The 55,281-nt window shown below is 75.3% G+C and carries 51 protein-coding genes (1 of these 51 only partly in view); 25 read left to right on the forward strand and 26 right to left on the reverse strand.

Annotated features, from left to right (window positions below; translation table 11 throughout):
- The 3 genes from ABZ497_RS09705 to ABZ497_RS09715 all read right to left on the reverse strand — a co-directional run.
- Positions 1–165 (reverse strand): helix-turn-helix domain-containing protein (locus ABZ497_RS09705; protein ID WP_359804334.1); only part of this gene is annotated, 165 nt, incomplete at its 3' end.
- An 89-nt stretch (positions 166–254) separates the two neighbouring features.
- The gene (locus tag ABZ497_RS09710) at positions 255–1,301 is read right to left on the reverse strand and encodes a transglycosylase SLT domain-containing protein (RefSeq protein ID WP_359804185.1); all 1,047 of its coding nucleotides are present in this window, start codon (positions 1,299–1,301) and stop codon (positions 255–257) included.
- A gap of 161 nt (positions 1,302–1,462) precedes the next feature.
- Positions 1,463–2,248 carry a helical backbone metal receptor gene (locus ABZ497_RS09715; protein ID WP_359804335.1) on the reverse strand — a complete coding sequence of 262 codons (786 nt, stop codon included), beginning with the start codon at positions 2,246–2,248 and terminating at the stop codon, positions 1,463–1,465.
- Between the two features lie 272 nt (positions 2,249–2,520).
- On the opposite strand from ABZ497_RS09715, the gene ABZ497_RS09720 reads away from it, so the two are divergent.
- The 3 genes from ABZ497_RS09720 to ABZ497_RS09730 are packed head-to-tail and all read left to right on the forward strand — an operon-like array spanning position 2,521 to position 5,502.
- Positions 2,521–3,612, forward strand: a complete 1,092-nt coding sequence (locus ABZ497_RS09720; protein ID WP_359804186.1) for an ABC transporter substrate-binding protein — start codon at positions 2,521–2,523, stop codon at positions 3,610–3,612.
- Between the two features lie 4 nt (positions 3,613–3,616).
- On the forward strand, positions 3,617–4,696 hold the full coding sequence (locus ABZ497_RS09725; protein ID WP_359804187.1) for an iron ABC transporter permease: 1,080 nt from the start codon (positions 3,617–3,619) through the stop codon (positions 4,694–4,696).
- Positions 4,693–5,502, forward strand: coding sequence for an ABC transporter ATP-binding protein (locus tag ABZ497_RS09730; protein ID WP_359804188.1), 810 nt, complete (start codon positions 4,693–4,695; stop codon positions 5,500–5,502). The genes ABZ497_RS09725 and ABZ497_RS09730 overlap by 4 nt, the downstream gene beginning before the upstream one ends.
- On the opposite strand, the gene ABZ497_RS09735 is transcribed toward ABZ497_RS09730, so the two are convergent.
- From ABZ497_RS09735 to ABZ497_RS09745, 3 genes are all read right to left on the reverse strand, one after another.
- Positions 5,487–6,575: an isocyanide synthase family protein gene (locus ABZ497_RS09735; RefSeq protein ID WP_359804189.1), complete on the reverse strand. Its 1,089-nt coding sequence runs from the start codon at positions 6,573–6,575 to the stop codon at positions 5,487–5,489. The genes ABZ497_RS09730 and ABZ497_RS09735 overlap by 16 nt on opposite strands.
- A gap of 107 nt (positions 6,576–6,682) precedes the next feature.
- Positions 6,683–8,017 (reverse strand): cytochrome P450, encoded by a 1,335-nt coding sequence (locus tag ABZ497_RS09740; RefSeq protein WP_359804190.1) that lies wholly within the window; start codon positions 8,015–8,017, stop codon positions 6,683–6,685.
- Positions 8,018–8,063: 46 nt separating this feature from the next.
- Positions 8,064–9,518 (reverse strand): MFS transporter, encoded by a 1,455-nt coding sequence (locus tag ABZ497_RS09745; protein WP_359804191.1) that lies wholly within the window; start codon positions 9,516–9,518, stop codon positions 8,064–8,066.
- A 376-nt stretch (positions 9,519–9,894) separates the two neighbouring features.
- On the opposite strand from ABZ497_RS09745, the gene ABZ497_RS09750 reads away from it, so the two are divergent.
- Positions 9,895–10,560, forward strand: a complete 666-nt coding sequence (locus ABZ497_RS09750; protein WP_359804192.1) for an NAD(P)-binding domain-containing protein — start codon at positions 9,895–9,897, stop codon at positions 10,558–10,560.
- 126 nt (positions 10,561–10,686) lie between these two features.
- On the opposite strand, the gene ABZ497_RS09755 is transcribed toward ABZ497_RS09750, so the two are convergent.
- The gene (locus ABZ497_RS09755) at positions 10,687–11,277 is read right to left on the reverse strand and encodes a sigma-70 family RNA polymerase sigma factor (RefSeq protein ID WP_329490429.1); all 591 of its coding nucleotides are present in this window, start codon (positions 11,275–11,277) and stop codon (positions 10,687–10,689) included.
- Between the two features lie 55 nt (positions 11,278–11,332).
- Here ABZ497_RS09755 and ABZ497_RS09760 point away from each other — a divergent pair, with 55 nt between their 5' ends.
- Positions 11,333–11,626 (forward strand): zf-HC2 domain-containing protein, encoded by a 294-nt coding sequence (locus tag ABZ497_RS09760; RefSeq protein ID WP_329490430.1) that lies wholly within the window; start codon positions 11,333–11,335, stop codon positions 11,624–11,626.
- Between the two features lie 251 nt (positions 11,627–11,877).
- Here the strand turns inward: ABZ497_RS09760 and ABZ497_RS09765 are convergent, their stop codons facing one another.
- On the reverse strand, positions 11,878–12,765 hold the full coding sequence (locus ABZ497_RS09765) for a hypothetical protein (protein ID WP_359804193.1): 888 nt from the start codon (positions 12,763–12,765) through the stop codon (positions 11,878–11,880).
- A gap of 394 nt (positions 12,766–13,159) precedes the next feature.
- Here ABZ497_RS09765 and ABZ497_RS09770 point away from each other — a divergent pair, with 394 nt between their 5' ends.
- Together ABZ497_RS09770 and ABZ497_RS09775 are read left to right on the forward strand one after the other, a co-directional pair.
- Positions 13,160–14,494, forward strand: a complete 1,335-nt coding sequence (locus tag ABZ497_RS09770; RefSeq protein ID WP_359804194.1) for a bifunctional GNAT family N-acetyltransferase/ATP-binding protein — start codon at positions 13,160–13,162, stop codon at positions 14,492–14,494.
- An 89-nt stretch (positions 14,495–14,583) separates the two neighbouring features.
- Positions 14,584–15,894 carry a cytochrome P450 gene (locus ABZ497_RS09775; RefSeq protein WP_359804195.1) on the forward strand — a complete coding sequence of 437 codons (1,311 nt, stop codon included), beginning with the start codon at positions 14,584–14,586 and terminating at the stop codon, positions 15,892–15,894.
- A gap of 24 nt (positions 15,895–15,918) precedes the next feature.
- Here ABZ497_RS09775 and ABZ497_RS09780 read toward each other — a convergent pair whose 3' ends face one another.
- Entirely contained in the window at positions 15,919–16,377 is a 459-nt protein-coding gene (locus ABZ497_RS09780) for an Lrp/AsnC family transcriptional regulator (protein ID WP_329490434.1), read from the reverse strand.
- 117 nt (positions 16,378–16,494) lie between these two features.
- Here ABZ497_RS09780 and ABZ497_RS09785 point away from each other — a divergent pair, with 117 nt between their 5' ends.
- From ABZ497_RS09785 to ABZ497_RS09795, 3 genes are read left to right on the forward strand one after another with little or no spacing between them, the layout of a single operon-like run.
- Entirely contained in the window at positions 16,495–17,121 is a 627-nt protein-coding gene (locus ABZ497_RS09785) for a LysE family translocator (protein WP_359804196.1), read from the forward strand.
- 21 nt (positions 17,122–17,142) lie between these two features.
- A complete protein-coding gene (locus tag ABZ497_RS09790) occupies positions 17,143–18,531 on the forward strand; it encodes a CoA transferase (RefSeq protein WP_359804197.1) in 1,389 nt (462 codons plus the stop codon).
- A gap of 50 nt (positions 18,532–18,581) precedes the next feature.
- Positions 18,582–19,241: a DUF6461 domain-containing protein gene (locus ABZ497_RS09795; protein WP_359804198.1), complete on the forward strand. Its 660-nt coding sequence runs from the start codon at positions 18,582–18,584 to the stop codon at positions 19,239–19,241.
- 42 nt (positions 19,242–19,283) lie between these two features.
- Here the strand turns inward: ABZ497_RS09795 and ABZ497_RS09800 are convergent, their stop codons facing one another.
- The 8 genes from ABZ497_RS09800 to ABZ497_RS09835 all read right to left on the reverse strand — a co-directional run bounded on the left by ABZ497_RS09800 (position 19,284) and on the right by ABZ497_RS09835 (position 28,588).
- Positions 19,284–19,883, reverse strand: coding sequence for an HdeD family acid-resistance protein (locus ABZ497_RS09800; protein WP_329490438.1), 600 nt, complete (start codon positions 19,881–19,883; stop codon positions 19,284–19,286).
- 333 nt (positions 19,884–20,216) lie between these two features.
- On the reverse strand, positions 20,217–20,996 hold the full coding sequence (locus tag ABZ497_RS09805; protein ID WP_329490440.1) for an enoyl-CoA hydratase: 780 nt from the start codon (positions 20,994–20,996) through the stop codon (positions 20,217–20,219).
- A gap of 182 nt (positions 20,997–21,178) precedes the next feature.
- Positions 21,179–22,231, reverse strand: a complete 1,053-nt coding sequence (locus ABZ497_RS09810) for an enoyl-CoA hydratase/isomerase family protein (protein WP_359804199.1) — start codon at positions 22,229–22,231, stop codon at positions 21,179–21,181.
- Positions 22,232–22,408: 177 nt separating this feature from the next.
- Positions 22,409–23,629, reverse strand: coding sequence for a fumarylacetoacetase (fahA, locus tag ABZ497_RS09815; protein WP_359804200.1), 1,221 nt, complete (start codon positions 23,627–23,629; stop codon positions 22,409–22,411).
- Positions 23,626–24,477, reverse strand: coding sequence for a hypothetical protein (locus ABZ497_RS09820; RefSeq protein WP_359804201.1), 852 nt, complete (start codon positions 24,475–24,477; stop codon positions 23,626–23,628). The genes fahA and ABZ497_RS09820 overlap by 4 nt, the downstream gene beginning before the upstream one ends.
- A complete protein-coding gene (locus tag ABZ497_RS09825; protein WP_359804202.1) occupies positions 24,474–25,673 on the reverse strand; it encodes a cupin domain-containing protein in 1,200 nt (399 codons plus the stop codon). The genes ABZ497_RS09820 and ABZ497_RS09825 overlap by 4 nt, the downstream gene beginning before the upstream one ends.
- Before the next feature lie 69 nt (positions 25,674–25,742).
- Positions 25,743–26,957 (reverse strand): 4-hydroxyphenylpyruvate dioxygenase, encoded by a 1,215-nt coding sequence (hppD, locus tag ABZ497_RS09830; RefSeq protein ID WP_329490446.1) that lies wholly within the window; start codon positions 26,955–26,957, stop codon positions 25,743–25,745.
- A gap of 284 nt (positions 26,958–27,241) precedes the next feature.
- The gene (locus ABZ497_RS09835) at positions 27,242–28,588 is read right to left on the reverse strand and encodes a phosphoribosyltransferase family protein (protein ID WP_359804203.1); all 1,347 of its coding nucleotides are present in this window, start codon (positions 28,586–28,588) and stop codon (positions 27,242–27,244) included.
- A 480-nt stretch (positions 28,589–29,068) separates the two neighbouring features.
- On the opposite strand from ABZ497_RS09835, the gene ABZ497_RS09840 reads away from it, so the two are divergent.
- From ABZ497_RS09840 to ABZ497_RS09850, 3 genes are all read left to right on the forward strand, one after another.
- The gene (locus ABZ497_RS09840) at positions 29,069–30,154 is read left to right on the forward strand and encodes a hypothetical protein (protein WP_359804204.1); all 1,086 of its coding nucleotides are present in this window, start codon (positions 29,069–29,071) and stop codon (positions 30,152–30,154) included.
- Between the two features lie 163 nt (positions 30,155–30,317).
- A complete protein-coding gene (locus tag ABZ497_RS09845) occupies positions 30,318–30,899 on the forward strand; it encodes a hypothetical protein (RefSeq protein WP_359804205.1) in 582 nt (193 codons plus the stop codon).
- The gene (locus ABZ497_RS09850) at positions 30,896–31,303 is read left to right on the forward strand and encodes a hypothetical protein (RefSeq protein ID WP_359804206.1); all 408 of its coding nucleotides are present in this window, start codon (positions 30,896–30,898) and stop codon (positions 31,301–31,303) included. Before ABZ497_RS09845 ends, ABZ497_RS09850 begins: the two co-directional genes overlap by 4 nt.
- 588 nt (positions 31,304–31,891) lie before the next feature.
- Here ABZ497_RS09850 and ABZ497_RS09855 read toward each other — a convergent pair.
- Complete coding sequence (locus tag ABZ497_RS09855) at positions 31,892–34,111, reverse strand: ATP-binding protein (RefSeq protein WP_359804207.1); 2,220 nt, start codon at positions 34,109–34,111, stop codon at positions 31,892–31,894.
- 374 nt (positions 34,112–34,485) lie between these two features.
- Here ABZ497_RS09855 and ABZ497_RS09860 point away from each other — a divergent pair, with 374 nt between their 5' ends.
- The 3 genes from ABZ497_RS09860 (at position 34,486) to ABZ497_RS09870 (ending at position 39,010) form a co-directional block, all read left to right on the forward strand.
- Complete coding sequence (locus ABZ497_RS09860; RefSeq protein WP_329492323.1) at positions 34,486–35,118, forward strand: response regulator transcription factor; 633 nt, start codon at positions 34,486–34,488, stop codon at positions 35,116–35,118.
- Between the two features lie 109 nt (positions 35,119–35,227).
- Entirely contained in the window at positions 35,228–37,459 is a 2,232-nt protein-coding gene (locus ABZ497_RS09865; protein WP_359804208.1) for a histidine kinase, read from the forward strand.
- A 279-nt stretch (positions 37,460–37,738) separates the two neighbouring features.
- Positions 37,739–39,010 carry a M28 family metallopeptidase gene (locus tag ABZ497_RS09870; RefSeq protein WP_329492324.1) on the forward strand — a complete coding sequence of 424 codons (1,272 nt, stop codon included), beginning with the start codon at positions 37,739–37,741 and terminating at the stop codon, positions 39,008–39,010.
- 87 nt (positions 39,011–39,097) lie between these two features.
- Here the strand turns inward: ABZ497_RS09870 and ABZ497_RS09875 are convergent, their stop codons facing one another.
- Both ABZ497_RS09875 and ABZ497_RS09880 read right to left on the reverse strand, forming a co-directional pair.
- The gene (locus ABZ497_RS09875) at positions 39,098–40,798 is read right to left on the reverse strand and encodes an acyl-CoA dehydrogenase family protein (RefSeq protein ID WP_359804209.1); all 1,701 of its coding nucleotides are present in this window, start codon (positions 40,796–40,798) and stop codon (positions 39,098–39,100) included.
- Positions 40,799–40,872: 74 nt separating this feature from the next.
- Complete coding sequence (locus tag ABZ497_RS09880; RefSeq protein ID WP_359804210.1) at positions 40,873–41,430, reverse strand: PadR family transcriptional regulator; 558 nt, start codon at positions 41,428–41,430, stop codon at positions 40,873–40,875.
- Positions 41,431–41,623: 193 nt separating this feature from the next.
- Between ABZ497_RS09880 and ABZ497_RS09885 the strand changes: the two genes are divergently transcribed.
- A complete protein-coding gene (locus ABZ497_RS09885) occupies positions 41,624–42,094 on the forward strand; it encodes an SPW repeat protein (protein WP_329490455.1) in 471 nt (156 codons plus the stop codon).
- 119 nt (positions 42,095–42,213) lie between these two features.
- Here the strand turns inward: ABZ497_RS09885 and ABZ497_RS09890 are convergent, their stop codons facing one another.
- Positions 42,214–43,608 carry a class II fumarate hydratase gene (locus tag ABZ497_RS09890; protein WP_359804211.1) on the reverse strand — a complete coding sequence of 465 codons (1,395 nt, stop codon included), beginning with the start codon at positions 43,606–43,608 and terminating at the stop codon, positions 42,214–42,216.
- Positions 43,609–43,862: 254 nt separating this feature from the next.
- On the opposite strand from ABZ497_RS09890, the gene ABZ497_RS09895 reads away from it, so the two are divergent.
- Positions 43,863–45,695: a cholesterol oxidase substrate-binding domain-containing protein gene (locus ABZ497_RS09895; RefSeq protein ID WP_359804212.1), complete on the forward strand. Its 1,833-nt coding sequence runs from the start codon at positions 43,863–43,865 to the stop codon at positions 45,693–45,695.
- Positions 45,696–45,727: 32 nt separating this feature from the next.
- On the opposite strand, the gene ABZ497_RS09900 is transcribed toward ABZ497_RS09895, so the two are convergent.
- Positions 45,728–46,336 carry an XRE family transcriptional regulator gene (locus ABZ497_RS09900; RefSeq protein ID WP_359804213.1) on the reverse strand — a complete coding sequence of 203 codons (609 nt, stop codon included), beginning with the start codon at positions 46,334–46,336 and terminating at the stop codon, positions 45,728–45,730.
- Positions 46,337–46,405: 69 nt separating this feature from the next.
- On the opposite strand from ABZ497_RS09900, the gene ABZ497_RS09905 reads away from it, so the two are divergent.
- Both ABZ497_RS09905 and ABZ497_RS09910 read left to right on the forward strand, forming a co-directional pair.
- Positions 46,406–47,152 (forward strand): AzlC family ABC transporter permease, encoded by a 747-nt coding sequence (locus ABZ497_RS09905; RefSeq protein ID WP_359804214.1) that lies wholly within the window; start codon positions 46,406–46,408, stop codon positions 47,150–47,152.
- Positions 47,152–47,460 carry an AzlD domain-containing protein gene (locus ABZ497_RS09910; RefSeq protein WP_329490460.1) on the forward strand — a complete coding sequence of 103 codons (309 nt, stop codon included), beginning with the start codon at positions 47,152–47,154 and terminating at the stop codon, positions 47,458–47,460. The genes ABZ497_RS09905 and ABZ497_RS09910 overlap by 1 nt, the downstream gene beginning before the upstream one ends.
- Before the next feature lie 23 nt (positions 47,461–47,483).
- On the opposite strand, the gene ABZ497_RS09915 is transcribed toward ABZ497_RS09910, so the two are convergent.
- A complete protein-coding gene (locus ABZ497_RS09915) occupies positions 47,484–47,804 on the reverse strand; it encodes a hypothetical protein (RefSeq protein WP_359804215.1) in 321 nt (106 codons plus the stop codon).
- 94 nt (positions 47,805–47,898) lie between these two features.
- Complete coding sequence (locus ABZ497_RS09920) at positions 47,899–48,435, reverse strand: GNAT family N-acetyltransferase (protein ID WP_359804216.1); 537 nt, start codon at positions 48,433–48,435, stop codon at positions 47,899–47,901.
- Positions 48,436–48,555: 120 nt separating this feature from the next.
- Between ABZ497_RS09920 and ABZ497_RS09925 the strand changes: the two genes are divergently transcribed.
- The 5 genes from ABZ497_RS09925 (at position 48,556) to ABZ497_RS09945 (ending at position 53,314) form a co-directional block, all read left to right on the forward strand.
- Entirely contained in the window at positions 48,556–49,734 is a 1,179-nt protein-coding gene (locus ABZ497_RS09925; protein ID WP_352287304.1) for an acyl-CoA dehydrogenase family protein, read from the forward strand.
- 83 nt (positions 49,735–49,817) lie between these two features.
- Positions 49,818–50,189: an ADP-ribosylation/crystallin J1 gene (locus ABZ497_RS09930; protein ID WP_329490464.1), complete on the forward strand. Its 372-nt coding sequence runs from the start codon at positions 49,818–49,820 to the stop codon at positions 50,187–50,189.
- Entirely contained in the window at positions 50,186–50,992 is an 807-nt protein-coding gene (locus ABZ497_RS09935; RefSeq protein WP_359804217.1) for an ATP-grasp domain-containing protein, read from the forward strand. Before ABZ497_RS09930 ends, ABZ497_RS09935 begins: the two co-directional genes overlap by 4 nt.
- A gap of 418 nt (positions 50,993–51,410) precedes the next feature.
- The gene (locus tag ABZ497_RS09940) at positions 51,411–51,893 is read left to right on the forward strand and encodes a hypothetical protein (protein WP_359804218.1); all 483 of its coding nucleotides are present in this window, start codon (positions 51,411–51,413) and stop codon (positions 51,891–51,893) included.
- Positions 51,894–52,024: 131 nt separating this feature from the next.
- Positions 52,025–53,314, forward strand: a complete 1,290-nt coding sequence (locus ABZ497_RS09945) for a multidrug effflux MFS transporter (RefSeq protein ID WP_359804219.1) — start codon at positions 52,025–52,027, stop codon at positions 53,312–53,314.
- A gap of 44 nt (positions 53,315–53,358) precedes the next feature.
- On the opposite strand, the gene ABZ497_RS09950 is transcribed toward ABZ497_RS09945, so the two are convergent.
- Both ABZ497_RS09950 and ABZ497_RS09955 read right to left on the reverse strand, forming a co-directional pair.
- Positions 53,359–54,543: a hypothetical protein gene (locus tag ABZ497_RS09950; protein WP_359804220.1), complete on the reverse strand. Its 1,185-nt coding sequence runs from the start codon at positions 54,541–54,543 to the stop codon at positions 53,359–53,361.
- A gap of 145 nt (positions 54,544–54,688) precedes the next feature.
- Positions 54,689–55,281, reverse strand: partial view of a glycosyl hydrolase family 18 protein gene (locus ABZ497_RS09955; protein WP_359804221.1) — the end only. 1,462 nt of this gene lie beyond the right edge of the window; the window shows 593 of its 2,055 coding nt (coding positions 1,463–2,055); its start codon lies off the right edge, out of view; its stop codon occupies positions 54,689–54,691.

Consider the following 55,281-nt stretch of genomic DNA (forward strand, 5'->3'; position numbering starts at 1 on the left):
GCGGCCGTGACGCCACTTCTGGCCGGTCCGGCGGGCGATGCCGACGATCCGGCACGCCTCGGTGTTGGTGTAGCCCTGCTGCATGAGCCGGGAGTATGCCTCCCGCTCCCGGCTCAGCTTCACAGGCCCCTGGGCCGTCCGGTCCTTGCGGATCTCGAAGTCCATCGCACCCCTTGAGCTGGGGTGTTGCAACGACTCCTAGAACCCAAGAGACGCCTCCCGCACCGGGCCCTTCGCCGTGGTCAGCTCCGTGATCAGCCGGCCTTGTTCCAGGGGGCGCCGGCCATCAGCGCCTTGACGTTGGCGACGTAGCCCGGGTTCGGGATGGCCACGCTCCCGCCGGTCGCGCCCGTGACGGGGTCGGTGACGGTGTTGTAGTGCACGTTGCCCGCGCCCGCGTTGTAGGCGGCGATCACCAGGTCGAGCAGCGGTGTCCGGCCGGTGGCCGGGTCGGGGGAGAGGTCGTACTTCCCGCCGAAGGAGGAGTCGCCGTAGTAGGCGACCAGCCAGTCGAGCAGCTGGGTGCCGAGCTGGACGTTGCCGGCCAGCGTTTTCGGGTCGGAGGTGGTGCCGAACTTGCTGTTCATCCAGCTGACGGTGGCGGGCATGATCTGCATGGTGCCGATGCCGCCGTCGCAGGCGAGGATGCCGGACTGCCAGCCGCTCTCCTGCCAGGCGATCGCCTTGACCAGGTTGACCGGCAGCGCCGGGAGCCGGTCCGTGCCGCCGTTGCTGAGGAACAGCGTCCGGGACTGCCCGGCGGCCGAGCCGAGCGCCGCCGCGACGGCCTCCTTCGGCTCGTCGGGCTGGGGCTTGGTCGGGGTGCAGCCGCTCTGCAGCGGCGGGACGTGCGGGGTGGCGGGCGCGGGCGGCGGCGGGGGTGCGACCGGGCCGGGCTTCGCGGTCGGTGCGGGCGCCGCGGCGACGGCGGCCGGGGCCGGGGCCGCCTGGGCCGCCGGGGGCGCGCTGGTGGCCTTGGCGGCCGGGTCCGCGGGCTTGGTGGTGCCGGGCCTGGCCGTGCTCGCCGACGCGGTCGGGCTCGGCTTGGCCGACTTGCCCGCCGTCGCACTCGGCGAGGCGCTGGGGCCGGGCGAGGTGCTCGTGCCGGGCGAAGGGCTCGCCGTCGCCGGGACGTCGGCCGTCGGGGTCCCGGAGGGCGAGACCCCGGCGGTGGCGGCCACCGCCGGGCCCGCCGCGGCGTCGGTGCTGCCGTCCGCCTTCTTGCTGCCGCAGCCCGTCAGCAGCGCCGTCGACACGGCCGCCGCCGACACGAGAACCAGCGCCTGCCGTGAAGCACGCACCTTCATGGATTTCCGCCCCCCGTTTTCGCCGGCCGTCCCGGCGAGAGGCGGTCATCCTACGACGGTGTGATCGTCCTACCGACGCGGGCCCCGGAGCGACGTTCGGTACGCGGCTACGGCATCCCGGCGGCCGCGTGGCGGTCCGGCTCGGGGTGGCCCGGTCAGTCCGGCGCCGCTCCCGGCCGGGCGCGGGCCAGCTGCGCGCCGAGTACCCGGGGCGCCTGCGCCAACGACGGTCCGTACCAGGTCAGATGGCGTCCGCTGAGCAGGGCCGCCGGGATGCCGGGGAACGCCTCGGGGCCGTCCTCGGCGGTGAAGCGGTACGGCTCGTCGGGGAGGACGACCACCTCGGGCCCGCTCGCGAGGAGTTCGGGCAGGGGGACGGCGGGGTAGCGGTCCGGGTGGCCGGCGTGCAGCGTCACCTGGACGCCGAGGCGCCGGAGCAGGTCGCCGGCGAAGGTGTCGCGGCCGAGCACCATCCAGGGGCGACGCCAGACCGGGACGACGGCCCGCCGGAGCACCGGTCCGGGCGGGGTGGACGCCGCCCAGGCGGCCTCGGCGGCGTCCAGCCAGGCGGGGCGGGGGAGTCCGCAGCCGAGGGTGAGCAGGCGGTGGAGGGAGTCGAAGGCCTGCTCCAGGGTGCGGATGTCGGTGACCCAGACGGCCAGGCCGGCGGCGCGCAGCGCGTCGAGGTCGGGGCGGCGGTTCTCCTCGTCGTTGGCGAGGACGAGGTCCGGCGCGAGGGCCGCGATCCGGCGGACGTCGGGGTTCTTGGTGCCGCCGATCCTGGCCACGGCGAGGTCGGCGGGGTGGCTGCACCAGTCGGTGGCGCCGACCAGCAGGCCGGGAGCGGTGGCGGCGACGGCCTCGGTCAGCGAGGGGACCAGCGACACGATCCGCCGGACCGGGCCGGGCCCGGACGGCACCCGCAGCCCGAGGTCGTCCACCCGGATCGGCGGCCCGCCGACGGTCACCCCGCCGGGCCCGCCCGGCCGGGACCCCGCTCGCGGACCGGACCCTGACGACGGGTCGGACGGCGGCCCGGGAAACTCGGGCGGCCCGGGCGGCTGGGCGAGGTGGGAGGCCATGCGGCAAACCCTAGGCCGAACGGGCCCGTCCGGCGGGGGAAAGTCGTGGGAACCGGGCGGGTGCGGCGGCCGACTACCTGGTCCGGGCTCCCAGGAAGGGCCCGAGCACGATCATTGACCAGGAGAGTTCCATGCGCCCTCGCGTGTTCTGCGGCATCGCGGCCGCCATCGCCCTGTTCGCCACGGCCTGCGGGAGCGGCGGTGGGGGGAGCAGCGCCGGCGGTGACGGGACCGGTGGGGCGGGCCAGTCCGCCGCTTCCGGGTTCCCGGTGAGGGTGGCGGACTGCCAGGGCAAGGAGACCATCGTCCAGCAGGCCCCGAAGCGGATCGTCACCAGCAATGCCGCCGCCCTGGAGATGCTGCTCCAACTCGGCGCGGGCGACCGGGTCGTCGGCACCGGGTTCCCGCCGGGCAAGGGCAGTCTGCCGGCGGCGCTGGCCGAGCAGGGCGCGAGGGTGCCCGTCCTGGGCGCCAAGGTGATCGCCAAGGAGAAGCTGCTCGGCTCGGGCGCCGACCTCTACGTGGACACCTTCGGCTCGATGCCGATGATGGGCGGGGCGGGCGCGGTGCCGAGCGAGCAGGAGTTCGCGGCCGCGGGGATCCAGCACGTCATGCTGCTCTCCACCGCCTGCGCCGGTACGCCGAAGGCCGCCCCCGCGCCGCGCACCGACCTCTCCCAGGTGGAGGAGGACATCCGCCGGCTCGGCGCGGTGACCGGTACGGCGGCCAGGGCCGAGGAACTGGTCACCGGGATGGAGCGGCAGATCGCCGAGGTCCGCACCGCGACCGCCGCGGTGCCCGCCGACCAGCGGCCGAGCTACTTCCTGTTCGACTTCGACGCCGGGACCAAGCAGCCGATATCGGTCTGCGGCCGGCAGGTCGCCAACGCGGTCATCACCCTGGCGGGCGCCCGCAACGTGTTCGCCGACTGCGACGCCGACTTCAAGCCGGCGTCCTGGGAGGACGTGGTCGCCAAGAACCCGGACTGGATCCAGCTCGCCGTGCGCAACCGGGGCACCGAGGAGGAGAACCGCAAGGCGTTCGAGGACGCCGAGGCCTTCCTGCGCGGCTTCCCCGCGACCCAGGGCCTGAAGGCCGTCCAGGAGGGCCACTTCCTGCGGATCGGCTCCGAGGTCACCACCATCGCTGGGGTGCGCAACGCCGACACGGTGCGGCAGATCGCCGCCACCGTGTACCCGGCGCTCGTCGAGAAGGGCCGGTAGGCCGGTGGCATCGGCCGCCGTCACCGCCAGGCGGAGCCGGACGGGGACGCTGCGCGCCGGGCCGCTGGCCGTCGTGCTCGCCCTCGCCCTGGTCGCCGCGCTGACCGCCGCCGTCTCGCTCGGCTCGGTGGACATCGCCCCGGGCGAGGTCTGGTCGGTGGTCGCCCACCGGCTCACCGGCCGCGCTCCCGAGCCCGGCACCCGGGACCTCATCGTCTGGCAACTGCGTGTCCCGCGCGCCCTGCTGGCGGCGATGGTCGGGGCCGGGCTCGGCCTGGTCGGCACCGCCGTCCAGGCACTGGTCCGCAACCCGCTCGCCGACCCCTACCTGCTCGGGATCTCCTCCGGAGCCTCGCTCGGCGCGGTCGCGGTGATCGTCCTCGGCGGCGGCCTCGGCCTGGAGCTGGCCTTCGGCAGCGCGGTCGGACTGACCATCTCGCTGGCCGCCTTCCTCGGCGCGCTGGCGGCGTTCTCCCTGGTCTGGCTGCTGGCCCGGCGCGGCGGCGGGTTCTCGCCGCTGCGGCTCGTGCTGGCCGGCATCGGCATCGGCCAGTTCCTCGCCGGCTTCACCAGCTACCTCGTCCTGCAGACCAGCGACGAACAGCAGACCAGGGGCGTGCTGTTCTGGCTGATGGGCAGCCTCAGCGGCGCGGTCTGGGGTCAACTGGCCGTCCCCGCCGTCGCCGTGGCCCTCGGGCTGGCGCTGCTCCAGGCCCGCGCGCGGAGCCTGAACGCGCTGCTGATGGGCGACGAGACGGCGGCCGGGCTCGGGGTGGACGTCACCCGGCTGCGCCGCGAGATCTTCGTCGTCACCAGCGTCCTGACCGGGGTGCTGGTCGCCGTCTCGGGCGCGATCGGCTTCGTCGGGCTGATGGTGCCGCACGTCTGCCGGCTGCTGGTCGGCGGCGACCACCGCCGGCTGCTGCCGCTGTCCGCGCTCACCGGGGCGGTGCTGCTGGTGGTGGTCGACACCCTCGCCCGGACCGCCCTGGACACCCAGGAGCTGCCCATCGGGGTGGTCACCGCGCTGCTCGGCGCGCCCACCCTGCTCTTCCTGCTGGACCGACGACTGGAGCGGAATTGAGGATCGCGGTCGAGGATCTGAGTGTCACCCTGTCCGGGCGGACGGTGGTGGCCGGCGTCCACCTGGTCGCCGAGGAGGGGGAGATCGCCGGGCTGGTCGGCCCGAACGGCAGCGGCAAGTCCAGCCTGCTGCGCACCGTCTACCGGCATCTGCGGCCGAGTGCCGGGCGGGTTCTGCTGGCCGGCCGGGAGCTGGCCGGGCTGACCGCGGCGCAGTCCGCGCGGCACATCGCCGCGCTGCCCCAGGAGCGCGGCGGGGAATTCGAGTTGACCGTCCGCGAGGTGGTGGCGATGGGCCGCACCCCGTACAAGCGGGCCTTCGCGGCGGACGACGCGGAGGACCACCGGCTGGTCGCGGACGCCCTGGAGCGGGTCGAGATGGCCGGCGCGGCGGACCGCCGGTTCGCCCAGCTGTCCGGCGGTGAACGCCAGCGCGTGCTGCTGGCCAGGGCGCTGGCCCAGCAGCCGGACGTCCTGGTGCTGGACGAGCCGACCAACCACCTGGACGTCCGGCACCAGGTCGAGCTGCTCGGGCTGCTGCGCGAACAGCGCCGCACCACGCTGATCGCGCTGCACGACCTCAACGCGGCGGCCTCGGTCTGCGACCGCCTGCACGTTCTGCACGAGGGCGCCCTGGTGGCGTCCGGGCCGCCGCGCGAGGTGCTGACCGCCGAGCTGTTGGCCAAGGTTTTCGGGGTGCGGGCGGCGGTGGTCGAACACCCGCTCACGGGTGATCCGTTGATCGCGTTCGACCACCGCACGCCCGCCTCGATGGCGGGATCGCCGAAGCGTCAGGAGGTCTCGTAGTGGCTCGGGCGGCCGTCGCGCTCCACCAGCCGGCCGATCCGCCCGGCCTCCTCGCTGCGTAGCAACTCCCAGCGCCCGTCCGGGCGGTGGAGCACGGCGGAGTGCCACGGCGTCATCCAGACGTCGGCGGCCTCCAGCAGCCGGATGCCGAACTTCGCCACGCCGACCCGCTGGGGGTGGATGGAGAGCCGGAAGGACCGGGGGTGCTGCTCGGCGATCAGGTCGCCCCAGGCGCGGCTGCGCTGGATGACGCCGTACGCGCGCTGCCGGCAGTCGCGCTGCAGGGCGGACCTGGTGCCGGTGAAGCCGGCGGTGTCCTCGGTGAGGAACCGGGTGATGCCGCGGTAGAGGCGCAGGGTCTCCTCGTCGGTGAGCACCTGCTCGCGCAACTCCTCCTTGCTGGGCGCGTACTGGGCGTGCACCCGGGCCCGCTTCTCGTCGAACGGCAGGTCGCCGAGGACGGCCCGCAGGTCGAAGGTGGCGAGGTGGCTCAGGCCCTCCCGCGCGATCATCGCGGAGAGCGCATCGGAGTACTCGTCGATGTGGTCGTCGGGGACGTGGATGAGGTCGCCGAAGATGTGGCCGTCGGAGCAGATGAGGATCTGTGCGCCGGGCTCGTAGAGCGTGCCGATCTCCTCGCAGAGCCGGTCGAGGAAGGTGAGCGAGAGGCGTTCGCCCTCGTCGGGCAGGTGGCCGAGGACCTTGGCGGAGTTGGGCGACTTGCAGGGGAAGCCGGGCAGGGTGAACACGATCGGGTCACCGGCGGCGACGAAGTCGGCCAACTGCTCCAGCTGGAGCGGGAAGTCGGCGGTCGTGGCGTCGACCTCGGGGTCGGAGGCCCGGCGGTGCGGGAGCAGCAGCTCCAGGATCGCGGCGCAGATCCGCGGCACGGACTCCGGCGCCGGGGCGCCGGGGCGGCGGGCGGCGCCGGGCGGGGCGGCGCCCGGCCGGGGCTCGGCGGTTCGGTGGTCGGTGGGCCCGTGTTCGGCGGGTCGGGCGGTGGTACCGGCCGCGGTGGTGGCCGGGGAACGGGTGTCGGTCGGGGAGTCGGTCGCGACGCCGGTAGGTGGCATGGTGGTCCTCCACGGGACGAACGGTGTGCGGGCTTCGGGGCAGGCGGGAGCCACGCCCGGCGGTGGCCGCCGGGACGACGGGAGGGAGTGCGGGGGCTTCGGGGCGGTCAGACCCGCCGGTCGTAGGCGACCGGGAGGCGGTTCACGCCCCGGGCGAGCACGGCGGGCACCCAGGTGAGCGCGTCGATTCCCGCGCCGTCCTCGGTGGACGGCCGCAGTCCGGGCAGCCGGGTGAGCAGGGTGGCGAGGGCGATCTGGAGTTCGAGCCGGGCCAGGGCCGCGCCGGGGCAGTAGTGGATGCCGTGGCCGAAGGCCAGGTGGGCGTTGGGGGTGCGGTCGAAGTCGAGGACGTCGGCCTCGGGGAACTGCTCGTCGTCGCGGTTGGCGGCGCAGAGCGAGACGATCACGGAGTCGCCGGCGGGGACGGTCGTGCCGTACAGGTCGCTGTCCTCGGCGAAGAAGCGCCAGGTGGTGAGCTCGAACGCGGCGTCGTGGCGCAGCAGTTCCTCCACCGCGCGGGTGAGCAGGCCCGGGTCGGCGGCGATACCTTCGCGCAGCCGGGCGAGCTGCTCGGGGTGGCGCAGCAGGGTGATCAGCATGGTGGTGATCTGGTTGGTGACGGGCTCCTGGCCGGCCACCAGCAGCTGGAACACGATCGAGTCGCGCTCCTCGGGGGTCAACTCGCCCGCGTCGCAGGCGGCGACGAGCCGGCCGAGCAGGTCCGTGTCGGGCCCGGCGGGGTCGTGGTGGGCGCGCTTGTGGGCCACCACGTCGGCGATGTACCCCTGGAGGCCGCGCAGCCGGCCCTCGTAGGCCGGCCGGCCCGGGTCCTGCGGGCCGACCGGCTGGACGACCTTGCCCCAGTCCCGGTCGAAGCGGGCGGCCAACTCCGGCGGGAGTCCGATGACTTCGGCGAGCACCCGGAAGGGGTAGTGGGCCGCGAAGCCGGCCACCAGGTCGGCGCCGCCGGTCCCGGGCAGCTCGTCGACCAGGGCGTCGGCGAGCTCCTGGACGCGCGGCCGCAGGGACTCCACCCGGCGCGGCGCGAAGGCGTCCAGGACGAGCCGGCGCATCTGCGTGTGCTTCGGCGGGTCCTGGTGCAGCAGGTGGACCTGGAGCTGGGAGTGCTGCGGCTCGGGCATGATCGAGGCGAGCCGGCGCCAGCCCTCGTTGCCCAGGGCGTGGTTCTTGCCGAGCCGCGGGTCGTTGAGGGTCTCGTGGGCGGCCCGGTAGCCGGTCACCAGCCAGGCGGCGATCCCGCTGGGGAACCGGACCCGGTGGACCGGCCCGGCCTCCCGCATCCGCCGGTAGAGCGGATAGGGGTCGCTCTTGTACGCGGGCCCGTACAGCGGTACCGGGTCCGGGAGTTCGTCGTAACCGAACGGGCAGCGCGGGGTGTCCGCCGGGCCGGCGGCGGTCGGGTCGTGGACGGTGTCGGTCATGCGGGGTCCTCCGGTCGGGATCGGTGGTGCGCGCGAGGGCGCTTCGTCAGGCTCTGGAGCGCGTCGTGCTGTCGGCGCCGCTCGCCCCGTCGGTGCTCCCGGCCTGCTCGGGGAGCGGGGGGAGCGCGGCGCGGGCGGCGCGGTGGTGCAGGGCGAGGAGGGCCACGGCCGTGGTGGCGGCCAGCGTGGCGAGGACGAGTCCGGCGCGGCCGGCCGTGGGGCCGCTGCCGCCGACCAGGGCGGCGGAGGTGCCGAGGGCCGGGCCGAGGGCGAACCCGAGGCTGCGGGAGAGCTGGACGACGGAGCCGGCGGTGGCCAGTTGCCCGGTGCGGGCGGCGCTCATCACCAGGGCCTGCACCGGGCCGCCGTTGAGGCCCATGCCGGCCCCGGCGAGCGCGAGCCGCCAGGAGATGTCGGCCGGCGTCCAGCCGGAGTCCAGCGGGACGAGCAGCAGCAGACCGGTGGCGGTGACGACGGCGCCGGTCAGCGCGGTGGGCCGGGCGCCCCAGCGGTCGGCCAGCCGCCCGCCGAAGCGGCCGGCCAGGACCATGCCCAGCGGGAACGCCAGCATGGTCAGGGCGGTGGTGGTGGCGCTGATCCCGTCGTCCCGGCGCAGGTGCTGGGCGAGCAGGTAGTGGGTGGCGGCGAAGCCGGCGGCCAGGGCCAGCACCGAGCCGTTCACGCCGGCGGTGCCGGAGGCGCGCAGCACGGCGGTGACCGGCCGCCCCCCGGGCCGGCGCAGCCAGAGCGCCACCAGCGGGGCGGCGGGCAGGGCGAGCAGCAGCAGGCCGGGCCGGTCGGGGGCGAGGGTGAGCCCGAGCATGACGGCGGCCACGGCCGAGCCGATCAGCGCGGCGTCGCCGAGGGAGCCCCGGTCGGGCAGGCGCAGCCGGCCGCCCCGCGGGGCGTGCCGGTAGGCGATCGCCAGGGCGACCAGACAGACCGGCAGCTTGACCAGGAAGATGGCCCGCCAGCCGACGTGGTCGAGCAGCAGGCCGCCGAGCACCGGCCCGGTGACGGCGCCGAGCGGGCCGAGGGTGGCGGGGACGCTCATCGCCCGGCCGCGCAGCTGGGGCCGGACGGCGGTGGCGGCCAGCACCGGCATCAGCACGAACAGCACCGCGCCGAAGGCGCCCTGGGCGAGCCGCGCCGCGATCAGCCAGCCCGCCCACGGGGCGACGGCGGCGAGCACGCTGCAGAGCGCGAAGCAGCTGACGGCCAGCAGCAGGGCGGACCGGGCGCCGACCTGGCCGAGCCAGCGCCCGGCCGGCAGCAGCAGCGCCACCAGCGGGAGCTGGTAGCCGAGGACGGCCCACTGGGCGGTGGTCGACGAGACGTGCAGTCCGGCGGCTATGTCGGTGAGCGCCAGGTTGACGACGTTCATGTCGAGCATCGCCACGAACGAGAGCAGCCCGGCCGCCACGACCAGGATCCACCGGTCCGGCGGCTCTGCCGGACCGTCACCCGGTCCGCCGGTGGCCGGCGCCTGTCGCGCTGCCATGGGTCCTCCTCCGCTTGCCGTGCCGTGCGACACCGCCTCGTCGGCGGCGTCCGGTACAGCAGTCGGGGGCGGGGGAGCTCCGGTTCCGAACACCTGAGGGAATTTCCCGGTTGGCCGGAATGTGGCGACCGGATGGCTGGTCTAGACCATTAGTGATCTAGGAAGCCCCTGGTTCAGCGCCTGTCCAGCCCTGGTTGGGCCCCGGTTCTCCCGGCACGATCGACCCCGTCGGCCCGTTGCCGGTCCGGCAGGGACGCGAGTCGGTCGGACGGCGGCACGGGGGTCGCTCCGATGGCGGCACGGGGAAATAGCCCGGTCCGTTCCGGGGTTGCAGCCAGGCACGACGCATGATCGCGGCAGCACCGGAAGGATCATCATGAAGATCGGCATCATCGGCGCGGGCAACATCGGCGGCAACCTCACCCGTCGGCTCACCGCCCTCGGGCACGAGGTGTCCGTGGCCAACTCGCGCGGCCCGCAGACCCTGGCCGCGCTGGCGGAGGAGACCGGCGCCACGCCGGTCGCCGCGACGGAGGCGGCGCGCGGCGCCGAGATCGTGGTGGTGACGGTGCCGCTGAAGAACGTGCCGGACCTGCCGTCCGGCCTGTTCGACGGCGCGGCCGAGGGCTTCGTCGTGATCGACACCGGCAACTACTACCCGCAGCAGCGGGACGGCCGGATCGCGGCCATCGAGGAGGGGCAGACCGAGAGCCGGTGGACGGAGGGCCACCTCGGGCACCCGGTGGTGAAGGCCTTCAACGGCACCTACGCCGAGGACCTGCTGGAGCGGCCGCGCCCGCAGGGCGACCCGGACCGGCTGGCGCTCCCGGTGGCCGGTGACGACGAGGCCGCCAAGCGCGTCGTCCGGGCCCTGATCGACGAGCTGGGCTTCGACAGCGTGGACGCGGGCGGTCTGGACGACTCCTGGCGCCAGCAGCCCGACACCCCCGTCTACGGTCTGCGGGCCGGCGTGGACGCGGTCGTCAAGGCGCTGGCCGAGGCCTCGCCCGAGCGCCCCGCCGCCTTCCGCGCCCAGGCCTGACGCGCCAGGCCCGACGCTCCAGCCCCGACGCTCCGGCCCCGGGCCCGGTCGGCGCGCCCGCCCGGTCCTTTCCCCGATGAGGGAGGAACCGGGCCCGGACGCGCCGACCGGGCCGGTGGCGCGGCGTCAGCAGGCGGCGGCCAGCGGGGTGGCCGGCCCCGGAGACGCCGGGTCGCCGGCCTCGGCCGCCCGCAGGCGGGCGATCAGTTCCTCGCGGGCCCGGGCGACCCGGGAGCGGACGGTGCCGACCGGGCAGCCGGCCACCGCGGCGGCCTCGGCGTAGCTGAGGCCGACCACCTGGGTGAGCACGAAGGCCTCCCGGCGCTGCGCGGGCACCCGGTCGAGCAGGTCGCCGAGCGCGACGCCGTCCTCGAACCCGGCGGCGGGCGGGGCGCTCTGCCGTTCGGCGGCCTCCTCCCAGTCCGGCAGGGCGGCGCAGCGCGGGCGGGCGGCGGCGGTGCGGTAGCGGTCGATGACGGTCCGCCGGGCGATCGACAGCAGCCAGGTGCGGGCGGAGGAGCGGCCGGCGAAACCGGGCAGGCTCCGCAGCGCGCGCAGGAAGGTCTCCTGGGCGAGGTCGTCGGCGGACTGCACGTCGGTCAGATGGGCGACGAACCGCCACACGTCCCGCTGGGTGGCCATGACGAAGGCCTCGACGTCGGCCGGCCGGCCCGCGCGGGCGGCGAGGGCCAGCGCGGTCAGCTGCTCGTCATCCATGCCGGACCCCCACCCGGTCGGTCCGGCCCGGGGCCCGGTGCGGGACGATGGTCACATGAGATGCGCCCAGTTCCGTACTGCTCTGTCCGCCCGTCTCGACGGTGAGCCGACCGGTCTGCCGGACCGGCGGCTGGACAAGCACCTCGCGCGCTGCGAGGCCTGCCGCGGCTGGCAGGAGCAGGCGGAACGGCTGCGCGGTCGCACGACGGGGATCGACCCGGACGGCCCCTCGGCGGCATGGTCGGCGAACCTGCTCGCGAGCCTGGGCGGGCGCGGGTCGGGTGCGGGCGGTCCCGGCGTGACGGGCGGTCCCGGGCAGGGGGACGACGGGTCGGGGCCGGAGCGGTAGGACGGTGGCGCCGGGCGAGGCCGGTGCGCCGTCGTAGTCAGGCATGAAGAGGTCCTGAGGAGAGTGCTCGGGAGCGGTGGCCGCTGCGGGCGGCGCGCTCGGCGTCGGTGGACGCGCACGGATCGCCGTGTCCCGGCAGGGGGCGGCGGGGCGTGCGGGCCCGGGCCCCGGCGGCGCGGCCTACGGCGACGGCGCGGGGCGACCTGCCCACCGCGGCGCGGACACCGGAACGGCGTCGGGCGGCGGGCGCGTCAGCAGGCGGCAGCGAAGGACGGCGGCCCGCGCCGGACGAGGGCGTGCGAGAGCAGGACCGGTCGGGGCGGGCGGGCCCGACGGGCGGCAGGCCGGGGCGGGACCGGCGGCTCGAAGCCGCGCGGTCGGGTGAGCAGGGCGAGCACCGGGAGCAGCAGGACCCCGGCCAGCACGGTGCCGAGTGCTCCGAGCAGTTCGAACAGCCGGGTCAGCGCCGTCTCGCCGCGCCGGAGCAGCAGCGCGCAGGCGAGTGCGGCGAGCAGGTGGGCGGTGAGCATCCCGGCCGACATGGAGTGAGCCGCCATGTCGTGGCCGGACATCCCCGGCATCCTCGGCATCCCCGATGCTCCGGACAGCCCGGCCGCGTCGCCGGACAGGCCGGACCCGCCGGTCAGGCCCGCCAGCCCGTGGTCCGCGGCGGCCGTGGCCGGAGGCGGGCCCACCGCGGCCGCGGTGCCGTGGTGGTGCGTCCCGGTCAGGACGCGGACGCCCGTGGCGGGCGGCACGTCGGGGTCGATCCCGGCCATCCGGGCCAGGTCGGCGGGGGAGAGCCCGGTGGGCGTCTGGTCCGGATTGCAGAGCAGCAGGCCGGCCCAGTCCGTCGTGGCGATGCGGCCGAACCCGCCGCGGTCGGCGGCCAGGGCCCCGGCCTGTTCGAACATCAGGTGCAGCGCGCTCTGCGCGGCGACCATCCAGACACTGATCGGACCGAGCCCCCGCCGCTTGCCGGCCAGCAGCCAGCCGAAGCCGAGGGTGAGACCGAAGGCGCCCGCCAGGACCGGCGGGGAGACGCCGGCGCCGGCCATGGTGACGTGCGCCGCGGCGGCCAGCGCCACGCAGAGCGCGGCGAAGACCACGGCGCGCAGTGCGCGGATTCGGTCGGTCATCACGATGACACTCATCGTCGCATTCGCCCCGGCGGGCCAGGACCGCGCCCTCGGGTATTGGCCGGTTCGGCCCCGTGAGAGCATGCCCGGCCGCCCGGTCCCGGCTGCCCGGACGGGCAATCGGCCAAGCGATCGGACGGGCGATCGGAGGGGCAGTCGACCGGGGCAGTCGACCGGGGTCGGCCGGACCGCCGCCGCCCGGCCGGTGCACGGCCGTCGCCGGCCCCCGAGGGCGGCGCGCCAGAGGCGGTTCGTACGGTCGCCCGGCCCCGGCTTGTCCGTTCCGGCACGGGACCGCCGCCCGCGCCCGCCCGTACCGTCTGGGCACCGCGCGGCGCCGCGCCGCCGGTCGACGACGGCACGGGCCGGTGAGCACGGAGAGGCGGGCGGGCCGATGTACTGGCTGGTTCACGACTATCGCGAGGACGACCTCGCGGCGGTGGTCCACTTGATCGACACCACGGCGGAGCTCGGCCAGGAGTCGGTGTTCTCCCTGGCGGAGTGCATCAGCGCGCTGACCTCGCGCCAGCCGGCCGTGGTCGCCGTGCACCAGGGGGCGCCGATCGGTGCCGCGCTCGCCTGCGTGGCGGGCGAGCGCGCCTGGGTGATGCGGATCGCGATCGCGCCGGCCTGGCGCGGCCGGGGCCTGGCGAGTTCGCTGCTGCGCGAGCTGGAGCGCCGGCTGGTGGCCTGCCGGGTGCGCCGCATCGCCTATGTGCTGCCCGAGGAGGAACTGCTCGGCGAGGGCCTGCACAACGCCGGCTACACCCGCCGCCCCGCGGCCGCCTACTTCGAGAAGGACGAGCCGCAGGCGGGCGCGGCGAGCGGACTCCTGGAGGAACTCGGCGGCCGGCTGCTGCCGGGCGACCTCTGGGCCAAGGTGGCCGGGATGGAGACCGAGAAGAACCTGATCGAGCGCCGGGTGGTGGCGCCGCTCGCCGAGCCCGAGCGGGCCGCCCGGCACGGTGTGCGCCCGCCGCGCGCGATCGCCCTGTTCGGACCGCCCGGTACCGGCAAGACGACCTTCGCCCGGGCGATCGCCTCCCGGCTCGGCTGGCCGTTCGTCGAACTGCTGCCGTCCCGGCTGGCCGACGAGGGCAACCTGGCGGCCGCGCTGCGCGACGCCTTCGCCCGGATCGGCCGGCTGGAGCGCGCGCTGGTCTTCATCGACGAGGTGGAGGAGATCGCGCCGTTGCGCACCGAGGGCGTCCAGGGCGGCATGCACGGCGTCACCAACGAGCTGCTCAAGCTCATCCCGGGGTTCCGGGAGGGCGAGGAACGGCTGCTGGTCTGCGCGACCAACTCGATCCGCTCGCTGGACCCGGCGTTCCTGCGCCCGGGCCGCTTCGACTACCTGATCCCGATCGGCACTCCGGACCCGGCCGCGCGCTCCGCCATCTGGTCCCGGTACGCGGCCGGCCGGGCGGACGTGGACCTCGACGCGCTGGTGGGGGCGAGCGAGCTGTTCACCCCGGCGGACATCGAGCACGCCGCCCGGGTCGCCGCCCAGGCGGCCTTCGAACGGGACCTCGCCGGAGCGGACCCGGCCGGAGCGGACCCGGCCGGAGCCGCCGTGACAGGGCCGGACCCCGCCGCGACGGGGCCGGACGCCGCCGACGGGGCGAGCACCGAGGACTACCTGGCGGCCATCGCCCGGGCCCGGCCGACCGTCACCCCGGCGATGATCGAGGAGTTCGGCGCGGACATCACCTCGCATGCGCGCGTCTGAATATCGTTTCATCGCATGGTAGTTGCGGTTTGACACCCTGCCGGTCGGTGCTGACTAAATGTGGGCACCGACAGGACAGGAGGCCCGGCATGGGCACAGTGGCCGCGACGGACACCCCCGCCGTCGACCTCGCCGACCCCGGGTTCTGGCAGCTGCCCGCGCCGGCCCGGGCCGCCGCCTTCGCCGAGCTGCGCCGACTCCCCGGCCCGGTCTTCGTCGGCGAACGGGCCGGGGAGCGGGCCGGCGGCGCCAAGGGCGCCAGGAGCGGCAGGAGTGCCAAGGGCGCCAAGGGCGCCAAGGGCTACCACGCCCTGGTCCGGCACGCCGACGTGGTCGAGGCCAGCCGCACCCCCGCGGTGTTCCTCAGCGGTCCCGGGGTCACCACCCCCGAACCCGCCCGCTGGGTCCGGGCGCTGTTCGGCGACTCGATGGTCAACCTGGACGACCCCCGCCACGCCCAGCTGCGCCGGATCGTCTCCCGGGCGTTCACGCCGCGCCTGATCGCCCGGGTCGAGGACGACATCCGCCTGGTCGCCGCCCGCCTGATCGACCGGGTGGCACGGGACCGGCCCGAGGACTTCGTCACCTCGGTCGCCGCCGAGCTCCCCTTCCAGGTCATCTGCAACATGATGGGCATCCCGGAGGAGCCCCGCCGCGCGATCCTCGACCAGGTCAACCACGCCTCCGAGAACACCGGGGTGGCCCGGCCGCTGCGCAGCCGGATCCGGGTGCCCGGGCGGGGCCTGCGGGCGCTCGCCCGGATGCAGGGCATGGTCGCCGAACTCGGCCGGGAGCGGCGCCGCCGGCCCACCGACGACCTCATCTCCGCCCTGGTCACCGCCGACGTCGACGGCCGCCGGCTGACCGGCCGGGAGCTCGGCGCGTTCTTCTCCCTGCTGCTGGTCGCCGGTGTCGAGACCACCCGCAACGCACTGGCCCACGGCCTGCACCTGCTCACCGTCCACCCCGAGCAGCGGGCCCTGCTGCTCGGCGACCCGGACCGCCACCTCGGCGGCGCGGTGGACGAGATCGTCCGCCACGCGACGCCGATCATCCAGTTCCGCCGCACCCTGGCCGTCGACCACCGGCTGGGCGGCCCCGAGGGCCCCCTGCTGCGGGCGGGGGAGAAGGCGGTGCTCTTCTTCGGCTCCGCCAACCGCGACGAGAGCGTCTTCACCGACCCGGACGCCTTCGACATCACCCGCACCCCCAACCCCCACCTCGGCTTCGGCGGTGGCGGGCCGCACTACTGCCTGGGCGCGCACCTCGCCCGGCAGGAGATGAAGGTGCTCTACCGGGAGCTCTTCACCCGCCTGCCGCAGGCCCGCTCGGTGGGCGAGCCGGAGCTGGTCCCGTCCAACTTCGACCACCGGGTGCGGGCGCTGCGCTTCACGTTCTGACGCGGCCCCGCCCCCCGTGGTCGGCTACCCACCGGTCGGGATGCCGCGGTCGGCCTTCACCTGCTTCATGGTCAGGTGCGAGTTCACCTGGGCGATCCCGGGCAGCCCGGAGAGCACGTCGGTGATGAACCGCTCGTAGGCCGCGATGTCCGCCACCGCGATCCGCAGCAGGTAGTCCGGTTCGCCGAAGAGCCGGTGCGCCTCCACCACCTCGGGCAGCTCCGCCACCCGGTGTTCGAACTCGGCCACCGTCGCCCGGTCCTCGTGCCGCATGGTGATCGTCACGAAGGGCTGGAAGCCGCGGCCCACCGCCGCGCCGTCCAGCAGCGCCCGGTAGCCGCGGATCACGCCGTCCTGCTCCAGCTGCCGGACCCGGCGCAGGCACGGCGAGGGGGTGAGGTCCACCCGGGCGGCCAGTTCGGCGTTGGTGAGGCGGCCCTCCTGCTGGAGCTCGCGGAGGATTCTGCGGTCGATACGGTCCATAGCGCAATATTCTGCCAAATCGCGGACCGAACGGGCAGGAAGTGGCCATCGTGTGCCGAGCCGTTCCGGCTACCTTCAGTGACCGTAGCGCCGGAACCAACACGACAGGTCACGACCATGGACACGCACGCCCTCCTCCTCTTCCTGGGGGTCGACCTGCTCCTGGTCTGCACCCCGGGCCCCGACTGGCTCTACATCGCCGCCCGCGGCCTCGGCCAGGGCCGCCGCGCCGCACTGGTCGCCGTCGCCGGCGTCTGCGCCGGATACGCCGTGCACACCCTGCTCTCCAGCGCCGGCCTCGCCGCCGCGCTGCGGGCGGTGCCCGCCGCCCTGCCCGTGCTCCGGCTGGTCGGCGCCGGGTACCTGCTGGTGCTGGCGGCCGGCATGCTCCTCGCGCTGCGCCGGGGCCGGGCCACCGCCTTCGCGCAGGCACCGCCGCAACCCACCGCCACCGTGCTGCGCCAGAGCATGCTCACCGCCCTGCTCAACCCCAAGGGCCTGCTGCTCTACCTCTCCCTGGTGCCGCAGTTCGTCGACCCGGCCGCCGCGCTGCCGGTCGGCGGCCAGGTGCTCGCGCTCGGCTCGCTCAACGTGCTGGCCTGCGCGGTCGTCTACGCCCTGGTCGCGCACGCCAGTGGCCGGCTGGGCGGCCGGTTCGGCGCCACCCCGCAGGCCGCCCGGCGGATGACGATGGTCTCCGCGGTGCTGCTGATGCTGGTGGCGGGCGTCACGGCGAGCGCCTGAGAACCGGAGCAGAATGCGGGCATGACAGAGCGTCCGCTACCCGCCACCCCGCCCGCCGCCGCCCCCGACGGCCCCACCGCGCACGCCTGGGCCGCCCTGGGCGGGCCCGCCGACCTGCTGGAGCGGGTCTCCTTCCACGGGCCCGAGGGCGTGCTGCCCGCCCGGCTGCCGGTCCGGCAGCTCGCCCGGGCCACCGTCGCCGCCTGCTCGCTGGCCGCCGGGGAGCTGTCCGCGCTGCGGTCGGGCGGCCCGGTGCCGGCGGTCCGGATCGACCAGGGCGCGGTGGCCACCGCCTTCGTCAGCGAACGCCACCTGCGGATCGACGGTCGCGCCCCCGTCAGCTTCGCCCCGCTCTCCGGCTTCTGGCAGACCGCCGACGGCTGGGTCCGCACCCACGCCAACTACCCGCACCACCGGGCCCGGCTGCTCACCGCGCTCGGACTGCCCGCCGACACCGGCCCCGAACCGCTGGCCGCGACGCTGCGCGAGCACCCGGCCGAGTGGATCCAGGAGCGCGCCTACCGGGCGGGAGCGCTCGCGGTGGCCGTCGCGCCGGCCGGCGGCCCCGCGGTCCCGCTGGTCGAGACCCGGGTGACGGACGGGGCCGCCGCCCGCCCGCTCGGCCCCGCCGGTCTGCCCGCCGAGGGCGTCCGCGTGCTCGACCTCACCCGGGTGATCGCCGGCCCCGTCGCCACCCGCACGCTCGCCCTGCTGGGCGCCGACGTCCTGCGGGTCGACTCGCCCCGGCTGCCCGAGGCCGAGGACGCCCACGCCGACACCGGCTCCGGCAAGCGCTCCACCCGGCTGGACCTCGCCGCCCCCGGCGACCGCGCGGTCTTCGAGGAGCTGCTGGCCACCGCCGACGTCGTCGTCACCGGCTACCGCCCCGGCGCCCTGGACGCCTTCGGCCTGGCGCCCGACGCCCTGCTCGAACGGCGCCCCGGCCTGGTCGTCGCCCAGCTCCACGCGTGGGGCCGGACCGGCCCCTGGGCCGGGCGCCGCGGCTTCGACAGCCTGGTCCAGGCCGGTGTCGGCATCGCCGTCACGGAGGCCGGCGCCGACGGCCGCCCCGGCGCGCTGCCCGCCCAGGCGCTCGACCACGGGACGGGCTACCTGATCGCCGCCGGCGTCCTGCGCGCCCTCACCGAGCAGCGCACCGGCCGCCCCGGCGGCCGCCACCTGCGCTTCTCGCTGGCCGGTACCGCCTCCTGGCTGCAGCACGGCATCGGGCCCGCCGCCCCCGGCCCGGCGGCCGCGGAGCCCTACGACCCGCAGCGGTGGCTGACCGAGGCGGACTCCCCGTACGGGCGGCTGCGGTACGCGCTCCCGCCGATCGCCTACCAGGGCGGCCCCGCCGACTGGTCCCGCCCGCCGGGCCGCTGGGGCACGGACGCGCCGGCCTGGAGCTGACGGGCGGCCGCCGCCGGGGAGCTGTCGGCGGCGGGTGGCAGGATCCCGGTATGACCGCGCACGCGAGCGACTACGCCTGGCTCGACTCCGGGGACTTCGCCACCCTCACGGAGGCGTACTGCCTGACCATGGTCGAGGGGGTGTCCGCCGGCGAGCTGCTCCGCCGTTTCGGCGCCGCCCCCGGCCGGCGGGTCACCGGTACCCCGGAGGTCCTGGCGGCCTGGGACCGGTACGAGGACGGCGGCGACACCGGCGAGGACGGCGACGGCCACGGCGACGAGGCGCTCGACGGCGACGAGGAGCTGCTGCTCGTCGCCGTCGCCGAACTCGACGGCTGGGCGGTGGCCCTGGAGGTCAACGGCTACCTCGGGACCAGCTGGGGCCTGCTGCCCCGCCTCGCCGAGGGCTCCAGGCTGGTCTCGCACTTCCGGAACGTCAACGCGGTGGACCACTTCCACTGGCGGGAGGGCGAGCGGCACCGGCTGCACTTCGAGCCGCTCTTCCCGGCGGACCGCGACGGCGCCGACGCGGACGCGGTGGCGGAGCTGCTGACGGCGGTCGGCTTCGACCTCAGCACGGCCGAGGGGCGCGGCATCGACCGGACCACGCCCGCGGCCTTCGCCCTCGGCGAGGAGCTCACCGGGCTGCGGCTGACCCCGGAGCGGCTGCGGGCGGCGGAGTTCGTGATCGGCTACGCCCCCGTGCCGTAGCACCCGCTGCCGGGCGCCCACCGGGGCGCGTGGCCGCGGCCGTCAGACGCCGGACGGGATCTCCTTGGCCCGGCTGCGGACCTGGAAGGCGGTGATGATCTCGATCAGGCCGAGGAACAGCAGCCAGCACCCGGCGAGCACGGTCAGGGCGGTGATCGAGCCGACCGGCCAGACCATCAGCAGCACGCCGGCCACGGTGTTGGCCGCCCCGGCGAAGGCCTGCCAGCCGCGCGCCGGCATGTCGGCGTCCGAGATCGCGGCGACGAGCTGGGTGATGCCCCGGAACAGCCAGCCGATGCCGATCCACAGCGCCAGCAGCAGGAGCGACTGCACCGCGCTGCGGAAGCACAGCAGGCCGAGCAGGACGCAGAGCGCGCCGCTGATGAAGGCCAGCACCCGCATCGCGGTGGTGACATGGGTGCCGAAGGCGGCGACCAGCTGCACGATGCCGATGACCAGCAGGTAGAGGCCGAACAGCACGCCCACGACCATCAGCGTCTGCTTCGGCCAGGCGAAGACGATGATCCCGAGGGCGAGCGAGACGAGCCCGGCGAGCAGCAGCACCTGCCAGGCGGCCTTGGCGAGCATTCCGAGCGGGCCCCGGACCGGCGAACCGTCGGGGGTGATGATCGGGGAGACCACGGTGGTGTACTCCTGGCGGCTTGGGAGGGGCGGAGGACACTCCTGACGATCGTCGCGGGGGCCGCGCACCGCCCGTCGGGTTCGCCCGTCCGGGGGACGGAACTGATGTCCCCCGGACACCGGAAGGACATCTCCCGTCCGGCTCGCCGCCAGGCCGCACCTCTGCACCCGGAACCACGCCGACCGCACCTGCCGCCTCGAAGCGGGTGACCGGATCGTGGTCGCCGCCGGCCGCAGCGGGCCCGCCCGGCGCAACACCCGTGTGGTGGCCGAGAACTGACGGACGGGCGGGAGCGGCGGGCGCCGAGCGGCCGCCGCCCCGACCGTGCCGGATCAGCGGTGGGTGAACTCCGGCGGGCGCTTCTCGGCGAAGGCCGCCATGCCCTCCTTCTGGTCCGCGGTGGCGAAGGTCGCGTGAAACAGCCGGCGCTCGAAGCGAACGCCCTCGGCCAGGGTGGTCTCGAACGCCCGGTTGACGCTCTCCTTCATCATGATCGCGGCGGGGGTGGACATCTGCGCGACCGTCTCCGCGGTGGCCAGCGCCTCGGCGAGCAGCTCGCCGGCCGGGACGATCCGGGAGACCAGGCCGGCCCGCTCGGCCTCCTCGGCACCCATCATCCGGCCGGTCAGGCAGAGTTCCATCGCCTTGGCCTTGCCGACCGCGCGGGTCAGCCGCTGCGAGCCGCCGATCCCCGGGATGACCCCGAGCTTGATCTCCGGCTGGCCGAACTTCGCGGTGTCGGCGGCCAGCAGGATGTCACAGAGCATCGCCAGCTCGCAGCCGCCGCCGAGGGCGAAGCCGGCCACCGCCGCGACGACCGGCTTGCGCAGCTCGCCGAGCCGGTCCCACGGGCCCAGCCAGTCGTCCAGGTAGACGTCGGGGAACGCGTTGCCCTGCATCTCCTTGATGTCGGCGCCGGCCGCGAAGGCCTTCTCCGAGCCGGTGATCACCATGGCGCCGATCTCCGGGTCCCGGTCGAACGCGGTGGCGGCCGCGACCACCTCGTTCATCAGCTGGGTGTTGAGCGCGTTCAGCGCCTTCGGCCGGTTGAGCGTGATCAGCCCGACCCGCCCCTTGCGCTCGACCAGGATCGTCTCGTAGGTCTCGGTCATCGCCGTTGACTCCCATTCCGCTGCTCGGCACCACACCGGGTGCGTCCTGACCACCCAACGATCTACGACGGGCCCCGCCTCGCGCCAGTCTTGCCATGCGAGACGGTGGTCACGGGCTCCGGCGTCCGGCGGGTCGGCTCCGGCCGGGGCCGGTCCGCCGCCCCGGCCGGAGCCGACGGCGGTCAGGCCAGGCCGAGTTCGTCGCCCTCGCGCGGGGCGAAGAAGCGGTCGACCTCGGCCGCGGTGACGCCGGCCGGCTCGGCCGGGGACCAGCGCGGGGCACGGTCCTTGTCGACCACCTGGGCGCGGATCCCCTCGACGAGGTCCGGCGTGGTCAGCGCGTGGCAGGAGATCCGGTACTCCTGGTCGAGCACCGCCTCCAGGGAGGGCAGCGTGCGGGCCCGGCGCAGCGCGGCCAGGGTGACCTTGACGGCGGTGGGGGCGTTGCCGAGCAGCTGTTCGGCGGCCTCCTTGGCCTCCGGGACGCCGCAGCCGAGCAGCCGCTCGACGATCTCCTCGACGGTGTCGGCCGCGTAGCAGGCGTCGATCCACTGCCGCCGGTCGGCCAGGGCGGCGGGCGGTGCCGGGGCGGCGTGGGCGGCCACGGCGGCGGTGAGGCCGGCGCCGGTCAGCCCGGCGGTGCCCGCCAGGGCGGCGAGCAGCGCGGGGATCCGCGCGGTGGGCACGAAGTGGTCGGCGAAGCCGCAGTACAGGGCGTCGCCGGGGCCCATCGAGCCCGAGGTGAGCCCGAGGTGGAGGCCCGACTCGCCCGGGGCGCGGGCCAGCAGCAGGCTGCCGCCGACGTCCGGGACGAGGCCGATCCTGGTCTCCGGCATCGCCACGACGGACCGCTCGGTGACGATCCGCACGGCGCCGTGGGCGGAGAGGCCGACCCCGCCGCCCATGGTGATGCCGTCCATCACCGCCAGGTAGGGCTTCGGGTAGCGGGCGATCAGCGCGTTCAGCCGGTACTCGTCGCGGAAGAACGCCCGGGCGCCGGCGCCGCCCGCCTTGGCGTCGTCGTGCAGGGCCCGGATGTCCGCGCCCGCGCAGAGGCCGCGCTCACCGGCGCCGGTCAGCACCACGGCGCGCACCGCGTCGTCCGCCGCCCAGCCGTCCAGGGCGGCCCGGACGGCCCGGATCATGTCGTGGGTCAGGGAGTTGATCGCCCTCGGCCGGTCGAGCATGATCCGCCCGACGCCGCCGTCCCGGTAGGCCTGTACCTCTGCGCTCATCGGGCCCGCTCCCGTTCGTCGTCGCTGTCCGTCGTGGAGAACTCCGCCGTCACCGTACCCCCGGCGGGTGGCCGCCCCGGCGGCCGGGGACGCGCCGCTACGCGCCGGAGGCGGCGCCGGGTGTCCGGCGCCGCCTCCTGGGCGCTCCCGTCGGCCGTGGTGCCGGCCGTGGTGGGGCTACGGCACGACCCGCCCGGTCACCTCGCCGAAGCCGACCACGGCGCCGTCGCGGCCCGGGGCGGTGGCGGTGATGACGACCTCGTCGCCGTCCTCCAGGAACGTCCGGACGGTGCCGTCCGGGAGCTTCAGCGGCTCCTCGCCGTTCCAGGTCAGCTCGATCAGGGCGCCCCGGGTCCGCGGCTCGGGGCCGCTGACGGTGCCCGAGGCGAAGAAGTCCCCGGTGCGCAGCGAGGCGCCGTTGGCCGTCAGATGGGCGAGCTGCTGCGCGGCGGTCCAGTACATCGAGGCGAACGGCGGGTGGGAGACCGGGTGCCCGTTCAGCCGGACCTCCATCGCGAGGTCCAGGCCCCACGGCTCGCCGCCGCGGTCGTCCAGGTAGGGCAGCGGCTCGACGTCCCGGGCGGGCGGGGCGACCCGGGCGTGCTCCAGGGCGTCCAGCGGCACGATCCACGGCGAGACCGAGGTGCCGAAGGACTTGCCGAGGAACGGGCCGAGCGGCACGTACTCCCAGGCCTGGATGTCGCGCGCGGACCAGTCGTTGACCAGGCAGACGCCGAACACGTGCTCGCGGAAGGCGTCCAGCGGGACGGGCGTGCCGAGCGCGGACGGCGTGCCGACCACGAAGCCGACCTCCGCCTCGATGTCCAGCCGGCGGGTCGGTCCGAAGGACGGCGCCGGGTCGGCCGGAGCCTTGCGCTGTCCGTGCGGGCGGACCACCTCCGTCCCCGAGACCACCACCGTGCCGGCCCGGCCGTGGTAACCGATCGGCAAGTGCTTCCAGTTGGGGGTGAGCGGCTCCGAGCCGGGGCGGAAGATCCGGCCCAGATTGGTGGCGTGGTGCTCGGAGGCGTAGAAGTCGACGTAGTCGGCGACCTCGAACGGCAGGTGCAGCTCCACCTCGGCCAGGGGCAGCAGCAGCGGCGAGAGCGCCGCCCGGTGGGACTCGTCGGTGAGCCAGCGGGTCAGCGCCGCGCGCACCTCGGTCCAAACCGGACGCCCCGCGCCCAGCAGCGGATTGAGGCTCTCGGCGTCCAGCAGGACGGACGGCTCCCCGGCCGCGCGGGCGGCGGCCCCGGCGTCGAGGACGAACTCCCCGACGCGTACGCCGATCCGCCGCCGGCCCGGCCGGTCGGCGGCGGTGAAGACGCCGTACGGCAGGTTGTGCACGCCGAACGGCGAGTCCTGGGCGCTGGCGAGCCAGCTGCGGGGGGTGCTCAACGGTCCTCCTGGGGCATGGGACTGGGCGACAGCAGGCCGAGCCCGGCCAGGTCGTCCAGGGGTTCGGCGACACTACAGGTGCCGAACGCGGTGAACGAGTTCCTGATCACCGTAACCTGACGGTCGGTCAGTTCGCCGATCGCCTTGGCCAGCACGGCGCCGGAGCGCTCGGCCAGCACCTCGGCGGCGGCCGACCGGTCGGTCTCCTGTGCGGCCAGCAGGACGTTCAGGAAGCCGTGGTGCTCGAAGCCGGTGACCGGATCGGTGTGCCGGACGGCGTGGTGCAGCCCGGCGGTGCACTTGTACGGCAGGCCGCGCTCCGCGCAGCCGGTGAGGAAGCGGGCCAGCTCCTCCTCGTCGGGGAAGGCGCCGGCCACCACTCCGCCGGTGCGGAACTTCGCCCGGTACGGGCTGTCGACCAGGACGTCCAGGGCGTCGCCCAGCGCGTCGCCGCGCAGCAGTTCGCGCGGCAGCTCCACGGCGGCCGGGACGTCCGGCGGCAGCAGCAGGTCCAGCGCGGCGACCGCCTCGCCGGCGTCCCGGGTGGCCAGCTCGACGCCGGCCACCTCGAACGGCGCGGCGGCCTCCAGGGCCGGGCCGAGCTCCGTACTGCCCCCCGGCAGTACGAGCCCGACCCGCAGCGGCCCGGTGTGCCGGGCCGGGTCCGCGGCGGCCGCCAGCTCGCCGAGCCGGCCCGCCCCGCAGAGCAGCGGGCCGACCGCGGCGGCGTACCAGGCGCTCCGGTGCGCCCGGTGGGCCGGCACCGCGTCGGCGAGCGGCAGGTTCCCGGGCGGGAACACGGCCGCGTCGTCGAAGAGGTCCCGGAACAGCTCGGGGATCGCGCTCATCGCGCGGGCCCCCGACCGGCCCAGGTCCACGCGTAGTTGCCGTCCTCGGAGGCCCGGCCGCCCTCGCCCAGCTCCAGTGGCCGGAAGGTGTCCACCATCACCGCGAGCTCGTCGAAGAACTCCGCGCCGATGCTGCGCTCGTACGCCCCCGGCTGCGGGCCGTGGGTGTGGCCGCCGGGGTGCAGCGAGATCGAGCCCTGGGCGATGCCCGAGCCCTTGCGGGCCGCGTAGTCGCCGCCGCAGTAGAACATCACCTCGTCGCTGTCCACGTTGGAGTGGTAGTAGGGGACGGGGATCGCGAGCGGGTGGTAGTCCACCTTGCGGGGCACGAAGTTGCAGATCACGAAGCCGTTGCCCTCGAACACCTGGTGAGCGGGCGGCGGCTGGTGGATCCGGCCGGTGATCGGCTCGTAGTCCCGCACGTTGAGGACGTACGGGTACAGGCAGCCGTCCCAGCCGACCACGTCGAACGGGTGGTGCGGCACGGTGTACCGGGTGCCCGCGACGCCGTTCGGGCCGCGGTGCTTGACCAGCACGTCGACGTCCGTGCCCTCGACGAGCAGCGGGCCGGCCGGACCGCGCAGGTCCCGCTCGCAGTACGGCGCGTGCTCCAGCAGCTGGCCGTACTTCGAGAGGTAGCGCTTCACCGGGGAGATGTGGCTGTTCGCCTCGATGCAGTAGGCGCGCAGCGGCTCGTCGCCGGCCGGCACCCAGCGGTGCGTGGTCGCTCGGGGGATGACCACGTAGTCGCCCTGGCCGACCGCCAGCGTGCCGAAGACCGTCTCGACCGTGCCGCTGCCGGACTCCACGTACACGCACTCGTCGCCGAGCGCGTTGCGGTACAGCTCGCTCGGGGCCCCGGCGGCGACGTACGAGATCCGCACGTCGCCGTTGCCGAGGACGAGCCGGCGGCCGCCCACCACGTCGGCGGACTTCCACTCCTGGCCCGCGAACAGCTCGTGCAGCTTGAGGTGCCGGGGGAGCAGGGGGTGGTTGGGCACCGTCGACTGGTCCGGCAGCTCCCACGGCACGGCGTCCACGACGGCCGAGGGGATGCCCCGGTGGTAGAGCAGCGAGGAGTCCGAGGAGAACCCCTCCTCGCCCATCAACTCCTCGTAGTACAGCCCGCCTTCGGGGGTGCGGTGCTGGGTGTGCCGCTTGGGCGGGATGCTGCCCAGCTGCCGGTAGTACGCCATCGTCCTGCTCCTCCTGGCCCGTTCGCCGACTGGCCCGTTCGCCGTTCTCGCTCCGATCGGGGGTGCTGATCAGAGGTTGCCGCGGCGGTCCTGCTCGCGCTCCAGGGATTCGAAGAGCGCCTTGAAGTTGCCCTTCCCGAAGCCGAGCGAGCCATGCCGCTCGATGAACTCGAAGAACACGGTCGGGCGGTCGCCCTGCGGCTTGGTGAAGATCTGCAGCAGGTAGCCGTCCTCGTCGCGGTCGACCAGGATGCCGCGCTTCTTCAGCTCCTCGACCTCGACCCGGACCTTCCCGATCCGGGCGCGCAGCTCCGGGTCGTCGTAGTACGAGTCGGGGGTGGAGAGGAACTCCACGCCGTTGGCGCGCAGGATGTCGACGGTGGAGAGGATGTCGTTGGTGGCGAGCGCCAGGTGCTGGCAGCCGGGGCCGCCGTAGAACTCCAGGTACTCGTCGATCTGCGACTTCTTCTTGGCGATGGCCGGCTCGTTGAGCGGGAACTTCACCCGGTGGTTGCCGCTGGCGACGACCTTGGACATCAGTGCGGAGTACTCGGTGGCGATGTCGTCGCCGACGAACTCGGCCATGTTCACGAAGCCCATGACGCGGTTGTAGAAGCCGACCCACTCGTCCATCCGGCCGAGCTCGACGTTGCCCACCGCGTGGTCCAGGGCCTGGAAGAGCCGCTTCGGGTGGCCGGCGGTGCGGGCCACCCTGGTCTCGGCGGCCACGAAGCCCGGCAGGTAGGGGCCGTGGTAGCGGGAGCGGTCGATCAGGGTGTGCCGGGTCTCGCCGTAGGTGGCGATGGCGGCGCGGCGCACGGTGCCGTTCTCGTCGGAGACGTCGTTCGGCTCCTCCAGCACGGTGGCGCCCTGGGCGCGGGCGTGCGCGATGCACTTGTCGACGTCCGGCACCTCCAGGGCCAGGTCGACGACGCCGTCGCCGTGCCGGCGGTGGTGGTCCAGCAGCGGGCTGTCCGGGGCGACACCGCCCTTGATCACGAAGCGGCAGGAGCCGGAGCGCAGCACGAAGGCCTTGCGGTCGCGGCGGCCGGTCTCCGGACCGGAGTAGGCGACCAGCTCCATGCCGAAGACGGACTGGTAGAAGTGGGCCGTCTGGGTGGCGTTGCCCACCACGAACACGATGGCGTCCTGCGCGGTGACAGGGAACGGGTCCGTGGCGGGGTCGTGCTCGACGAGGCCGACGAGGCGGCGGAGCTGCTCGGCGTCGAGACCGGCCTCGCGTTCCTCGGGGGTCAGCTCAAGGGCGTGGGACTGCGGGGTCATCGGTCGTTCCTCCACATTGAGGCCTCGGCATTGAGGCATCCGCTTGAGGCGGCCGCACCGCTGGGTGGGTGGTGCGGCTGAGCGGAGAGCTTGCTCCTGTCGGGGTGGTTGGGCAACAGGTCGGGATTTCACTGTTCAATGTGTACAAGCTGGTCAGGAAATGGCCGGTCCGGCTGCACAAAATGCCTGGTCGTCCGGGGTGGTTCGCGAGAGGTCTGTACGGCGGTCGATCGGGGCCGGTCGGGGCGGTGCCGGGGGGGTTCGGGTCGGGTCGGTGGGGGCGCTCAGGGGGTCGTCGGCGGGCCGCCCGGCAGGTACCGCAGGAACCAGTCGCGGGCCAGCTCGGCGACCCGGTCGAGCGTGCCCGGCTCCTCGAAGAGGTGGCCCGCGTGCGGCACCACCGCCAGTTCACTCTCGCAGCGCAGCCGCGCCCGCGCCTGCCGGTTCAGGTCGATCACCCGGCCGTCCAGGCCACCCACCACCAGCAGGGTCGGCGCGGTGACCTCGGCCAGTCGGCCGGGACCGGTGAGGTCGGGACGCCCGCCCCGGGACACCACGGCGCGCACCCCCTCGCCCAGCGCGGCGGCCGTCGTGAGCGCGGCGGCCGCGCCGGTGCTGGCCCCGAACAGCCCGAGCGGGAGAGCCCGCTCCCGGCCCTCCGGCAGCTCGGGCAGGAGCCCGGCCGCGGCGGTCAGCCGGGCCCCGAGCAGCTCGACGTCGAACACCTTCCGCCGGTCCGGCTCCTCGTCCTCGGTGAGCAGGTCGAACAGCAGGGTGGCCAGGCCGGCCCGGTTCAGGGCGGCGGCCACCCGGCGGTTGCGCGGGCTGTGCCGGCCGCTCCCGCTGCCGTGGGCGAACACCACCACGCCGGCCGCGTCCACCGGGACGGTCAGCCGGCCGGCCAGCCGGACACCCGCGACCGGCAGGACCAGCTCACGGTCGACCCCGCTGCCGGCCGCCCCGGCGCCGTCCTGGGCGGGCGCGGCCCGCGCCTCGGCGAGGTGGCGCAGCACCTCCTCGTCACCGGTCTGCGAGAAATCGCCGTAGAACTCGCCGATCGCGAAGAACGGCGACGGCGTGCCGACGCAGACCAGTTCGTCCGCGATCCCGGCCAGCCGGGCCGTCCAGTCGTCGGGCGCCACCGGAACGGCCAGCACCACCCGGGCCGCCCCCCGGGCCCGGACGATCACGCAGGCGGCCCGGGCCGTGGAGCCGGTGGCGATGCCGTCGTCCACCACGACCACGGTGCGGCCGCGCAGCTCCTCGGGCGGGCGCCCGCCCCGGTAGCGGCGGGCCCGCCGCTCCAGCTCCGCGCGCTCGCGCAGCTCGACGTCGGCGAGCTGCCCGGGCGTGACGCCGACCAGCCGGATCACCTCGTCGTTGAGCACCCGGACGCCGTCCTCGCCGATCGCGCCCATGCCCAGCTCGGGCTGGCGGGGCACCCCGAGCTTGCGGATCACGCAGATGTCCAGCGGGGCGCCGAGCGCGGCCGCGACCTCGGCGGCCACCGGGACCCCGCCGCGCGGGAGGGCGACGACGACGGTGCCGGGGCCGCGCAGGTGGCCGAGCAGTTCGGCCAGCCGGCGGCCCGCGTCGGTGCGGTCGGTGAAGTGGGTCCGGGTGCGGTGCATGACGCGGCCTCCGGTTCCACCGTACGTCGGCGGGCGGCGCCGGGGGCCGGCCGTTCCCGCCTCCGGCGGCCGGTGGGTGCCTCGCGCCGCACGCCGTCGCCCCGGCGGCCGGCATCCCCGGGGGACCGGCACGAAGTACGGGACGTTCGGCAGGGATCCGGTGCACTACCCGCTCCCCTACCTGCGGGCCCGGAGCTGGGAGCGGTCATAGCGCCCGCGCGCCCTGACCTGCCCGTTCCGGTCCCGCCCCTGTCCCGGTCCTGCCCCTTCCCGGTCCCGCCCCTTCGCGGTCCTGCCCGCGCCCGGCCTGTCCCGGTCCTGCCCCGGCCCGTCCCGGTGCCGCCCCGGCCCGTCCCGTGTGCCGACCGGGCCGGGACGGGCAGGGCGGCTCAGGCGCCCGGGGCGTCGGGCGGGCCATCGTCGAGATCGGAGAACCCGGGAGGCCGGAGCAGTCGCAGCAGGAGCGGGAGGTGGATCGCGATGGGCGGCACCACCGTATTCGACCGTCGGATCCAGGCCGGACCGGCCGGCATCGCGCTGGCGGTGCGCCGGGGCGACGGTTCCTGGGCCGAACTCGCCGAGCGGACGGCCGCGTTCGGGGCCGATCGGTTCCTGCTCGTGACCGACGGCGCGGCACCCGCCGACCACCTCGCCAGGGTCCGCGCCATGGCCGCCGCGCAGGCGCCGTGCACCGTCATCGACCTGCGGTCCGCGCCGCTGCCGGACCGGCCTGCCCCGGGCGAGGGCACCGGTGGCCGCACCGTCGTGATCGCCCTCGGCGGTGAGCGGGCCTGCGCGGTCGCGGCCGACCTGCGGCTGCCGACCACCCTGGCGGCGGCCGTCGGGCCCGCGCTCGCGCTGCGGCGCCCGCCCCCCGAGGCCCGCGCGCTGCCCGACCGCACGGCGCCCGCGCTGGTCTGGGTCCGCGGCGATGTGCTGGCCGACCGGCCCGCCGCTGAGACCAGGGCGGGCATGATCGGCGTGATCCGGCACGTGCTCGCCGTCTGCCCGGCGCAGTACGAGGCGCTCGCCGAGGCCCTCGACCCCGAGGCGCGCTACTCCGAGCGCACCGTCGCCGGCTTCCTCGCCGTCTGCGCGGACGCCCGGGCCGCCCTGGTCTGCTTCGACCCGTTCGAGACCGGCCCGGCCCTCGCCCTGGGCTACGGGCGGCGCCTCGGCACACTGGTTCGCCGCCTGGCCGGCCGCCTCTTCGCGCCCGGCGAGGCCGAGGCCCTGGGACTCCTGCTCGCCGCCCGCCTCGCGGTCCGGCTCGGCCTGCTGGACGCGGCCGGAGCCTGGGCCCACCGCGAACTGGTCGCCCGCAACGGCTCGGTGACCGGCCTGCCCGGCGGTACGGACGTGGCGGCCCTCGCCGACGCGCTCGGCGCGGCGCTCGCTCCCGGACCCGGTCTGCTGCTGCTCGCTGGTCTCGGGCGGCCGTCCTGCGTGGCCGGCCGGCTGCTCACACCGGTGGGAGCAGCGCCGGTGCGGGCGGCGGTGGAGGGGCTGGGTCCGGTCGGGGTGCCGTCCGGTCGGGTCGCGGAGCTCCTGCCGGTGACCGGCTGAGCGCGGGGTCCCGGTGCGCGGCACCTCCGGACCGGGCGGGGCCCGGCAGCGGGCGGGAGCAGGACGGGACACGGTCACCGTGCGACCGGGACGACGGGCGGCACACCGTGGAACGGCAGGGCGGACCGGACCGGGCCGCCGCCGACCAGAAGGAGTCACCGCCATGACGGGCACCGTCATCACCGACCTCCGCCGACGCGGCGCCGTCGACCCCAGCCGCGTGCTGACCGGGCCGCTGCGCGCGGTCGGACTGCGGTGGCTCGACCCGGGCCGCGCGACCGAGGTCATCGCCGAGGGCGTCGAGCACGCCCTCTACGTCACCGCCGGTTCGGGGACGGCCACCGGCCCGGACGACGACGCCGAGGAGGCGCCCGACGCCGGGTTCCCGCTGGTCGAGGGCACCGCGCTGACCCTGCCGCTGGGCGGGCGGACGGTGCTCACCGCCGGCACGGCGGGACTGGAGTTCTTCCAGGCCGTCCTGGCCGTCGCCGGCCGTCCGACCGGGTCCGAGGCCCCCGGGCCGTCCGGGGGACGGCGGCGCGCCGACGGCCACGCCGGGGACCGCCCCGGAGGTGACGGCCCGGGAACAGCCCCTCCGGACCGGCCCCCGCGCCCCCGGCGGTCCGCCGATCCGGAGCACCCCGAACAGCCACAGCACCCCGAACAGGCACAGCACCCCGAACATCCCGAGCACCCCGAGCACCCCGAACACCCCGAACACCCGAAGGGAGGCGAGTCACGGTGATCGTCACCGCCGCCGCAGGCTCCGCCGCCGTCATCCTGGGTCCGAACGGCGAACGGATCCGTCTCCGCTGCCTGGCCCGCCGCTCCATGCTCGCCAGTGCCTGCGAGTCCTTCGACCACCTGCGGCTGAGCCCCGGCGCCCGCCACACGCTGCCGGGGCAGGCCGGGACCGAGGTCGCCCTCCATGTGCTGCGCGGCTCCCTCCTCGTGGGGCAGACGCCCGGCGAACCGAACCACCTGGCGGTCGACGGCGACCTCCTGCTGGCCCGTCGGGGCACCCCGCTCCAACTGGAGGCCGGACCGCTGGGTGCCGAACTGCTCTGCCTCACCCTGGCCGCGGCCCCCCGCGCCACCGCCCGCCCGGCCCCGGCCCGGCGGCGCACCGAGTCGCGTACCCGCCCCTGACTCGCCCCGAGCCCGCCGGCCCTCCCGGCCCGGGTGCTCCGCTCCGGAGCGCCCGGGCCGGACGGCTGTCCCGGCCCCACGCCCGCAGGTGCACCCCGGCCCGCCCCGACCCGCGCCGGGGCCGCCCCATGTGCGCGGGGCCGTACGGCGTCCGGTCCTGCGCGGGCCGCCGCCCCGTTCGCCGCCCTGTCCGAAGTCCCGCCCGAAGTCCCGGAGTGGGACCGGAACGGGACGGCGGGCCCATGCGCCCGGGGCGGCGGCCCGCGCAGGGTGGAGGAAGAACGGCCGACCGGCCCGAACCGGTCGGAAGTCGAAGGATCTGGAGCATTTCCCATGGCAACGAACACGGCAACGAAGACGTTCTGCGTCGCGTCCGTACTCGTCGGCCTGGCCGCGGCAGCCGTCGTGTGTCGGAACGTCGTCGACGGCGCGGCAACCACCCCCGGCCCGGCGCCCAAGCGCGGTGGGACCACGAACAGGTGCAAGCCCGGGGAGAAGGACTGCAAGGGCTGAGGCGCTGTCCGTCCCCGTCCCCCTGAACCCGTCGCCGCCCCCGGTGCAGCCCGCACCGGGGGCGGCGGCCGTTCCTCATGCCGTGCCCGCGCCGCCCTTGGACGGGAAGCGGGGGAGCACGGCCCGCACCCGGGTCCCGTGTTCCCGGGGCAGCGGTGCGACCGTGCAGCTGCCGCCGATCTCGGCGGCCCGGTCGGCCATCGAGCGGACCCCGACCCCGCTCCCCTCGCCGCCCGCGGGCTCGGGCACGGCGTCGCCGTCCGCCTCCCGCCGGTAGCCGACCCCGTCGTCCTGCACGGTCAGCGTCAGCGTCTCGTCGTCCACCCGGACCACCACCTCGGCGCGTTCGGCGCGGGCGTGCCGCAGGACGTTGTTCAGCGCCTCGGCGGTGATCCGGTAGACGGCCACCTCGACGGCGGCCGGCAGGGGCGGCAGGGGGTCGGGGGTCACGGTGGCGTCGACGGCGAGTCCGGCGCCGCTGAAGGTGAGCGCGAGGTGCTGGACGGCCCGGGCCAGCCCGAACTCGCCCAGCGGGGCGGGCCCGAGGCGGTCGGTGATCCGCCGGACCTCCTTGATCGCCAGCGCGAGGTCGCCCGAGATCCCGGTCAGCGTCCGCGCCATCTCCCCGCCGGCGTCCCCGGCCCGAGCCTCCTCCCCGGTGGCGGCGGCGACCCCGGCCGCCGCCGAGGCGACGTTGTCCACCCGCAGCCGGAGCCCGGCCAGCACGGGGCCGAGCCCGTCGTGGATGTCCCGGCGCAGCCAGCGCCGCTCCTCCTCCCGCGCCGCGACGATCTGCGCCCGGCTCGCCTGGAGGTCCTCCTGCAACCGCAGCGAGGCGACGGCGGGTGAGACCTGGTCGGCGAGCGAGCGCAGGATGTCGATGTCGCCGGCCTCCAGCCGCTCCTCGCCCTCGCGCAGCCCGACCGTCAACTCCCCGATCGTCGTGCCGTGGTGGACCAGGGCGAAGGCCTGGTCCGGTCCGTCCGTCCGGCCCACGGCGGCCAGCGGGCGGCGGCCGGCCCGGGTGGTGACGCTCAGCGCGACCCCGGGCAGCCGCAGCTCCTCCGCGACGGTGCCGCACAGGACGGCCGGCAGCCGCTCGGGGTCCACCACCTGCCGGACCCGTCCGGCCAGGGTGCGCAGGACCTGGTAGGGCTGGGCGCGGTCGCCGTAGTAGAGCCGGTCGATCACCCCGACCGCCCACCGGGCGGCCCGGGGCAGGGCGGCGCCGAGCCCGAACACCAGGGCGATCAGCGTCAGCCCGGCCGCACCCCGGCCCGGGACCAGCCAGCCGGAGAGCACGGCGGCCACCACCACGAACAGCGTGGTCAGCCCGGTGGCCAGGAGCAGTCCGGTCAGTACCGACCGGGCCGCCCGGTCGAGCCGCCAGCCGCCGTCGCGGATCACCAGGTGGGCGACGGCGACCGCCCAGACCGCGCCGGCGGCGGTGAACAGCCCGTAGCTGAGCCAGTAGTCGTTCTGGAAGCTGCGGTTGTAGTAGTCCTCCAGTCCGGCCCAGAGCAGGTAGGCGCCCAGCATGCCCGCCACGTGCGCCCGGTGGGCCGGGTGCTGCGGCCGGGGCGCGCCGTCGCGGCCGCGCTCCGGACAGGGGGAGGGGCGGAGCAGCCGGACCAGCAGGACGGCGGCGGCGAAGCCGACGAACAGGAAGTTCGCCGGTTCGTAGAGGCTGTCCAGGTGGTCGGCGATCGAGCCGAAGAACCGGGCGGGCGCGCCGTCGGCGAGCGGGTTCGGCCGGCCGTACGAGGTCGCGTGGCCCAGGAACGACAGGCCGTCCGGGATCTCCCAGAGCGCGACGGCACCGATGTAGAGCCACCACCGGCGGTCGGTGAGCCGTCCGTACGGGAGCCAGAGCGGCAGGACGTAGAACAGGGTCTGGCTGATCGTGTTGCAGACCGACCGCAGCACCGCCATCGCCCCCGCGAGGCGCGGATCGGAGAGTTCCACCCAGACGGGTGCCCCGGCGGCGCTGGGCAGCATCGAGGTCAGGGCGTAGACCAGCATCACCCAGCCGAGCGGGCTGCCCGGCCGGTGGGCGTGCAGCAGCATCCCGGCACCGGCGGTGGGCAGTGCGTAGAGCAGGATGGCGAGTTGGTCCCGGGGGCGGTCGACCCCGGGCGTACCGAGGTGGACGAGCACGTAGCAGGTCCAGAGGGTGGCGACGGCCAGGCAGAGGGCCGTGCAGGCCGCTGCGGCGGCGAGCTGCCGTTGGGCGGGCGTCCGGCGGGCGGAGGGCCCGGTGGCAGTCCGCGGCCGGGTCGGGATCACCGTGATCATGGCACCGCCTCGCAACGGGCTCGGGAGAGGTCCGGCGGCAGCCGCGCACCGGGCACCATTTCAGTCTCGACCGCCCGCCGTCCCGGGCGCATGGGGCAGCGGTCTCGTCCTCGGCACGGTGGTCCGTCGCCGCACGGCGATCCGCGCATGTCACAGAAAGTCACTCCCGCATCGCTGGTAGTGTCGGCCAGGTGGACCAACAGCACCCCGTCGAACCGCCCGCCCCGCAGCCGGACGATCGGCCCCGGGCCGCGCCGCCGGGCGCGGGCGACGGCTCCGGCGCACCGGGAGCGCCGTCCGGCCCGGGCGGCGGGCAGGTCCCGGAGGCCCCCGGCCCTTCGGGCGAGGAGCGGGAGGACTCCTCCGTCCGGGTCCTGATCGTCGACGACCACCCGCTGTTCCGGGAGGGCCTCAGGGCGGCGCTGGAGAGCGCCGAGGGGATCGCCGTGGTGGCCGAGGCGGAGCGGGTCGGCGAGGTCGCGGCCGCCGTCGCCCGCAGCCGCCCGGACGTGGTCGTGATGGACCTCTCGCTGCCGGACGGCTCCGGGCTGGAGGCCGCGCGCCGGCTCGCCGAGCGGCAGCCGTCCCCGCCGGTGCTGATGCTGACCATGTCGGACGACGACGGCAGCCTGCTCGCCGCGCTCCAGGCGGGCGCGCGCGGCTACCTGGTCAAGGGCGCCGGCCGGGAGGAGGTGCTGCACGCGGTGCGGACGGTCGCGGCGGGCGGGGCGGTGTTCGGCGCGGACGTGGCCGGGCGGATCACGGCGCTGCTGGCGGGCGCCCGGCTGCGCGAGGCCGGGCAGCTGTTCCCCGCGCTCACCGCGCGCGAGGCGGAGGTGCTCGACCTGGTGGCGCGCGGGCTGGACAACCGGCGGATCGCCCGGGAGCTGGTGGTGGCGGAGAAGACGGTCCGCAACCACGTGACGCACATCTTCGAGAAGCTGCACGTCGCCACCCGGGCCGAGGCGGTGGCCCGGGCACGCGACATGGGACTCGGCGACGGCTGAGGCGGCCGGCACCGGGGCGGGCGCGGGGGCGGGGGCGGGGCACGGAGTGAACCGCCGCCCCGCGCGCCCGGGATGCCAGGAAGCCGAGGATGCGGGGGAGGAGGCCCACATGAGCGAACCGGTTCCGGCGACCGGCGCCCGGCAGGCCGGTCCGACCCGGGCGTACCGGGTCTGCGCCGCGACGCTGCTCTCCGGCCTCGGCTGGGTGCTGCTGGCCCTCGTCCACCAGGACGCCCCGTGGACCGACGCGTTCCTGCTCCACGACGGCCAGACGGTGCTGCTCGGCTTCGGCTTCGCGCTCTCCGGGGTGCTCGTCCTGGCCCACCGGGCCGGACCGGACGCCTCCCCGCCGGGCGCCGTCGGCGGTCCCGGCCCCACCGACCCCGGCCGGACCGCCCCGGCCGCCGCCGCTCCCCCCGGCCTCGGCCTCGGAGCGGTCCTGCTGGCCGCCGGTTTCGGCGGCTGCCTCTCCCGCTTCGTGCTGTTCGCGGCCAGGGCGGCCGGGGCCGGCCCGGTGGCGGAGGCCGTCGGGGCGGCCCTGCTGCTCGCCTCCGTCACCCTGTTCGTCTTCCTGGCCATCGCCCTGCCGCTCTGGCTCCCGGAGGGGCGGCTGCCCGGCGGCCCCGCGGGCCGGGCCTTCGTGGTCGTGGTGGCGCTCTGGAGCGCCTGCCACGCCTGCGTGGTCCGACTCGGGGCGCCGCTGCCCTACTTCGGCGACGTCCTGGTGCCGCAGGGCGAGGGGCTGCCGCTGGACGAATGGCGGGTCACGCCGGTCTCCTGGGCGCTCGTCGCGGTCAGCCTGACGGTGGCCGCGGTGCGCTGGCGCCGCTCGGACCGGCCGCACCGGGCGGTCGCGGCGGTGCTCGTCCCCTACCTGATCTGGCTGGTCACCACCAACATCGCGCTCAGGCTGGGGACCTCCGAGAGCATCGCGGCGGTCGCCTACTTCACCGGCTCGGCGCTGTGGATGCTCGGCGCGGTCGGGTACGGCTTCACCCGGGACCGCTCGCGCTACCTGGACCGGGCGACCCGGCGGATGCTCAGCGTCCTCGCCCTGACCGCCGTGCTGATCTCCGGCTACCTCGGCATCGCGCTGCTGCTGCGCCGCGCGCTGCCGCAGGCCAGTACCGCCGGCGCCCAGCTCCTCGCGGCCGGGGCGCTCGCCATCGGGGGGTTGATCGGCCCGACCACCCGCTGGGTGGTCCGCGCCGTCGACCGCTTCTACTACGGCGAGCGGGCCCGCCCGTACCAGGTGGTGCGCGCGCTCGCCGAGCGGCTCAGCCGGGCCGTCAGCCCCGCCGACGCGCCGCCGCTGCTCTGCGAGACCGTGGTCGGCGCCCTCGGCCTGCCCGGGGCCCGGGTGGTCCTGCACACCAGCAGCGGTCCGCACGAACTCGCCTCGGTGGGCACCGTCGGTCCCGACAGCCAGGTGTTCCCGCTCAGTTACGAGGGCATGGTGATCGGCGACCTCTGCGCGCCGCCGCGCGCCGGGCAGCCCGTGCTGGACGCCCAGGACCACGAGGTGCTGCGGTTCCTCGCCGACCAGGCCGCGCCCGCCATCGCCTCGCTGCGGATGTACGAGGAGGTCCAGTCCGGCCGGCGGCAGATCGTGCTGGCCCGGGAGGAGGAGCGGCGCCGGCTGCGGCACGACCTGCACGACGGGCTCGGGCCGACCCTGTCCGGACTGCGGCTCGGCATCGACACCGCGCGGGCCGCCGTCCCCGAGGACTCCCCGGCCGCCCGCTCGCTGCGCGCGGTGTCGGCCGGGATCGGCCAGGCGATCGTCGAACTGCGCCGGATCACCGAGGGGTTGGCGCCAGCCGCGCTGGCCGGCCAGGGCCTGGCGGAGGCGCTGCGGCGACTGGTCGCCGGACTGGACGGGGAGCGGGTCCGGCTCAGCCTGGAGCTCGACCCGGACCCGCCGCCGGTGCTGCCGGCCGCCGTCGAGGTGGCGGTGCTGCGGATCGGCGGCGAGGCGCTGAACAACGTGCTGCGCCACGCGGGCGCCACGGAGGCCCGGTTGACGCTGCGGGTCCGCCCGCACGAGGTGGTGGTCGAGGCCCGGGACGACGGCCGGGGCTTCCCGGCGGCTCCCGCGGACGGCGGCGAACCCGGCGCCGCCGAGCAGGACGGCGCCGGCCGCCGCGGTGCCCACCGGGCCGGATCCGGGCTCGGGCTGCGCTCGATGGCCGAGCGCGCCGAGGAGTTGGGCGGCGCCTTCACGGCCGTGAACCACCCCGGCGGCGCCCTCGTCCGGGCGGTGCTGCCCCGGATGCCGGTCGTGTCCGAAACGACGGCCCCGACCACGGACGGAGCCGACCGCCCGCGGCGGGCCCCTTGACGGAAGCCGGGGTTGGCCCAATCATCATGGTCGCGTCAACTTCGCGGCTGTGCCCCCGCTGTCACCGCTCCCCGACCGGGCTGTCCCGGCCGGTAGCCCTGTTCCCGGCCGGACCCCAACCCGGCCGCCCCTACGACCCGACGGCCCTCCGCGAGGCTGTGCGCTTCCGTTCTGCCCCATCAGAATCTGGAGCCTCCATTGACCGAGCGCGCCTCGCGGCGATCCCGCCTGCGCCGATCCGCCCTGTCGACCGGGGCGGTCGTCACACTCGCCGCCGCCCTGTTCGCCCCCGCCGCCGTCGCGGCCCCCGCCGCCCCGGTGGCACCCGAGGCCCCCCGGGCCGTCGCCGCCGCCCCCGACATCCCGGTCGCCAACGTCAAGGCGCACCTGGCCCAGCTGCAGTCGATAGCCACCGCCAACGGCGGCAACCGTGCGCACGGCCGTACCGGCTACAAGGCGTCGATCGACTACGTGAAGGGCAAGTTGGACGCGGCGGGCTTCACCACCGCGCTGAAGACCTTCACCTACAACGGCTCGACCGGCTACAACCTCATCGCCGACTGGCCGGGCGGCGACACCTCGCACGTCGTGATGGCCGGCGCCCACCTGGACTCCGTCACCGGCGGTCCGGGCATCAACGACAACGGCTCCGGCTCGGCCGGCATCCTGGAGACCGCGCTGGCCGTCTCCCGGGCCGGCCTCCAGCCCACCAAGCACCTGCGGTTCGGCTGGTGGGGCGCCGAGGAGTACGGCATGGTCGGCTCCAAGAACTACGTCAACAGCCTTCCCGCCGCCGAGCGTTCGAAGATCGACACGTATCTGAACTTCGACATGATCGGCTCGCCGAACCCGGGCTACTTCACCTACCGCTACGACTCCGCGCTGGACGCGCTGTTCCGCGACTACTTCGCGGGCATCGGGATCAGCACCGAGCAGGACTTCGAGGGCGACGGCCGCTCCGACCACGCCCCGTTCCAGGACGCGGGCATCCGGGTCGGCGGCCTGTTCAGCGGCGCCGACTACACCAAGACCGCCGCCCAGGCGGCCAAGTGGGGCGGGACGGCCGGCCAGGCCTTCGACCGCTGCTACCACTCCTCCTGCGACACCAGCGCCAACATCAACGACACCGCGCTGGACCGGATGACCGACGCCATCGCGTACGCCGTCTGGACGCTCTCGGCCGGTACCACCACGCCGCCCACCGGCACCGTCTTCGAGACCACCACCGACGTCCAGATCCCGGACTACGGCGCCGCGGTGACCTCCGACCTCGCCGTCACCGGCCGGACCGGCAACGCGCCCGCCGCCCTCCAGGTCGCGGTGGACATCAAGCACACCTACCGCGGTGACCTGGTGGTCGACCTGGTCGCGCCGAACGGCACGACGTTCCGGCTGAAGAACTCCAGCGGCAACGACTCCGCGGCCAACGTCCAGGCCACCTACACCGTCGACGCCTCCGCGGTGCCGGCCAACGGCACCTGGAAGCTCAAGGTGCAGGACATCGCGCGCCAGGACACCGGCTACGTCGACAGCTGGAAGCTCACCTTCTGACGAAGGCGTGCGAGGACGTAGGCGTGCGAGGACGTAGGCGCGCGAAAGGGGGTGCCGGCCGCGGCCGGCACCCCCGTCCGGCGCAGGTTACGGCTGCATCTCGTACGCGCCGGACAGCGCCTCGACCATGGACCACACCTTGGCGGCCCGCTCGCCGTCCGCGACCGGGCGGCGGACGTTGGCCAGCGCCCACGCCGCCTGCGCCTCGGTGGTCGAGGCCTTCCCGTGCAGCTCGGTGGCGTGCTTCGAGAAGTCCCGCACCAGCGCGTCGAAGACCTGGTCCAGCAGGTCCGCGTCCAGCCCGGTCAGCTCGGCCTGCTCCAGCACCAGCTGGCCGTAGACGATCAGCGCGAAGAGCTGGCCGATCTCCAGCAGGAAGTCCAGGTCGGCCTGCTGCGCCTCGCTCGGCGCGTCGGTCAGCAGCAGGTCGCAGAACCCGTCGGCCTGCTCGCGGAAGCGGGCCACGTTCGGCAGGTGCGCGAAGGCGTCGTAGGCCTTGCGCCAGTCGTGGAAGCGGATCGCGCCGAGGCCGCGGGCCGGGCCCTGGCGGAACAGGAACTCGTCGTCGGCCGCGTCCAGTCGGGTGGGCACCGGCGCGTAGTCGGCCGGATTGAAGAGGTAGTTGCCCATGAACTTGAGGATCAGCGCCAGGTTGACGTGGACGGTGCCCTCCAGCTTCGGCAGACCGCGGATGTCCTTCGCGGCCTTGTCGAAGTAGGTGTCCGCCTCGAAGCCCTTGGCCGCGATGACGTCCCACATCAGGTCGATGACCTTCTCGCCCTCGGTGGTGACCTTCATCTTGGTCATCGGGTTGAAGAGCAGGTAGCGGCGGTCCTCGGGCGAGGCGGTGCGGAAGTAGTCCACCGCACGGTCGGAGAACAGCTTCATCGCCACCAGGCGGGCGTACGCGTCGGTCAGCTCGCGCCGCACGTGCGGGAAGTCGGTGACCTTCTTCCCGTACAGCACCCGGTTCTGGGCGTGCGTGACGGCCTCGTACATCGCGTGCTCGCAGATGCCGACCGAGGCCGTGCAGAGGTTGAACTTGCCGACGTTGACGGTGTTCAGCGCGGCGTCGAAGGCGGCCTTGCCGGTGTGCAGCACGTCCTCGGCGCGCACCGGGTAGCCCTCCAGCCGGAACTCGCTGACGTACATCTGGGCGTTCACGACGTTCTTGACCAGGTGGTACGCCTCGTGGCGGCTGTCGGCGGCGAAGAAGACGTAGCCCTCCGGGCCGTCGACGTCCGAGCGGCGGCCGAAGACCGAGACCAGGCCGGCGACGTTGCCGTTGCCGATGTAGTACTTGGACCCGGTGGCGGTGAAGCCGCCCTCGCCGTCCGGGGTGAGGATCATGTCGGTGGAGTAGATGTCGGCGCCGTGGCTGCGCTCGGAGAGCCCGAACGCCATCACGTGACCCTCCGCCAGGAGCTGGGCGGCGCGGGCCCGGACGGCCTCGTTCCCACTCTGCCAGACCGGCCCCAGGCCGAGCACGGTGACCTGCCAGGTGTACCAGTAGCCCAGCCCGTAGAAGCCGAGGATCTCGTTCAGCTCGGCGATCCGGGCGGTGTCCCAGCGCTTCTCCGGGTCGACCGAGGAGGGCGTCAGGAACTCCGCGAACAGGCCCTCCTTCGCCGCGAATTCGAGGAAGTCGGCGTACCAGCTGCGGTCGATGTAGGTGTCGATCAGCGCCTTCTTGCCGCGGGACTCGAACCAGTCCACGGTCGCGCGCAGCAGTCGGCGGGTCGGCTCGTCGAACTGCGCGGGGTCGTACGTACGCGGGTTGAAGAGCATCACGGGCTCCCGGGGGTCGAGGGTGGTGATCGGATGGGGCGTGGAGTTCTCGTCCGTCGGCGGAGCCGGGGGGTTCAGGCCCCGGTCCGGTCGGCGGCGAGGCGGTGCAGGGTGGCGAGCACGTCGTCCAGCCAGGCGAGGGTCATCCGCTCGTACTCGATCCCGCCGCGCAGCACCACGTGCTGCAGCTGCTGCCGGGCGTCGAGGGCGGTCGGGTCGGGGAAGTCCCGCTGCTCGCCGTGCAGGTAGCGGGCGAGCAGGGCGGCATGGCTCTCGCGGTGCCGCTCGACCTCGGAGAGCAGGGCGGCCGGGTCGTCGAAGGCGGCCGCGCGGATCTTGACCGCCAGCTCGTGCCGGACGGTCTCCGGTTCGACCGGTTCGCGCAGCCAGCCGGCCAGCGCCGCCCGGCCGGGGCCGGCCGCGGAGTAGACCTTCTTGTCCGGCCGGCCGTCCTGGGCGACCTCCTCGGCGGAGATCCAGCCGTCCGCCTCCATCCGCCGCAGCACCCGGTAGATCTGCTGGTGGGTGGCGGTCCAGAAGCGTCCGATGGAGCGGTCGAACCGCCGGGCCAGCTCGTAGCCGGAGCCGGGCTGCTCCAGCAGCGAGACGAGGATCGCGTGCTCCAGTGCCATGGCGGCATCCTGCTATGCAACGAGTTGCATAGGCAAGGGCGCCCCGGCCGGGTGAGACGCAGCTCACCGCGGTGCGCGCCGGGTGTGGGCGGTGAGGTTAGCTTCTCGGGCGAAATGGTGCAAAACGGCAGATCGGCGCCAGAATGGTACTGGGCTTGCGCCCTCCGTGTACCGGACGTAGGAGGTGGTATCGGTGTCTACCCAGATTCCGATGGGCATGGAGCACCATCCGGACATCGTCGAACTGCGTGAACACTACGAGCGGGTCACCCTGACTCCGCGCGCCCAGGCCGTCGAGGCCCTGGCTGTCCTCGCCGGTCTGTTCCTGGCGGCCTCGCCGTGGATCGTCGGCTTCACCGCCTTCAGCACGCTGACCGTCACCTGCCTGATCGTGGGTCTCGCCTACTGCGTGCTGATGGCCGGGTACGGCTCAGCGTACGAGCGCACCCACGCACGGGCCTGGGCGGCGACCCTGCTCGGTGCCTGGACGATCATCTCGCCCTGGGTGGTGTCCGGAGCGGTCGACCGCGGGAAGAACATCGTGACCTGCATGATCGCGGGTGCCGTGATGTTCCTGCTGGGTCTCGCGGCGATCTCGATGGCCACCATCACGTCGAACGGCGCGTCGATGCGACGTGGCCGGGCCGGCCGGGCCGGGGGCTGACGCCACCCGGTAGTCCGGAGCCGGGGTGCGGGCGGTGAGGCCGCCGCCCGCACCCCGGCGCACGCCGTCGGGCCGCTACGGCCGGGGGCCGGTCAGGGGCGGGCGCCCCCGGTGCGTGGTCACGGGCGGGTCATCCGCAGCACGTCGAGGGCCTCGTCCAGCTGCTCGAGGGTGAGCTTGCCCTGCTCCAGGTAGCCGCGCTCCAGCACCACCTGTCGGATCGTCTTGCGCTCGGCCACCGCCTGCTTGGCGACCTTGGCGGCCTCCTCGTAGCCGAGGTAGCGGTTGAGCGGGGTGACCACCGAGGGCGAGGACTCGGCGTACTCGCGGGCCCGTTCGACGTTGGCGGTGATGCCGTCCACCGTGCGGTCGGCGAGCAGCCGGGCGCTGTTGGCGAGCAGCCGGACCGACTCCAGCACGTTGCGGGCGATCACCGGGAGCATCACGTTGAGCTCGAAGTTGCCGCTCGCGCCGGCCACCGTGACGGTGGTGTCGTTGCCGATCACCTGCGCCGAGACCATCAGCACCACCTCCGGCAGCACCGGGTTCACCTTGCCGGGCATGATCGACGAACCGGGCTGGAGGTCCGGCAGGTTGATCTCCCCGAGGCCGGTGCGCGGGCCCGAGCCCATCCACCGCAGATCATTGGCGATCTTGGTGAAGCCGACCGCGACGGTGCGGAGCTGACCGCTCAGCTCGACCAGGCCGTCCCGCGCGCCCTGCGCCTCGAAGTGGTCCCGCGCCTCGGTCAGCGGCAGGTCGGTGGCCCGGGCGACCTCCTCGATCACGGCGGCGGCGAAACCGGGCGGGGTGTTGATGCCGGTGCCCACCGCCGTCCCGCCGAGGGGCAGTTCGGCGACCCGGGGGAGCGTCGCCAGCAGCCGCTCCCGCCCGTGCCGGACCTGCGCCGCGTACCCGGCGAACTCCTGGCCGAGGGTCACCGGGGTGGCGTCCATCAGGTGCGTCCGGCCGGACTTCACCACCTCGGAGAACGCCGCGGCCCGCCGCTCCAGGGCCTCCGCCAGGTGCTCCAGGGCCGGGATCAGGTCGTGGGTGACGGCCGCGGTGGCCGCGATGTGGATCGAGGACGGGAACACGTCGTTGGAGGACTGGCTGGCGTTGACGTGGTCGTTCGGGTGGACGGGGCGGCCGAGCCGCTCGCCGGCCAGGGTGGCGATCACCTCGTTGGCGTTCATGTTGGAGGAGGTGCCCGAGCCGGTCTGGAAGACGTCCACCGGGAACTCGTCGTCCCAGCGCCCCTGGGCGACCTCCTCGGCGGCGGCCGCCACGGCCTGTGCCGTCTCCTCGTCCAGCACCCCGAGCCGGGCGTTCACCCGGGCCGCGGCGGCCTTGATCCGGGCCAGCGCGGCGATGTGGGCCCGCTCCAGCCGCTGGCCCGACACCGGGAAGTTCTCCACCGCCCGCTGGGTCTGCGCCTGCCACTTGGCGGCGGCCGGCACCCGGACCTCGCCCATCGAGTCGTGCTCGGTCCGGAACTCCTGCTGCTCACCCATGACGCGCTGCACCTCCTGGTCGGCCCCGGCCGGGTCTGCTCCCCGACCGGCTGCGGTCTGCGCAGACGACAGCCGCGCAGGGGCTCCCGGTATTTCCGCGCCAGGTGGGGGAACCGGCCGACCTTCACTCGAAGGGGTGAAGATCGCGACCGGCCGGTCCGAGCGCGCCGGTCCGCTTCGTACGCTCGTGCACGCACCGGCTTCACACGCCCGTGCAGGCACCGGGGGAGACGATCACCGAGCAGGGGGCGGACATGGCGGCAACACGGCGCGACCGGGACGGGCTGAGCAGGCGTGAGCTGCTCGGCGCCTCGGCGGCCCTCGGCACGGTCGGCTGGCTGCTGCGCGGCACGATCGGGCCGGACAGCGCGCGGGCCGCCGTCCCGGTGCCGCCCGAACTGCCCGTCGGCACCGAGCTGTACCAGCGGGTCTACCAGAACTGGTCCGGCGAGGTCCGCACCGACCAGCTCTGGACCTGTGCCCCGCGGACCCCCGAGGAGGTCCCGCCGCTCGCCGACTGGGCACGCGCCCACGGCTGGCGGCTGCGCGCCCAGGGCTACCGGCACACCTGGGCGCCGCTCACCGTCGCCGACGACACCCCCGGCTCCGCCCGCGTCCTGCTGCTGGACACCACCCGCCACCTCACCGCGCTCACCGCCGACTCGCCGACCACCGTCCGGGCGCAGACCGGCGCCACCATGGAGAGCCTGCTCGCCCACCTGGCCGGCCGCGGCCTCGGGGTCGCCAACTGCCCCGCGCCCGGCGAACTCACCGTCGGCGGCGTGCTCGCCATCGGCGGTCACGGCACCGCCGTCCCGGCCGTCGGCGAGCTCCGCCCGGACGGCCACGGGTACGGCTCGGTCAGCAACCAGGTCGTCCGGCTCACCGCCGTCGTCCACGACCCGGCCACCGACCGCTACGCGCTGCGCACCTTCGAGCGCTCCGAGGCCGACAGCGCCGCGTTCCTGGTCCACCTGGGCCGGGCCTTCGTCACCGAGGTGGTGCTCCGGGCCGGCCCGGACGTGCCGCTGCGCTGCGTCAGCCGGCTGGACATCCCGGCGACCGAGCTGTTCGCCCGCCCGGGCACCCCGGGCGGCATCCTCGGCCGCCCGCGCACCCTCGCCGACTTCGTCGACCGCGAGGGGCGCGCCGAGGTGATCTGGTTCGCCTGCACCGAGCGCCCCTGGCTGAAGACCTGGAGCGTCGCGCCGCAGCGCCCGCTCGGCTCCCGCACCGTCGACGAGCCCTACAACTACCCGTTCTCCGACAGCATCCCGGAGCCGGTCGCCCGCCTCGCCGGCCAACTCGTCGCCGGCGCCTGGGGGTCGGCCCCGCTCTTCGGCCAACTCCAGTACCTGGTCGCCAAGGTCGCCCTCACCGGGGACCTCACCGACGTGCTGCTCTCCGGTGGCGTGCTCCGCGAGCTGCTCTCCGGCGAACTCCTCACCCACCTGCTCGCCGGCGGCCTGCGCTCCGACCTCTGGGGCCCCTCCCGCACCCTGCTGCAGTACGTCCGCCCGACCACCCTGCGGGTCACCGCCAACGGCTACGCCGTGCTCGCCCGGCGGGCCGACCTCCAGTGGGTGGTGTCCGAGTTCGCCGCCTACTACCGGCAGTTGCTCGCCGAGTACCAGGCGCGCGGGGAGTTCCCGGTCAACGGCGCGGTGGAGATCCGGGTCACCGGCCTGGACGACCCGGCCGCCAGCGGCGTCCCCGGCGCCCGGCCGCCGCTGCTCTCCGCCCTGCGCCCGCGCCCCGACCGCCCCGACTGGGACACCGCCGTCTGGCTGGACGTCCTCAGCCTCCCCGGCACCCCCGGCCTGCACCGCTTCGCCCGCGACCTCGAACGGTTCCTGCTCCGGACCTTCGACGGCACCCGGGCCGGTCTGCGGGTCGAGTGGTCCAAGGGCTGGGCGTACACCGAGGACGCCGCCTGGGCCGACCCGGACGTGCTCGGCCGGGTCGTCCCGGCCAGCCTGCGCGACGGCGGCGGCCCCGGCTGGGACGAGGCGGTCGCCGTACTGGACCGCCACGACCCGCACCGGGTCTTCGGGAACGCCTTCCTGGACACCCTGCTGACGGTCTGACGCCTGGGCCCCGGTTCTCCGCCGAGCGGGTCCTACACGTGCTCCATGACCATGACCGCGACGGTGTCCGGCGCGAGGGCGCGGAAGATGTGCGGGGCGTCCCCGGGGTAGCTGACGTAGTCTCCCGGGTGGAGTTCGACCGGCTCCGCCGGCGGGCCGACCAGGGCCCGCCCGGCGCTGAGCACCACGTGCTCCACCGTGCCGGGCATGTGCGGGTCGGAGGCCCGGGCCTCGCCCGGCTGCGCCTCGATCCGGTAGACGTCCCGGCGGGCGTTGGGCGGGCAGGAGGCCAGCAGGGTGGCGGCGTAGTCGGCCCGCTCGGAGTGGGTGACCGGCCCTTCGCCGGCCCGGATCACCCGCACCACCGGTCGCGGCGGGTCGACCAGCCGGCTGAACGGCACGTCCAGCGCGACGCCGAGCGCCCAGAGCGTCTCCACGCTCGGATTGCCCGCGGCCGACTCCAGCTGGGAGAGCGTCGACTTGGCGATCCCGGCCCGGCGGGCCAGCTCGGCCATGGAGAGACCGGCCCGCTCGCGTTCGCGCCGGATGGACGCGGCGATCAGCCCGATCAGCTCCGAGCCGGCCGCGCCCGGCCCCCCGACTCCGTCGCCCGCGCCGCGGGACCCGGTGTTCGCACTCATCGGCGTTCGCTCCACACGTACGGGCGTTCGCCTTGACGAACGACAGCTTTCGGGTTCACTCTACTGGACATGCGTTCGCTCCTCCGAACACTCGACCGTGCCACGCTGCGGGACATCGCCCTGGTCTGCGTCGCCGACGCCCTGGTCGGCGCCTCCTTCGGTGCCATCAGTGTCTCCGGTGGCCTGCCGCTCTGGCTGCCGATCGCCATGTCGGTGTTCGTCTTCGCCGGCGGTGCCCAGTTCGCCGCCGTCGGCGTCGTGCTCTCCGGCGGCGGCGCGCTCGCCGCCGTCGCCACCGGCCTGGTGCTCAACGCCCGACTGCTGCCCTTCGGCTTCACCGTCTCCGACGTGCTCGACGGCCCGTGGTGGCGGCGGCTGCTCGGCGCCCAACTGCTCACCGACGAGTCGGCCGCCTTCGCCCTGCTCCAGTCCGACCGGCGCCGGCGCCGCGCCGCGTTCTGGGTCTGCGGCGTGGCGCTGTTCGTGGTCTGGAACGCCTCCGTGGTGGTCGGCGCGCTGGCCGGCGGCCTCATCGGCGACACCGACGCCCTCGGCCTCGACGCCGCCTTCCCGGCCGTCCTGCTCGCCCTGGTGCTGCCCTCGCTCACCGACCGGCGGACCCGGGCCGCCGCGCTGGCCGGAGCCGTGGTCGCGGTCGCCGCCACCCCGTACCTGCCGGCCGGCCTGCCCGTGCTGCTGGCCCTGCTCGGCCTGCTGTTCGCCGGGCCGCGGTCCGGCCGGCCGAACGCTCCGGAGCCGGCTGCCCAGGGCCCCGCCGCGCCGCGCCCCGCACCCGCCGCCGAGGGAGTCCACTGATGCCACTGCTCGCCGTCCTCCTGCTCGCCGCCGGCACCTACGCGTTCCGCCTCGCCGGCCCGGCCCTCGGCGACCGCTTCACCCTCTCCGACCGGCTGCGCCACCTGCTCGCGGTGGCCGCCGCCGTCCTGCTGGTCGCGCTGGTCGCCACCGGCGCCCTCACCCAGGGCCACGGCTTCGCCGGCTGGGCCCGGCCGTCCGGCGTCCTGGTGGCCGGGCTGCTCGCGCTGCGCCGTGCGCCGTTCCCGCTCGTCGTGGTGGCGGGGGCCGCGACCACCGCGCTGCTGCGGCTCTGTGGAGTCGCCTGAGACGGGCGTCCGGACCGGCCGGCTCAGCCCTGCGCGGCGTTGCCCAGGCGCTCCTGCTGGATCTCGGGCCGCTCGCTGTCCCAGAGCAGCTCCCACACCCGGAACACGCAGTGGTAGTCCCGCATGCTGCCCTGGGAGATCAGCAGATAGGTGTCACCGTCCCGGAGCAGGGTGCGCCGGCGGCTGTTGAACGGGTGCTGCGGGGTGTACGACGGGACGAGCCGCCGGAGTTCGGCGAGCGCCTCCTCGCGGCTGCCCTCGATCTCGGCCAGCACCTTGGTGCCCCAGATCCGGTCGTTGCCGACCCCTTCGGTCTCCTGGACGACCAGTGCCCAGCGCGTCATGCCCCACCCCTCGTTCGGATTCCCGTCCGCCCCGCTGAAACGATCATCCTAGGGGGTGGCGGTCGGGAGGAGTCCGCCGGACGGGGAGGACCCGTCAGGTGGCGGCGGCCGGGAGGGCCTTGAAGAAGACGGTGGTCGGATGGAGTTGACCCGCCGGGTCGGTCGCGTAGCCGGGAATGGTCCCCACCCTGGTCCAGCCCGCCGCCCCGTACATCCGCTCGGCGGGGCTGCCCGTCTCGGTGTCCAGCACCAGCAGCCGCAAACCGTGCCCGGTACCCGCCGCCTCCAGCGCCGCCAGCAGCCGCCCGGCCAGCCGCTGCCCCCGGTCCGCCCGGCGGACCATCAACTTGGCGACCTCGCCGCGGTGCCGGCCGTTGGCGGTGACCGCCGGCCGCAGCTGGACCGTCCCGGCGATCCGGCCGTCCGCGTCGGCGCGGGCCACCCAGAGCAGCAGTCGCCCGGCCTCGACCTCGGGGGCCAGCGCCCGCCACCAGGCGGTCGCCTCGGCGGGGTCGAGCGGAGCGAGGAAGCCCAGCGAGGAGCCGTCCGCGACGGTGTCCGCCAGCAGCGCGGCCAGCTGCTCCGCCGAGTCGAGCAGCGCGTCCGCCGTCAGCCGTTCAATTGTGTACATGCTCACTCCCTCGCCCTCGTCCGGAGGCCCGCTCCGTACGGAATACTCGCCGGTACCCGCCGCGGCCGACACCCCTCTTCCGGCCCGGCCCGGTGCCCGCCGAGACTACAAGGAGCTGCCATGGCGAAGCCGACCCGGATCGACCCGGCCGACCTGCTCGCCGTCGGTGACCTGCTGACCGACGAGGAGCGGCTGATCCGCGACACCGTGCGGAAGTTCGCCGACGAGCGGATCCGCCCGCACATCGGCGACTGGTTCGAGCGCGGGGTCTTCCCGGCCCGCGAACTCGCCCCCGAACTGGGCGCCCTCGGCGTGCTCGGCATGCACCTCGACGGCTACGGCTGCACCGGCTCCACGGCCGTCGCCTACGGGGTCGCCTGCATGGAGCTGGAGGCCGCCGACTCCGGCCTGCGCAGCTTCGTCTCCGTCCAGGGGTCGCTCGCGATGCGCTCGATCCACGCCTACGGCTCCGAGGAGCAGAAGCGGCGCTGGCTGCCGGGCATGGCCGCCGGCGAACTCATCGGCTGCTTCGGCCTCACCGAACCGGACTTCGGCTCCGACCCGGCCAACATGCGCACCCGGGCCCGCCGCCGGGGCGGCGACTGGGTGCTCTCCGGCTCCAAGATGTGGATCACCAACGGCAGCGTCTCGGACGTCGCGGTGGTCTGGGCGCAGACCGAGGACGGCGTCCGGGGCTTCCTGGTCGAGCCCGGCACCCCCGGGTTCACCGCCACCGACGTGCACGGCAAGCTGTCGCTGCGCGCCTCCGTCACCAGCGAGCTGGTCTTCGACGAGGTCGTGCTGCCCGCCGACGCCGTGCTGCCCGGCGTCACCGGACTGCGCGGGCCGCTCTCCTCGCTGGGCGAGGCCCGCTACGGGATCCTCTGGGGCACCGTCGGCGCCGCCCGCGACTGCTACACCACCGCCCTCGACTACGCCGGGAGCCGGGTGCAGTTCGAGCGCCCGATCGCCGGCTTCCAGCTCACCCAGCAGAAGCTGGTCGAGATGATGCTGGAGGTGGAGAAGGCGTACCTGGTCGCCCTGCGGATCGGCCGGCTCAAGGACGAGGGGGCCGCCCGCCCGGCGCACATCAGCTTCGGCAAGCTCAACAACGTGCGCGCCGCGCTGGAGATCGCCCGCAGCGCCCGGACGGTCCTCGGCGCCAACGGCATCACCACCGAGTACCCGGTGCTGCGGCACGCCAACAACCTGGAGTCGGTGCTCACCTACGAGGGGACGAGCGAGATCCACACCCTGGTCCTCGGCGAGGCCATCACCGGGGAGTCGGCGTACCGCTGACGGCCGCCCAGGGGCCGCCGCCCCGGCCCGCCGCCCGGAATCCGGTGGCCGGGCCGGCGGCGGCCCGGCTACCGTCGGCTCCCATGAACGGACCGACCCGCACCCCCGCGACCACCACCCTCTGGCGGCCCACCGGGCCCGAGGAGCTGGCCCTGGTCGAGGCGGCGGACCGGCGGGCCTGGCCGCCCCGGCTGCCGGACCAGCCGATCTTCTACCCGGTGCTGAACGAGGACTACGCGATCCGGATCGCCCGGGACTGGAACGTGCCCGCGTCCGGCGTCGGCTACGTCACCCGCTTCGAGGTCGACACCGCCTTCCTGGCCCGCTACCCCGTCCGGCAGGCCGGCGGCCGGACCATCCTCGAACTCTGGGTGCCCGCCGACGAGCTGGCGGAGTTCAACCGGCACATCGTCGGCCGCATCGAGGTCGTCCACGAGTTCCGGCCGCGGCCGTGACGGCCGTACCGGGCGCGCCCGTGCTGCTCACCCCGGACCGGCAGACCGGGACGACCGTCCTGCTCGCCGAGGCCGCCGCCGCGCGCGGCCTGCCGACCGTCCGGCTCACCGGTCCCGACGTCCTCGACCGGCTCGCCGGGTGTCCGGTCCACTGGTTCGGCGGTCCGCTCGCCGGCGCCCGGATCGCCGACCGGCTCGGCCTCGCCCTGCTGGAACCGGCGGACGACTGGCTGGCCCGGCTGCCCGAGGAGTTCACCGGCCGGCGGATCGAGCTGACCACCCTCGCCGAGGCCTGGACGCTGCGCGGCCCGGCCTTCGTGAAGCCGCCCGCCGACAAGTCCCTCCCGCCGGCCGTCTACGCCGACGGCTCCCGGCTGCCCCGGCACGGCGAGCGGATCGGACCGGACACGCCCGTCCTGGTCAGCGACCCGGTGACGTTCGGGTCCGAGTACCGGCTCTTCGTCCTGGACGGCGAGGTGGTCACCGGCAGCCGCTACGCCCGCTTCGGCCGGCTGGACCCCGGGCCGGTGTCCGAGGAGGCCGTCGGCTTCGCCCACCGCCTGCTGTCCGCTGCCGGGGACGGCCTGCCCAGCGCGGTGGCGCTGGACGTCGGCCCGCTGCTCGACCCGTACGACCCGGCCGAGCGCTGGGCCGTCGTCGAGGCGAACATGCCGTGGTTCGCGCACTCCTACACGGCCGACCCGGCCCGGATGCTGGACGTGGTGCTGCGGGCGGCCGGACCGGTCGCGGCGCTGCGGCCCGCCGACCGGCGGTTCGTCCGGGCGGGCGCCGGGCCGGACTGAGGCCCGCGGTCCGCTCCCGCGGTCCGCTCCCCGCCGCCCCGCCCACCGGGGAGATCCGGCCCCCGGACGTCGCCGCCCAGGTGTACGCCTCCCTCGGCCGGCCGATCGACCCGCACTGGACTCTGGACGGCCCGCCGTTCCCGGTCGCCGTGCCCGCGCCGGCGGGGAGCCGCCCCCCGGCGGCCCCTGAACGGCCCGCCCGCCCCGGCCTGTCGGGGGTGAACCCCGAGACGGCGGCGCCGCGTATACCCCTGAAGGTGGAGACGGTACCCCCAAGGTCGGAGGGACGGTCGCGACCTGGTGGTGACGCCACGGCAGCCCACGGCGGGTCAGGATGGAGACACCCCGGTGGACCGGGCACCGACGCGGAGCGCCGGGCACCGGGTACGGGACCGAACAGGGAGAGGGCAGGGCGGGCATGAACGGCATCGTGAGCAAGGTCGCGCTCGGAGTCGCAGGTACGGGCATGGCCGTCGCCGTCGCCACCGTGGCGGTCGGCCCGCGGGTCTCCGACTGGTACGACGGCCGCCACCAGGAGCAGGCCAGCTACAGCACCGGCAGCGCGGCCAAGGCCGACCGGCAGTCGGTACCGTCCTGGCTGCCCGACAACGCCTCCACCGTCCAGTACCTGATGTCGACCACCGGCGACGACCGCCTGCTGCGCGCCACCCTGCCCGACGGGCGGCTGCCGGCCGGCTGCGTCACCGCCCAGCCGGGCAGGGCCGTCCACCCGGTGCCGGCCGCGCTGAAGGCCGGCTGGTTCCCGCAGGGCGTCTCCTCGAAGATCACCGGCTCGTGCGGGCAGTACAACGTCACCCTGACCGGCAACCAGCTCTACGCCTGGCAGGACGGGGCCGCCGTGCGGGCCGCCCTGCGCGCGCAGTCGGCCGCCAAGCACTGAGGAGCCGGGCACCGGACGGACGGGCACCGGGGGCGGGAGTGGGCCGCGCGGCCCACCCCGGGTGTCGCCCCGCCGGGCCGCTGGGGTAGGACGGAGCGAGGACAGTCCAGCGCCCGCCCCCGAGGAGCCCCATGCCTGGTTCGACCGTCGGTCCCGCCGGCCCCGCCGGCGAGACGTCGACCGCGCCCGCGGCCCGGGCCACCGGGTCCGGCCGGACCGCCGCCGCCCCGGGGCGCGGCACCGTCGCCGTGCTCGGCGGTCTGGTCGCCCTCGGCCCGCTCACCACCGACCTCTACCTGCCCGGCCTGCCGGCGATCGCCGACGACTTCGCCGCCGAGCCGGCCGCCGTCCAGCTCACCCTGACCTTCTCGATGTTCGGGGTCGCCGCCGGCCAGCTGATCTTCGGACCGCTCAGCGACCGCTTCGGCCGCCGGCCGCCGCTGCTCGTCGGCCTGGTGGTCTACACCCTGGCCAGCGTGCTGTGCGTGCTCGCGCCCACCCTGCCGGTGCTGATCGCGGCGCGCTTCGTGCAGGGCGCGGCCGGTGCGGCCGGCCTGGTCATCGGCCGCGCCGTCGCCCGGGACCGCTTCGAGGGCGTCGCGATGCTCCGCTTCCTGGCCTCGATCAGCCTGATATCCGGCCTCGCCCCGATCCTCGCCCCGGTCGTCGGTGCCCAGCTGCTCCGCGTCACCTCCTGGCGCGGCACCTTCGGCGCCCTCACCGCACTCGGCCTGCTGCTCACCCTGATCGCCTTCGCGGCCCTGCGCGAGACCCTGCCGCCCGCCGACCGGCACGGCGGCGGGCTCGTGGCCACGCTGCGCACCATGAAGGGGCTGTTGCGGAACCTGCCCTTCCTGGGCCTCGTCCTGACCAGCACCTTCGCCTTCGGCTCGCTGTTCGGCTACATCAGCGGCTCCTCGGTGGTGCTCCAGCACGTGTACCACGTCTCGCCGCAGACCTACAGCCTGCTGTTCGGCCTCAACTCGCTCGCCATCGTGGGCGTCACCCAGCTGAACGGGCGGGTGCTCGCCCGCCGGTTCACCCCCGGCGCGCTGATGCTGGCCGGCCTCGGCACGGCGGTCGCCGCGGGGGTGGCGCTCGTCCTGCTCACCGCGGTCTGGGACCTCGGCCTGGCCGGGATCTGCCCGGCGCTCTTCGTCCTGATGGGCAGCCTCGGCGTGATCCTCCCGAACTCGGCCGCCCAGGCGCTCAGCCTGGTCCCCCCGCGGTCCGCCGGCTCGGCCTCCGCCCTCATCGGGACCGGCACGTTCCTCTGCGGCGCGCTGGTCGCGCCGCTCAGCAGCCTCGGCGGCACGCCGTCGGCGGTGCTCCTGGCGGCGGTCGTCCTCGGCTGCGCCGCCCTCTCCGCCATCGCCTACCTCGCGCTCTGCCGCCCCCGCCGCCCGGCGGTGGCCGGATAGCGGGGGCGCGTGGGACGCCGCCGCCGGCCCGCCGCCCCGTCGGGTCAGACGCCGACGGCGGCCTGGCCGCGGGCGAGCAGGCGGGTGCGGGCGTAGGCGGCCAGCTCGGGGCCGGCCGCGGTCGCGGCGGCGTCCTGGGTGGTGCCGCCGGGGCGGTAGGTGCCCGAGACGGTGTAGTAGCCGTAACGGCCGATCGTGGTGTGGGTGTTGGCGCAGCCCGTGGTCACGCACCAAGCGATGCCGGCGGGTGTGGTCAGCCCCTGGATCTGGCCCTTGTGGGCCTGGCCGACGGCGTCCGCCTGCGGCTTGTGGTCGAAGACGGCGACCCCGACGGTGACCGCGCTGTCGCCGGAGGTGTACGTCGCGCGCAGCAGTTTGCGGCAGGACTGACCGCTCGCCACGTCGCCGAGGCCGCCGGTGGTGGCCTGCCAGCAGGTGTCCGTGCTGCTGGTGGCGATCCGGTTCCAGGTGCGCCCGCCCACGGTGAGGCTCGGGGCGGCGAACAGGGTGCCCGGGTCGAGCGGGGCGGTGTCCGTCGCGGCCTCGGAGATGACCGTCAGCGGGTCGCGCGGTGCGCTGCTCGCCGGTGCGGGCGCACCGGCGGGGGGCACGGCCGGGGGCGCGGCGGGCGGGGGAGCGCCCTGGGTGGCGCCCGCCCCGGGCTTGCCGGGGGTGGCGGTACCGCTCGGCCTGCCGCCGGACTTGCCGGGCGAGGGGGTCGGGCTCCCGGGGGCGGTGCCGGTGGGGCCGGGCGCGCCGGTCGGCGCGGTGGCCGTCGCGGTCGGTGCCGCCCCGGTGGTGAGGCCCGTGTCCGCGCCGGTCGGGTCGGCGGTGGGGCCGGGCCGGAGCGTGGCGGTGCCGGTCGGGTGGTCGTTCCGGGAGCTGCCGGAGACCGTGATCGCCGTCGCCGTCATCCCGCCGACCAGGGCGGTCGCGAGCACGCTGGCACCGATCACCCGCAGCCGCTTCCGGCGCCGGATCTCCTCCTCGTGCTGTTCGGCCATGGCCGCCCAGTCGGGCTGCCGCGGGGCGGCGGGGCCGGCGAGGTACGGCGAGCCACCGGCGTACGGCGCCCGGGCGGTCGGCCCGGCCTGCGAGGGATCGGTCCGGGGCGGGCCGGCCTGCGCCGGATCGGCCTGCGGTGGGTCGGCGGGTGCTCCGGCCGGTGGCGGGAGGGAAGCCCCGCCGGGTGTTCGCGTGCTGTCCGTCGTCCCCACCCCGTCCGTCATGGTCGGTGATCCTATGACATGACTGATGGGCCGGGAGTGGGCGGAGGGACGGCCGTGTCCTGCTCGTGGAACGGACGCCCGCCGGGGGCGGCGCGACGGGAGGTCGCGCCGCCCCCGACGGGACGGTGGGGTGTCGCGGGCGGGATCAGGCGATGGCGAAGTCGTCGCCGAAGACGTTGCCCTGGCCGTACCAGCCGTGCAGGTACACCGTCACGGTGCCGGAGGCGCCGGTGGTGAACGGGACGGTCAGCTTGGTCCAGCCGGAGGCGTTCGTCCAGGTGCTGGCGGTGGCGCCGCCGCTCACGCCGAGGTAGGCGTAGCTGCCCTGGACCCAACCGCTCAGTGTGTACGAGGTGTTGGGCGACAGCGTCACGGTCTGCTGGCACTGGCCGGTCTGGCCGGCGGTGGCCGCGGCCTGCAGGGCGTGGGCGCCCGAGTGGGCCGGGGTGGCGACCACCGCGCCGCCGCTCTGGCAGGTCCACGGGGCGAGGCTGCCCGTCTCCAGGCCGCCGTTCACCAGGCCGCCGGGCGGGGTGACCCCGGTGACGGTGAGGTTGTAGGTGCTGGTGTGGCTGCCGGAGGTGGCGTTGCCGGTGATCGTCAGCGGGTAGGTCCCGGCGGCGGTCGCGGCGGTGGTGGTGATGTTCAGGGTGGCGGTGCCGCCGGCGGTGACGCTGCCGGGGGTGACGGTGGCGGTGACGCCGGCCGGGGCGCCGGTGACGGTGAGGTTGACGCTCT

The sequence above is a fragment of the Kitasatospora sp. NPDC005751 genome, assembly GCF_040630835.1.
In the GTDB taxonomy this organism is placed as follows: domain Bacteria; phylum Actinomycetota; class Actinomycetes; order Streptomycetales; family Streptomycetaceae; genus Kitasatospora.

Coding starts and splice junctions, on each gene's coding strand:
- ABZ497_RS09720 (WP_359804186.1), top strand. CDS start 2,521: ATGCGCCCTCGCGTGTTCTGCGGCATCGCGGCCGCCATCGCCCTGTTC.
- ABZ497_RS09735 (WP_359804189.1), bottom strand. CDS start 6,575: ATGCCACCTACCGGCGTCGCGACCGACTCCCCGACCGACACCCGTTCC.
- ABZ497_RS09740 (WP_359804190.1), bottom strand. CDS start 8,017: ATGACCGACACCGTCCACGACCCGACCGCCGCCGGCCCGGCGGACACC.
- ABZ497_RS09745 (WP_359804191.1), bottom strand. CDS start 9,518: ATGGCAGCGCGACAGGCGCCGGCCACCGGCGGACCGGGTGACGGTCCG.
- ABZ497_RS09750 (WP_359804192.1), top strand. CDS start 9,895: ATGAAGATCGGCATCATCGGCGCGGGCAACATCGGCGGCAACCTCACC.
- ABZ497_RS09755 (WP_329490429.1), bottom strand. CDS start 11,277: ATGGATGACGAGCAGCTGACCGCGCTGGCCCTCGCCGCCCGCGCGGGC.
- ABZ497_RS09760 (WP_329490430.1), top strand. CDS start 11,333: ATGAGATGCGCCCAGTTCCGTACTGCTCTGTCCGCCCGTCTCGACGGT.
- ABZ497_RS09765 (WP_359804193.1), bottom strand. CDS start 12,765: ATGACCGACCGAATCCGCGCACTGCGCGCCGTGGTCTTCGCCGCGCTC.
- ABZ497_RS09770 (WP_359804194.1), top strand. CDS start 13,160: ATGTACTGGCTGGTTCACGACTATCGCGAGGACGACCTCGCGGCGGTG.
- ABZ497_RS09775 (WP_359804195.1), top strand. CDS start 14,584: ATGGGCACAGTGGCCGCGACGGACACCCCCGCCGTCGACCTCGCCGAC.
- ABZ497_RS09780 (WP_329490434.1), bottom strand. CDS start 16,377: ATGGACCGTATCGACCGCAGAATCCTCCGCGAGCTCCAGCAGGAGGGC.
- ABZ497_RS09785 (WP_359804196.1), top strand. CDS start 16,495: ATGGACACGCACGCCCTCCTCCTCTTCCTGGGGGTCGACCTGCTCCTG.
- ABZ497_RS09790 (WP_359804197.1), top strand. CDS start 17,143: ATGACAGAGCGTCCGCTACCCGCCACCCCGCCCGCCGCCGCCCCCGAC.
- ABZ497_RS09795 (WP_359804198.1), top strand. CDS start 18,582: ATGACCGCGCACGCGAGCGACTACGCCTGGCTCGACTCCGGGGACTTC.
- ABZ497_RS09805 (WP_329490440.1), bottom strand. CDS start 20,996: ATGACCGAGACCTACGAGACGATCCTGGTCGAGCGCAAGGGGCGGGTC.
- ABZ497_RS09810 (WP_359804199.1), bottom strand. CDS start 22,231: ATGAGCGCAGAGGTACAGGCCTACCGGGACGGCGGCGTCGGGCGGATC.
- ABZ497_RS09820 (WP_359804201.1), bottom strand. CDS start 24,477: ATGAGCGCGATCCCCGAGCTGTTCCGGGACCTCTTCGACGACGCGGCC.
- ABZ497_RS09825 (WP_359804202.1), bottom strand. CDS start 25,673: ATGGCGTACTACCGGCAGCTGGGCAGCATCCCGCCCAAGCGGCACACC.
- hppD (WP_329490446.1), bottom strand. CDS start 26,957: ATGACCCCGCAGTCCCACGCCCTTGAGCTGACCCCCGAGGAACGCGAG.
- ABZ497_RS09835 (WP_359804203.1), bottom strand. CDS start 28,588: ATGCACCGCACCCGGACCCACTTCACCGACCGCACCGACGCGGGCCGC.
- ABZ497_RS09840 (WP_359804204.1), top strand. CDS start 29,069: ATGGGCGGCACCACCGTATTCGACCGTCGGATCCAGGCCGGACCGGCC.
- ABZ497_RS09845 (WP_359804205.1), top strand. CDS start 30,318: ATGACGGGCACCGTCATCACCGACCTCCGCCGACGCGGCGCCGTCGAC.
- ABZ497_RS09855 (WP_359804207.1), bottom strand. CDS start 34,111: ATGATCACGGTGATCCCGACCCGGCCGCGGACTGCCACCGGGCCCTCC.
- ABZ497_RS09865 (WP_359804208.1), top strand. CDS start 35,228: ATGAGCGAACCGGTTCCGGCGACCGGCGCCCGGCAGGCCGGTCCGACC.
- ABZ497_RS09875 (WP_359804209.1), bottom strand. CDS start 40,798: ATGCTCTTCAACCCGCGTACGTACGACCCCGCGCAGTTCGACGAGCCG.
- ABZ497_RS09880 (WP_359804210.1), bottom strand. CDS start 41,430: ATGGCACTGGAGCACGCGATCCTCGTCTCGCTGCTGGAGCAGCCCGGC.
- ABZ497_RS09890 (WP_359804211.1), bottom strand. CDS start 43,608: ATGGGTGAGCAGCAGGAGTTCCGGACCGAGCACGACTCGATGGGCGAG.
- ABZ497_RS09895 (WP_359804212.1), top strand. CDS start 43,863: ATGGCGGCAACACGGCGCGACCGGGACGGGCTGAGCAGGCGTGAGCTG.
- ABZ497_RS09900 (WP_359804213.1), bottom strand. CDS start 46,336: ATGAGTGCGAACACCGGGTCCCGCGGCGCGGGCGACGGAGTCGGGGGG.
- ABZ497_RS09905 (WP_359804214.1), top strand. CDS start 46,406: ATGCGTTCGCTCCTCCGAACACTCGACCGTGCCACGCTGCGGGACATC.
- ABZ497_RS09910 (WP_329490460.1), top strand. CDS start 47,152: ATGCCACTGCTCGCCGTCCTCCTGCTCGCCGCCGGCACCTACGCGTTC.
- ABZ497_RS09915 (WP_359804215.1), bottom strand. CDS start 47,804: ATGACGCGCTGGGCACTGGTCGTCCAGGAGACCGAAGGGGTCGGCAAC.
- ABZ497_RS09920 (WP_359804216.1), bottom strand. CDS start 48,435: ATGTACACAATTGAACGGCTGACGGCGGACGCGCTGCTCGACTCGGCG.
- ABZ497_RS09925 (WP_352287304.1), top strand. CDS start 48,556: ATGGCGAAGCCGACCCGGATCGACCCGGCCGACCTGCTCGCCGTCGGT.
- ABZ497_RS09930 (WP_329490464.1), top strand. CDS start 49,818: ATGAACGGACCGACCCGCACCCCCGCGACCACCACCCTCTGGCGGCCC.
- ABZ497_RS09940 (WP_359804218.1), top strand. CDS start 51,411: ATGAACGGCATCGTGAGCAAGGTCGCGCTCGGAGTCGCAGGTACGGGC.
- ABZ497_RS09945 (WP_359804219.1), top strand. CDS start 52,025: ATGCCTGGTTCGACCGTCGGTCCCGCCGGCCCCGCCGGCGAGACGTCG.
- ABZ497_RS09950 (WP_359804220.1), bottom strand. CDS start 54,543: ATGACGGACGGGGTGGGGACGACGGACAGCACGCGAACACCCGGCGGG.